The organism is Corynebacterium sp., from assembly GCF_030532965.1.
In the GTDB taxonomy this organism is placed as follows: Bacteria; Actinomycetota; Actinomycetes; order Mycobacteriales; family Mycobacteriaceae; genus Corynebacterium.
The window spans coordinates 230,082-278,303 of record NZ_JAUNKC010000001.1 but is presented as its reverse complement, the minus strand read 5'-3'; the positions used below and the strand labels follow the sequence as shown (position 1 = coordinate 278,303).

Here is a 48,222-nt window from a genome sequence, read left to right as displayed (position 1 = left end):
ACAGCGCTGATGGTACTGCAAACGGAAGTTTGTGGGAGAGTAAGACACCGCCGACATATAAAACTCAACAACCAACCCCCACCCAACACCACAGGTGGGGGTTAAAACATTTATTACACATCTATTATAGTTTTATAGAGGAAACTACCTGCGCAGTTGCGTGCCGCACCCGAATTTTCTGTTGCGTAGAGCCCTTACAAGATTAAAATTTTATACTTATAAAATCATTGAAACTTAAATCAAGACCTAGCAAACTTTATGCAAAAATAATTAAATTGTTGCTTAAGGGACGGGTTGCTCATCTTTTTCTGAAAAAGGGGGTGCTATCTGGGGTAAAATACATCATTTTTGTTGTAGCTGGTTAGAAGTGCTGTAACGTTCTTGAATGTCGCCACCGCGATTCGTTGGTGGTTTTGTTCTACTCAAGAAAGAGGAATTCGTTATGAAGGTTACTCGTTCTCTCATCGCAGGCAGCGCAGTCATGGCTCTCGCTTTCGCTGCTGCTCCTTACCTCGCACCTGCAGCTAACGCTCAGCTTGTGACCGGCACCCTCAGCATCATCCTGTCGATTATCGGCTCCGTTTTGAGCCTGGCAATCTTCCTGGGCTTCTGGGGCACCGTTTATAACTTCCTCGTCAACCACGGTCACATCCAGGGCCGTCTCATCCCAGGTCTGCCTGTCTTCTAGGCTTTCGTTAAAGAAAACTTCCTTATAGAGGTTTTAAGGCCGGTTTCCCACTCTACGGTGACGGGAAACCGGCCTTTGGCTTTGGTTTGCTCCTGTTTGTCATATTTCCAGGAGATTGAAACGGGTTGCAAGAACGTCGTCAAGCTTAGCGGCGTTCTTTTCTAATTTATTCCACTTCTCGTGCGGGATTGCTTTCTGTGCCTCTTTAATAACAGCAGGGTCGGAGGTCGCCCATGCGATCGGCATTGGCGAAATTTCATCCCAGCGGTCCTGAGTATGGGCGGATCGACGCCCGGTCACCGCGACGGCGGGTACCCGCTCGCCTTTGCGGCGCTCGTGCCCTTCAATCCTGGTGACAGTACGCGTTGCCAGGCCCAAGCGCGGTGGGGCAGTTGGGTCGCTATTGATATTCACCAGCGCTAGTAGCGTGAGGTCCCGGCTATTGACCTGTGCGATAATCGCCGGGCAAAGTTCGTACTGGCTATAAAGGCGAGCAGCATCGCCGACTTGTCGGGGAATGACAAACACTAGGGCGAAGCTAATCAGAGCCATAACCCCAAAACACCCGATAATGAGATTGCCCATGGTGCCGCCGAAATACAGGCGCAGACCATAGCCGATTGCCACGAGAATCAGGCCAAAAATAATTGCCGATATCTGCAGCCGCTTGGTGTCTTTGAGCAGCTCGTTGTGTTTCTTGGCGTAGTCGTTGTCGACGTCGAAAGTAAATGAATTCATGGTGTGAACTTTCCGCTTTTAAGGTCGTCGGAGTCAATGATGCGGTACGCATACCCTTGTTCCGCGAGAAAACGCTGCCGATGGGCTGCGTAATCCGCATCGATGGTATCGCGGCTAACAATGGAATAGAAGTAGACCTCGGCACCGTCTGATTTCGGTCGCAGTAACCGGCCTAAGCGCTGTGCTTCCTCTTGCCGGGAGCCGAAGGTCCCGGACACCTGAATAGCCACGGCGGCTTCTGGTAAGTCGATGGAGAAATTGGCAACTTTGCTTACCACGAGGGTTGTTATTTCGTTGTCGCGGAATTGCTGGAAGAGTCTTTCTCGTTTGCTTGTCGACGTCTTACCGTCGATCACGGGAACATTCAGGTGGGAGCCGATCTCTGCCAATTGCTCGACATAAGCGCCGATAATCAACGTCGGGGCGCCGGGATGGTACTTCATGATGCTATCGATGGTAGCGATTTTTGAATCGGCGCAGGCTGCCAGGCGATACCGGTCCTTAGAATCGGCGGTGGCATACAGCATGCGTTCGGTTTCGGTGAGCGTGGTCCGCACCTCAATGCACTCCGCTGTTGCTATGAAGCCCTGTACTTCCAGGTCTTTCCACGGCGCGTCGTATCGCTTGGGGCCGATCAAGGAAAAGACATCGCCTTCTTGGCCGTCTTCCCGGACCAAGGTGGCGGTGAGGCCGAGCCTACGGCGGGATTGTAAATCGGAGGTCATGCGAAAGACCGGGGCGGGCAGAAGATGCACTTCGTCGTAGATAATCAATCCCCAGTCGCGGGAATCGAAAAGTTCGAGCGCGCGGTATTCGCCCTTGGTCTTTCGGGTGACTACTTGGTACGTGGCGATCGTCACCGGCCGGATTTCCTTTTTCTCGCCGGAATATTCGCCGATCTCCGATTCGGTTAAGGTGGTTCGCCGAAGAAGCTCGTCACGCCATTGCCGCCCGGCGACGGTATTGGTAACCAAGATAAGAGTGGTGGCTTTGGCCTTGGCCATGGCGGCCGCACCGACCATCGTTTTTCCGGCACCGCAAGGCAGCACCACAACACCCGAGCCGCCTTCCCAGAACGATTCTGCGGCTTGTTCCTGGTAGTCGCGCAATTGCCACTGCTCGGTCGCCGTCGATAAGGCGATGTCGTGCGCCTCACCGTCGACATAGCCAGCCAGATCCTCGGCGGGCCATCCGATTTTCAGAAGCTCTTGTTTCAACCGACCGCGTTCGGAAGGGTGAACCGCAATGGATTCGGCGTCGATCGCGGCACCAAGCATGGGCGCGATTTTCTTGTGCCGCGTAATTTCCGCCAGGATGGCGGGTTCAGATGATTCCAGAACCAGACCATGCGCCGGGTGCTTGATTAGCCGCACCCGGCCGTACCTGGACATGGTCTCGGCGACGTCGATAAGCAAGGACTGCGGAACCGGAAATCGGGAGAACGTTTCTAACACGTCCACCAACTGTTCCGCGTCGTGTCCCGCGGCGCGCGCGTTCCACAATGCAAGCGGTGTGATGCGGTAGGTATGGACGTGTTCCGGGGCGCGTTCTAACTCGGCGAACGGGGCAAGCCGCGCGCGGGCGGCAGCGGCATCGGGGTGGTCGATTTCCAGCAGAATGGTCTTGTCTGACTGGACGATGAGCGGACCCACAAGCAATTCTCCTTGGGTAGTGGAAAGACCCTTTATTGTACCCCGGAGTCTGCTAACCGCACCTCGGTGATCCGGTGCACGCTGAAGGTGTGTAATTGCCCCGTCGTTTCGTCTATCGCCGAGACCTGGCCGCCGGTGACAGCGATGGGGGTGACATACAGGTGGCTTGCGGTACCGTGCTTATCGACGAACCCCACCGTGACCGGACGATTAGCCCGAATGGCGGACTGTAACACCCCTACCGCCCCACCGCCGTGGCTGCCGGTCTTTGTGCCTTGCTCGGCCGCTGTGGCTGCGGCATCGCCGCGCCGGATCGCGGATAGCGCGTCTGCGATGTGCGCCGGGGTGACATCATCACGGTGCTGGGTCTTCGATTCAGGGGCCGGAAGCTCAATTGTCGGTGGCCGCATGTCGATGCGCATTCCGGTGGCGTCCTCGGCGACTGGGTGGAACCCCTCGGCCCGAAGCGAAGCGATGACCTGCGCGAGCGGCGCCTGGGCGACTGCCGCAGTGGGCGCGATGATCTGCAACGCCACGTCAGCCGCGGCGTTTGTGCGGCTAATTTCAAGCATGAGCGCCTCATCTGCACACCGCAGATAACACAAGGCGACGCCACCGCGCAGTTGCCCATGTCGCCTGGCGATGTCGTCGATGAGGAAATCAATCGTTTGGGGCAGGTCACCAATAATGTGCCTGCGCAAGAATTCTTTGATGTCGTCCGCGGTCCGGCCCGCGTCGAAGCCGCGCCGGATGCTGTGTTCGCTCAATCGGTAGACGCTGGCAAGCCCCGGGGATTCCAGGTCCGCTAGCAAACTGACTTCGTGGTACACGTCCGGTTCCAGCGGACCAGGTGCCAAAACGGTCATGTCGCCTTGCGGAATTAATGTTCTCACCGGGGCTGGTGTGAGCTGAGCCGTCACGGCTTTTGGATCCTCGCCAGCAATCAACGCGCCGAGTACCGAACTCGGAACCAGCTGGTCGCCATCGGGAATGAGCATGCCCAGCCAGATGGCTTCATCGACAATGTGCTGGCATAACGATTCGGAAATCCGGGCCGCCCGAAGCGGAAAATAGAAACCGGTTCGGGCGCGGATGTCGTCGAAGGTCCCAGCAGACGTGCAGTGCTGCAAGAGTAATTGTCGGGTTTGGGGTAATTGCTCGATGAACGTTTCAGGTGCCAACGCCCGCACCGGTTTGACTACCAACCAGGTGGCAAAATTCGCGTGTTCCCACCAAGCGGTGGCGACAATCGCCCATTGGGTGGCAAGGTCGGCGGCCAAGAATTCGGCGACGGTTGCGGTTGCGGCAAGGTTGTCGACGTAAAGCGATGCGGGCATACCGCGGTCGATCAACCCCGCCGCGCCAGCTAGCGCGATCAACCGCAGCGTTGTCGCCTCGTCACAGCCGACAGCTTGGGTGAGGGTCTGCAGCGCGCGCACCCCAAGCGCCCCGTCCCTGAGCAGCGGTAGCGGTGACCGCCAGAGGTATTCGCACAGGCGGCGTAACAGCCGGACGATTTCGAGACCCGAAGCGGCGCTGGAATTATCGATCCGCGCCGGTACCTGTTGGAGCTTTTCGACGCCCTCAGGTAGCCGCAGCGGCAACAGCGGTGGGGTGGTGCCGGTGAGCGCATACCGCACTTCCTGCGGCAACCGAACCGTGCGCCCATCGACCCGATGTAATAACCCGGCTGCGATCATCATGGGGATGGGGCGCGACGGATCGGCATCGGGTGCCGCGTCCTTGCTCAAACCCACGCCGCCGGAGTCCAATAATGTTTCTAAAATTTTGCGCTGACCCGCCGTTAAATCCGCGACGGCCGCGACAATCGCGTCATGCGGCAGCTTGTTCTCCGGGATCAACCGGAAACCAGCCGGAAGCGCATTCATCACCTCGGGCGCTATCTGGAACGATTGTTCATCTCCAAAAACCAGGGCACAGGAGAGCAAATCGGCAATGGCCGATGCGACATCTGGCGCGGGGATATGACTTGCTAATGCAGCCACCACATCGGGGGCAATCACAGGTTCGATCTCACCCCCGAGCTGGGCAGATGCCTCTAGAACCGCCAGGGCTTGCGCATTGCGCTTTACCAGGCAGCGCATGATCGAGGGGCGAAGCAATAACCGCGCAGCTAAAGACGGTATTCCTGGTGGTAGTGGGTGGGTTACATCGGGGCGGTTTTTTAAGACCGTTGCGAGAGCATCGTCGGGTAACGTGCCCAACCAACTGCGAAAGTCATGTGGCGTTGTAGTGGCCGGTTGCTGTTTTGTCATGATGGGATTCAATTTTAGCCCCTGTTCAAGTGACTTTAGCCCCAAGGTTTGGAACAATAGAACACATGGCAAACATGGAGAAAAAAGGTTACGTCGATCCGGGCTGGCCAACCGAGGTTCCAGGTGGCGGGCATTATGTTACAGAAATTGTCGCGAAGTTCGTGGGCGCAAATAGCCCATACGGCGATATTCAATTCCCAGTCCCAGCTGAAGAGCTCGGCTACGTCCATCCCTATACCCGGGTGAACAAGTAACCGCTCATCAGTAATTATTGCGTGGCCGCCTTGATACCTGCGCTAGGTTTTCAGGGCGGACACGCATGGGTTATAGCGCTTTGAAAGGTAGAAATGGGTTTTAGCTTAAGATTCCACTCATTTCAGAAGGACGCCGCACCGGAGACGGCTCGGGAAGCGATATTGAGATTTCTTCGTGATCGGGGATTGGATATTGATCATGAAAGCGGCGAAGTGGTGTGCGGCGATAGGCCGCTGGAATTTGATGGCGAACCAACAGACCTGTATATCACTGGCCTTGTCGGTGACGAACCGCCGTCCGGCGGAATTGACCATGCCACGCTAGGCCGCAGCGAATGCGACTTTCTCTACGATCTGTGCGTGGCCGGGCAGTGGGTGGTTATTAACCTGCAACAAAATCCGTCCATTATTGTTCCGAACGTGACCTATGACCGCGCCAAACTTGCTGAGATGGAGGCGGCCATGGAAGAAGAAGCGGTGTTCGTCACCTCGGCCGCCGAATTGCGTTCGGCGCTTAAAGCAGGCTTCGCCGAGTTTGCCGATTATGTTCACACGTGCGTGGAAATCCACGGTGACCAAACTTAAGCCTTGAAAAACTACCTCCTAACACACGTCAGGTGTTTCCACGACCCCTAGAATCCACCAAGCTAGCCGAATAAAATATTCCCCCAAAGACTGATTCTTTGGGGGAATACGCGTTACGTGGGGGTTAGTGCTCGACGGCCTTTTCCACGCCCACGCCAGTCAGCGACCGGACTTCCATCTCCGCTGCCTTCTCTGGGAAGTTATCAGGCTTGCCAATGAAGGTGCCGATGATCCCCAGCAAGAAACCAGCAGGGATAGCGATGATCGATGGGTTGGTCAGCGGGAACCACGCGAAGTCGATGTCCGCACCCAGCATAGAGGTCTCAGCGCCGGATACAGCAGGGGAGAACGCGATGAGGATGATGGAGGTCAACAAACCGCCGTAGATCGAGAACAACGCACCGGTGGTATTGAACTTGCGCCAGTACAGCGAGTAGATGATGGTGGGTAGGTTCGCAGCGGCGGCGATACCGAAGGCAAGTGCCACCAAGAAGGCGATGTTTTGGCCCATCGCACCGATACCCAAGACGATAGCGAGGACACCGATAACCACAACGGTGATGCGGGAGACTCGAACCTGTTCCTCTTCGGTAGCTTCACCGTTACGTAGGACGGAGTTGTAGATGTCGTGTGCCACCGATGCAGATGCGGTAATTGCAAGACCGGCGACCACGGCGAGAATCGTCGCAAAGGCGATAGCGGAAATAATAGCCATGAACACCGTGCCACCCACCTTGGCGGACAGCAGCAGCACTGCGGAGTTAACGCCACCCGGTGCGGCCTGAATGGTTTCTGGGCCGACCAGTGCTGCAGCGCCGTAACCCATGACAACGGTGAGCAAGAAGAACAACGCGACGATTCCGATGGTCCAGGTTACCGAACGGCGTGCCTCACGAGCGGTAGGAACGGTGTAGAACCGCATGAGAACGTGAGGTAGACCTGCGGTACCGAATACCAGCGCCAAGCCTAGGGAAACGAAGTCGAGCTGTGTCAGGAAGGACTTGCCGTATTTCAGGCCAGGGCCGAGCACTGCCTCACCCTTCGGGTGGTTAGCAACCGCAGCTTCCAGCGTCGCGTTGAAGCCACCCTTGATGTAGAAGAAGGTCAAAAACGCGATAACAAGCGAACCGCCCACGAGGAGGACAGCCTTGATCATCTGAACGTAGGTGGTGCCCTTCATGCCGCCCAGCAAGACGTAGACGATCATCAAGACGCCGACCACGGCAACCACAGTAGCCTGTGCTGCGCCGCCGGAGATTCCCAGGAGTAACGCCACCAGGCCACCAGCGCCAGCCATCTGGGCGATGAGATAGAACAACGAGATACACAGCGTCGAGATCGCGGCGGCGGTGCGCACTGGCTTTTGCTGGAGTCGGAAGGACAACACGTCGGCCATGGTGAAGCGGCCGGTATTACGCAGCGGCTCGGCAACCAAAACCAATGCCACCAGCAATGCGATCAGGAAGCCTACCGAATAGAGGAAGCCATCGTAGCCATAGAGTGCGATGGCGCCGGTAACGCCGAGGAACGCGGCGGCGGACAGGTAGTCACCAGCGATGGCGAGGCCGTTTTGCCAACCGGAGAAGGAAGCGCCGCCAGTGTAGAAGTCGGAGCCCTTTTGGGAGGTTTTACGTGTTGCACGAATAACGAACGTTAAGGTTGCAACGATGAAGATGACGAAAATAGCGATGTTGAGAATCGGGTTACCGGTCTCGATCGCCTCTTGGGCATGAATGTGTGTCATGAGTTGATTCCCTCCCTATTTTCCGGCTGGGGATTCCATGTGCGAACGGATGGCCTCGGTGGCTGGGTCGATCTTATTGTCGGCAAAGCGAACGTAAAGCCACGTGATCAGGCCAGCAGTTGCGAACTGGGCCAGACCCAACACCATTCCAATGTTGATTGCTCCATAGACCGGTGTCTTTACGAAATCAACCGCGAAGGTAGCAGTGACAATGTAGAAGATGTACCACGCCAGGAACGCGATGGTGACGGGGAAGGCGAAGCTGCGGAAGGTTTTACGCAGGGCAGCGAATTCCTGTGATTCGCTCATCGCGATGAACTCGTCAGGCGTTGGAACATGCTTAACGCGATCAGGTGAAGACATTTTAAACGACAGACCTTTCACTTTCTATCTGGAAGATCAATCTAAAATTTCGTAGATGCTACTCACACCTCTAATTCCATCTATACCGACGGCCGGTGGGAGGCATCTCACGAATTTTTAGTGATGTGGCTTATTACACACTAAATTCGCGTTCTTGTCTTAGTTATGCTGATAAACGGGGGGAAATTATTTACACATAAAACTTCGCAGAGTTGTGAAGATCTCAAATCTGCTAATTGGTTTTTATATTCAACTCCAGTCGAAGAACTGATAAATCAGGTGGTAGGGGCGGTGCGAATGGGGGTAGTTGACACGAAAAAAGCCGCCTTCCCGTTGCGGAAAGGCGGCAAAAGCTACGTCAGAAGCGGGGGAGGTGACTACCCCCGTTTTTCTACTGAGTCTGAAGAGCGGTGTCGATTACTTCACGGTTGGCGGTGTAGAACGCATTGAAGTCATCGCCATGTGCGGTGTAGAACGCCTGCACCTCGGCTGGAACCGACATGCCGTAGGAAGCCAAACGTGCTTCGAGCAGCTTGTACACAGCGTCAGATGCGCGCTGGGAAGCCTCGGACTCGGAGGAAGCTGCGACAGCGTTCTCCACTGCCTGAACAACAGCCTGTGGGGCACCGTTAACAACGTTGCGTGGGGTTGGTGCGGAGTTCAGGCCCAACTTGCGGGAGCAAGCTGGCCAAGCGCCCCAGCCCTGTCCAGCAAGAACGCGCTCTGCAACAGCGATCTGCTGTTCGCGGGTTGCCTGGTATGCGTATGGAGCGAACTCCTGTCCGCCGTAACCACGCCAGGTGGAAGGGGAGAACTGGAGGCCGCCGTGGTAGCCATTTCCGGTGTTGATAGCCCAGTTGCCGCCGGATTCGCACTGTGCGAGACGATCCCAGTCGGAGTCGGGAGCTGCGGAAGCGGTTGGGGAGAAAATGGCGGTGGCGGTACCGACTGCAACGGTGGAAGCTGCAAACTTTGCCAATGGCGATACAGTCTTGCGTGCGTGTCGTGCCATGTGAATATCCTCTCGTGAGCCGCTAGGGAACGTTTTGAATCCCTAAAGATCATCGTGTGATGTTCTTGCCCTTGCTCTGCTGTGTAGTTTCGGTAGGTGGGCGTCCTTCGTGGTACACCTCGAAATGGTCCAAGTACACAAGTGCACCGTATGCCTCAGTCTTGGTGTCCAAAGCAAGGGGCTGCGGAGACAAACCAAGGGTGCCTGAAGCGGTGCTCGATGAATAACACTAACGCTTTATAACGTTTCTGTCACGTTTTTTAGATATTTGCGGCTAAATTTTAAGGTTTATGGGGTGTTTTTCTGCTGGTAAACCTATACAGAATTCAAAAATGTGATCTACGCGGCAGTCGTCATACCACCTGTGATTGGCGGTAGTTGAACCGGGATTTTGATTCGCTATAATTGAGCTTCTACTCCGCGATTTTCATAAAACCAGCCGGGGCAGCGCGCATCTGTACATCACACAAACACTAAAGATGGTGGTTGTGGTTGGTGTGTTTCTTATATTCTCTCGATCCAGCTCTCCCCGGACCCGCGCACAGTGGGAATTGCCCTTCGTGGCGATGTGGGTTTGAGTCTGCGGGTCGGGGGATGGGGAAATGACGCCGAGCGGGTACGGAAATAGCAATAACGTGTGGCCTTAGGTTGTGTGGGTAATGAAAATCGGGGACCTCACTAGAGTGAAAGGAAGGTTGACGGATTATGCCCATTGGCAAAGTGAAGTGGTACGACGCGGAGCGTGGCTTCGGTTTCGTCTCCAATCCGGGTGCTGAGGATTGTTTCGTTGGTAAATCCGTGTTGCCCAAAGGGGTCACGGAATTGCACCGGGGACAGCGCATTGAATTCGACTTCGCCGCAGGCTCGAAGGGGCCGCAGGCGCTACGGGTTCAGCTTGTCGACGAACCCCGGCCACGGCGGGCGGAACACAAGTTTTCGCCGGAACAGCTTGGGTCGATGATTGCCGATATGGTCACGATGCTCGAAGCTAAGGTGCAACCAAAGCTTACTGCTGGCCACTACCCGGACCGTAAAGAAGGAAAGCAAATAGCCGAAATACTTCGGGTTGTTGCTAAGGAATTGGACTCCTAGTACCCGTAACACAAAACGCCCTTAAAGCTTGCAGAAGACTTCAAGGGCGTTTATTCGTTTTTAGTTTCCAGGCTTTTCAGCGGCGATCGACCAGGTAACCGTGTAAGGGGTTTCGTTGCCTGCCTTATCCGGCCCGATCATGACTGATTTGATCTCGGCGACAATCAGCTTCGGTCGTTCTGCGGATTCTTTCGAAACCGGGTCGACGGAAAGCGGTACCGAAGCGGTCTGTTTTTCGTAAGGCCCGTAATAGAATTCGTCGTTCGCCGCCGGATTATCGTAGATGGCCAATAGCGACCAATCGTGGTCGTAGATTTCCTTGGGAACCGAGATTTCTAATTGCTCGGCCGACTCCACAATTGCGGGATCAAGCGTCGTTACGGTTGATTCCTCACACGGCACGCCGGGTTCGCACAAGCTATAGGGTTTAAACTCTTGCGTGTGCTCGCCCGCTGTGACTGTGATTGTCACCTCGCGCGGGTCGGGTCCGGGGCGGTTATTCCACCAGTTCTGAAACAGCACCGAACACACGATGACGATAATGACGGCGGCTATAAGGGAAACGATCTGAATAGCATTTTTACGACGCCTGGTCTTACGGCTCATAGTTGTTCATCCTAGCGTGTGGGCACGAACCGAACCTCGTAGAGATCCGGCCACCGTTTTCCGGTGAGGTACAACCGGTCAGTTCCGGGAATGCTAGCAATGCCATTAAGGACATTATTACTGTCCGTGGCGGCTCGATTAGGTACCGTCGATGCATCGATGATCCCGGTTACATCGCCGGTATCGAGGCTAATGCGGTAGATGTCGGTGGATAGGAAAACATTTGAATAGATGATGCGATTACCAGATTCGTCGGTGGTGCAGTCCAGTTCGTTGAGCGACTGGGCTTTCGAACCGCCCACCGTGACCGGAATGCGCGATCGCTCGGCAAAAGTCTCAGGGTCAAGTAGCCGCAATTCATCGGTGCCGTCCGACATCACAACAACATCGGGGAAGGAACACAAGCCCCACCCTTCGCCCGAGTACGTAACCTCCGCTTGCCGTTCCAAGGTATCGGCGTCGCGTTTATAGGCAACCCCGGCTTTCCACGTTAATTGCCACACCGTGTCGCCTACCCGGGTGACTCCCTCGCCGAATTGCTCGGCGGGAATCGACTGGGAATGCTCCTGTTCGCCGCTTATCGACGAGTGATAGACCCGGCTTTCCCCATTCCATCCGGTGCTCACCAGTAACCGGTCGCCATCGACTTCCAGTCCTTGCGTAAAAGAGCTGGCGTCAAATGGATGGGTGTCCACGATTTCCACGCTATACCTGGCAACGTCGGCTCCGGCGGCGTCGACAAGCGAGTGTGAAGCAGAACCCTGCGACGGCGCATTCGTTTCGGTAGGGGTGGCGCAACCAGCCGCAATGGTGAGGAAGCTGGCTGCAACACAAAGGCTAATTTTGCGGCGAATCATGCTATCCATCATGCACGATTGTGCATTTCAAAACCTAGATAGGAAATAATGGACTGGTGCCACGTAAACGATCGAGAAACCGGAAGAAAGCCGGACTGCTCCTAAGTCCGCTGGCTATCAGCATTGCGCGCGAAGCGTTGGAAGAACTAGGAGAAGGCGACATCGGTGACCACAAGGGGGTAACAAATATCAGCGCCCATGTGGCAACCCACAGGTTCGCCGCAGACGTGCCGGGCTATAACGGGTGGGAATGGAACGTAGTGACCGCCTGCGCGGCAGGTTCACAATGGATCACCGTCTCGGAGATAGCGCTGGTTCCCGGCGGCACGGCGCTGAAAGCACCCGAATGGGTTCCGTACCACGACCGCGTGCAGCCCGGCGATTTGGGCCCCGGCGACCACATGCCCGCCCGTGTGGACGACGAACGCTTGACCACCGATCCGGCTGACTTCGCCCTGCCGGAAGCACCAGCTGCCTGCGCAGCGCCCGCCGGAATGGCGGATAGCGGTGCCCCTACAAGCAATCGCGGTGACGCTGGCGGCTCGGATGCTTCGGATACTGCGGTCGCACGGCGGTTGTCGACACGTGGTTTGCAGCAAGCCATCGGCAGGTGGCGGGAGGGAGAATTTGGCCCACAATCGCCGTTTGCCCAGCGTGCGGAATATTCCTGTGCCAGCTGCGCCTTTTATCTTCCGGTGGTTGCACCCGCCGCGACGGAGGTCGGGGTGTGCGCGAATGAGTTTTCCGCAGACGGCTCCGTCGTCGCATCGGATTATGGTTGCGGCGCGCATTCGCTAACCCCGCCAGCGGAACCGCTGGGGTTGGTGGAATCCGAGGCCTTCGACGACGAAAAACCAATCGAGGTGGAGTTCTAGCACTATTACGGCGACAATGTGCCCCATATTGATGTGAGCTGTAACACTTTATAGGTGGTTGGGTTTGTTGTTGCTGCACTTGAAATGGGATTCTGATTGCGGAAAGTTTTCCGCTCATCCGCAGGTGTCCTCACAACCATATCGAGGACTTCACACTTACTTGGAGAAGAAATGGCAGAATCCACCGTGGGGTCAGCCGCGCAACAAAGTGCGCTGGATCGCTTTTTCCACATTACGGAACGGGGCTCCACTTTAAGCACCGAGATTCGGGCTGGTGTAGTTACCTTTTTCGCGATGGCGTACATCATCATCCTGAATCCACTCATCATTGGCACCGGGGAAGATGTCAATGGCAAAGTACTAGGAATTCCACAGGTCGCAGCCGCAACCGCGTTAGCCGCCGGCGTGATGACCATTGCATTCGGGTTAATCGCCAGATACCCATTCGGCATTGCCACAGGCCTGGGCATTAACACGTTGGTTGCTGTGACCATGGTCAGTTCCGAAGGACTCTCGTGGGAAGAAGCGATGGGCCTGGTGGTCCTCGACGGTATTGTCATCGTAATCTTGGCAGTTTCCGGTTTCCGAACCGCCGTATTTGAAGCGATCCCGTCCTCGATCAAAGCCGCCATGGGCGTGGGTATCGGCATGTTCATCGCCCTCATCGGTTTAGTCGACGCCGGTTTCGTCCGCCGTATTCCAGACGCGGCGGGAACCACCGTGCCAGTCAGCCTGGGTATGGGTGGCTCGATTGCATCCTGGCCGACCTTTGTATTCGTCATAGGCCTCGTGATCTGCGGTGTTTTGGTAGTGCGTAATGTTCGAGGCGGACTTTTCATCGGTATCGTCGCAACCACCATCATCGCCATGATCGTTGAAGCCGCAACCGGCGCTGGCCCTTCCTTCGTCGACGGCAAGCCAGTCCCAACCGGTTGGTCGCTCGCGGTGCCAGTCCTACCAGACTCGATCGGTGGTCTGCCGGATCTCTCGCTGGTCGGCGATGTCTCCCTTATCGGCGCATTCAGCCGGGTGGGCGTGCTGGCCGCAACAATGCTGCTGTTCACCCTGGTTCTTGCCAACTTCTTCGACGCGATGGGAACAATGACCGCGCTGGGTAAGCAGGCAGACTTAGTAGACGAAAACGGCAACCTGCCCAACATGAAGGCAGCGCTGATTGTCGAAGGCGCGGGCGCAATTGTGGGTGGCGGCGCTTCCGCCTCCTCCAACACCGTTTATATCGACTCCGCAGCAGGCATCGCCGATGGTGCCCGAACCGGCTTAGCTAACGTCGTCACCGGTGTGCTCTTCCTCCTGGCGATGTTTTTAACCCCGCTGTATTCCATCGTCCCGATCGAAGCAGCAGCACCCGTATTGGTCGTAGTGGGTGCGTTGATGATCTCCCAAGTTCGGGATATCGACTTCACTAAGTTCCACATCGCACTTCCTGCTTTCTTGACCATCGTGGTCATGCCATTTACCTACTCCATTGCCAACGGCATCGGCGTTGGGTTCATCGCATACGTTTTGATGACCACCGCGGCTGGCAAGGTGAAGGAAGTCCACTGGATCATGTGGCTCTTGGCTGCGCTTTTCCTAGTCTTCTTCGCAGCTGACCCAATTCTCCAAGCAATCGGCTAACACCGATCAGATTAATCCGCGCTTCGGCGCGGATTTTTTCATGCACACCGGAACCTGTTCCTGACACCATATGGGTTGCTTTGGCCAACCGGTCACCCGGGCTGGTTTTTCCAGGTGCGGCGACCGACTTTTAAGCGCAGGCATAGAGGTTCAACGTGGGCGAAGGTGCGGCAGATGCGCTGGCTGTTTTAGAGTAACTAGCTATGGATTTCCCGCATATCGCCGCCCCCACCGACCCCCGGCTCGCCGACTTCTGCGACCTCAAACACTCCGATAATCGCCCCGACCTGCCCGGCGGAAAAGGTCTCGTGATAGCAGAAGGCCCACTTGTGGTGGGGCGGTTACTCGCCTCACGGTTTCCCGTGCGCTGCATCGTCGGGTTCCCCCACAAGCTCGAAAGCTTCCTAGCCGATCCCGAAATCGCGCAGCAGATCGCCGCAGCGGACATCCCGGTGTACAGCGTGGACCGGACCACGCTAGCCGAAGCAGCGGGCTTCGATATGCACCGTGGCTTACTCGCCTCCGCCGACCGGGCACCGGCGCTCAGCATCGACGACGCGATCACAGACGCAACAACCGTGGTGGTGTTGGAAGGGGTAGGCGACCACGAAAACATCGGTTCCATGTTCCGAAATGCCGCAGGAATGGGAGTCGACGCGGTTCTCTTCGGCAATGGCTGCGCAGACCCGCTATATCGTCGGGTCGTTCGGGTATCCATGGGACACGTCTTGCGCACCCCGTTTGCCCACTTCGACGGAAAATTCACCAATTGGCAATGGGGGCTGAGCACACTCATCGACGCCGGATTCCACCTGGTGTCCCTCACCCCGCACGAAGACGCGGTGCCACTGGCGCAGGCGCTTTACGACGACACCGGCACACCCTATCCCAAAGTCGCGTTATTAGTCGGCGCGGAAGGCCCAGGGCTGACCGAACATGCGATGCGCGCCACCCACGTGAGGGCTAAAATCCCCATGTCGCCAGGTACAGATTCGCTGAACCTGGCAACAGCCGCGGCCATCGCGTTTTACGAACGGCTACGCGGCTAAGACTCTGTTATTTCTCGGGGCGTTTTGGTGGCGTAACTTGGTCGATATGGCGTAACCGCTCATGCAGCTGGCCCAATGTCACCGACACCTTCTTGCCTACTTTTCTGGCCCGAGTTTTAGCGCGGGACATAGTCGTACGGGCGATGCGCTGCAATTCTTGGCTGAAATCGGTTTCCGCTATCAGCTCGTCGAATTCATGAACCCCCTCGTAATCGTCATAGTCGCGCCGGGTGCGTCCCAGTCCTAATTGGGCGGAAGCGGTTGCAGAAAGCTGACCGACGTCGGGTTTTTTAGGTTGCGCGATTTTGGGTTCGGGGCGACCGTCGATGGCGTAGGCAACGACATTGATGTCTGGCGCGGTTAAGACATCGAACCCTAACCAATAGCGTTGGGCTTCGTCCGCCAGAGCGATCGGCTCAAAAGGCAACGCAATCCCGCTGTGTTTGGAGCTGGTGGTTCCCGCCCAGAATTGGTTTTCGAAGGGTTCCACCAGGCCGATGTCCTCATAGACGCGTTGCGGTTCGGCGCAGAACGAGCGCTTCAACGTTCCGGCTCGCCAGTGGGCGAAGCCGCCGAAACCGGTTGCCGGATTGGTGGCAAAAGCGTAGACGTCCAACGCCGGAATCGCGGTGCGCAGCCGGGCATTGAGCGCGGATAATGTGGTCGTTCCGGTGATTACCGTTTGGATTACTGACAACCCGGCGAAACCTGCGATGTAAAATTCACCCGGCGACACTTGGGCGGAGCGGTTTAAGGCGAATTGGCCGATGGGGGTGACCGACCAGCGGGGATTGAGCTGGGATAACAGTTTGCGCCCAAAACCGCGATCTGCGCGCGGGGTAGCGGCAATCACCCGTTGTGGATCGGCGGCAGTGACAAACCACAAGGTAATAACGAGATCTTGTGGCTGCGAATCCACGTATTATCCTCCTGCAATGTGATGGAAAGTGACTTTATTTCCGAGGCCGCTTAGTGCTGGTGCGAACCCCTAACAGCACGTCTTCCCAGTGTGGGGTGACTGCTTTTCGACGCCGTTTCGTTTGCGGCGGTGGATGTTGCACCAGATCCTCACCCGTTGTTTCCTGCGCGGGTGGGGCAGGTGGACGTTCGGATTCCTCGTGGAAATCCTCTGGTAAATCCTCGTCGCGAACCACTGGGATCGGCGAGGTGACCGCTGTCAGGCTGCGCACCGGCTGCACAAAATCGGGATCTATCAGATCGGCCGCCAGGCTATTTCGGGCGACGGCGGTTGCGCTGGAAGTTCCGTGCCGGTGATAGGACCACTCGGCGACGTTGTCGCTGACCCCAACCGTCCAGTTAACCGTAACCACCCATTGCCCGGCGCCATCGCGATAGGTGTCCCAGTGGGTGGTGGATAGGTCAAGACCACGGGCGGCAAAAGCTGTGGCAAGTATTTCCCACAGCGTCAGTTTGGCGGGGCCATCGTCGCGAACTGGGTGCGCCCGTTTGGCGAGATCCGCAAGTCGCGCCCGCTCTAACAGTACCGGGTGGGCGTAGCTTTCGATCCGCGACGCGGGGACGTCGTTAAGCTCAGCAATATCGGCGACCGATGCGCCTGCGCGGATGCGTTCCTGGATCTCCCGGGGTGTCATTTTAAGCGGTGCCGACAAACGCGGATCTACTTCGCGGGCGGTCGCCGTGTCCCCGATCTCGGCCAGCGGGGTCATTGGTTGCAGCGGCGTGATGGAATCAATCGGTGATTGGCTTGCGGTGCCACTGTCTTCTGTCTGTACCGAACTCAACCCAAGGCCGACGTGAGAATCGGTGGTTGATTCTTCGTCGTCTTTCAAGGCGTGAGCCGGGGAATAACTGTGTTTTGGTTCCTGTTCAACGAGCGCGGAGCGGAGCTCATCGGTGACGACGAGGAAGAACTGTTGATCGTCCTCGGTGCGAAGCACCAATGATCGCGCAGTCGACTCGGCGGGTACCAAGAAGAGTTCCTGCATTAATACACCAGCTCCTTAATTGGTGTTGCTCATGTGATTTAAGTACCCACCTTAACGCACAAACGCACGCAACTGCGGTAGAAAGTCCGCGTGTGCGTGCGTTTTTCCTGCGAAAACTACTGGCGTCTCGAATTATTTATTGGCAAAACCTCCGTCAAGAACGAAATCAATAGCCTTTGTTAATGTCTGGATGTCGGCGGTGTCGATGGCGGGGAACATGCCGATACGCAGCTGATTTCGGCCCAGCTTGCGGTACGGCTCCACATCAAGAATGCCGTTGCTCCGCAAAATCTTTGCAACAACCGCGGCGTCAACGGTGTCATCAAAATCAATCGTGCCCACAACCAACGAGCGTTTCTCGGGATCGCTGACAAACGGCGTGGTTTCGGCGCGCGATTCCGCCCACGAGTACAACGCAGCCGCGTTCGCGGATGTACGATCAACCATTCCGGCAAGGCCGCCGTTGTTATTCATCCACTGAACCTGGTCGGCCAACATCAACAACGTGCCCACGGCAGGGGTGTTATAGGTCTGGTTCTTCAAAGAATTATCGACCGCAGTCTGCAGGTTCAAAAACTCCGGAATGAACCGGTCGGAAGCATTGATCTTCGCAATCCGCTCCAATGCCGCGGGACTTACGGCGGCGAACCACAAGCCGCCGTCGGAGGCGAAGCACTTCTGCGGCGAGAAGTAGTACACGTCAGCTTCGGCCATATCTACTGGCAAACCACCCGCGCCGGAGGTAGCGTCGATGACCACGAGCGAGCCTTCGGATCCTTCAGGCCGGACGATCGGCACCATAGCGCCGGTCGAAGTCTCGTTGTGTGCCCAGGCGATGACATCGCAACCCGCCATCGCCGTTGGGGCTGGGGCGTCGCCCGGCTCAGCGGTGACGATGGTAGGTTCATCAAGCCACGGTGCCTGTGCGGATGCTTTGGCAAACTTCGAGGAAAATTCGCCGAAGGAAAGGTGACCCGACTTCTTGTCAATCAAGCCGAACGTGGCGGCGTCCCAAAACGCGGTTGCGCCACCTAGCGACAGGATAATCTCGTAACCCTCCGGCAAGCTGAACAACTCCGCCAATCCGGTGCGGATGTCACCGACCACATTTTTTACTGCGGCCTGGCGGTGAGAAGTACCGATAATGTCGCGGCCACCGGCGACGATTGCCTCAAGTTGGGACTGGCGAACCTTGGACGGGCCGCAACCAAAGCGGCCGTCGGAAGGGAGAAGATTATCTGGCAGGGTGGGGAACTGATCGCTCATGTTCACACTTTCTTGTCCGAAAAAAGGGAAAACTACCTAATGTCATAAACCGACAGCAGTGGTTAAAAAGCTTAGCGGTTTCATCTTGGACATTGCTATTGCAAACAGCCTGAAAGCTGGCCCGGTACCTCCATCTGTGGGCAGTAACGGTGCGGGCACCGAAGGGAGTGGGGGTTAGTCGGGTTAGGTTTTCAGAAGCCATGCGTAGGGGATAATTTGTAAATATGCCCTTAGCAATCCGTCAGGTTAAGGGGGTGGTAGGGGGTGATTGATTCCGGGCTGAACAGGGTAAATATGCAGGGAATTCATTAGCTGTCGCGCGTATCACAGCTTTTGGTACACTGTGCAATGCCCCACGCGCAGCTATAAGTATGTACTGTCATACGAGGAGCAAGGCTGATTGATAATCCCCAAAAATAACTTGGTGATTTCACCCACCTAAACCTTTCGTTGTGGAGTGGTGGAGCCGCGAAGGTTTCGCCAAAAACCACAACACCTCACGGTGGGCAGCCGCTGCGAAATACAACTAAATCTTTTAAAACGTTTTTGTCGTCTAAGCCAATACAACTGAATCAACAGTGTATAAACATTCACTTTTGATTGGTGAAGGTGTCAGGCCGTTTTAGCTACCAACTGCATGCGCAACTGCACGTATGTATTGTGCATAAAGTTTTGGCACTACTATAGTTTCTTCAACTTCGCTGGGAACTAGTTACCATTCCCGGTGTCGTGAGTCCTCAATAAAAATGAAAGGGAAGCTGTGGCTACTGAAAACGAAAAGGCTGTACTTCATTACCCTGGTGGCGAGTTCGAGATGGACATCATCAAAGCCACCGAAGGCAATGATGGTGTAGTTCTGGGCAATTTGCTGGCACAGACCGGTCTGGTTACCTTCGATCCAGGCTATGTCTCTACCGGCTCCACCGAGTCTAAGATCACCTACATTGACGGCGATGAAGGCATCCTGCGTCACCGTGGCTATGACATCGCAGACCTGGCTGAAAACGCTACCTTCAACGAAGTCTCCTACCTGCTGATCAAGGGCAAGCTTCCAAATCAGGAAGAACTGGAAAAGTTCAACGACGAAATCCGCCACCACACCCTGTTGGATGAGGACTTCAAGGCCCAGTTCTCCATCTTCCCGCGCAATGCGCACCCAATGAGCGTTCTGGCTTCCTCTGTCAATATTCTTTCCACCTACTACCAGGATCAGCTTGATCCATTGGATGAGGAACAGCTGGATAAGGCAACCGTTCGCTTGCTTGCGAAGGTTCCAATGCTGGCAGCATACGCATACCGGGCATCCAAGGGTGCGCCGTACATGTACCCAGACAACTCCCTCAACGCGCGTGAAAACTTCCTGCGCATGATGTTTGGTTACCCAACCGAGCCTTATGAGGTCGACCCAGTTCTCACCAAGGCCCTGGATAAGCTGCTCATCCTCCACGCAGATCACGAGCAGAACTGCTCCACCTCCACCGTCCGCATGATCGGTTCCGCACAGGCCAACATGTTCGTCGCTATCGCAGGTGGCATCAACGCCCTGTCCGGCCCGCTGCACGGTGGCGCTAACCAGGCTGTTCTTGAGATGCTGGAAGAGATCGACAAGAACGGCGGCGACGCAACCGACTTCATGAACCGCGTGAAGAACAAGGAAAAGGGCGTTCGCCTCATGGGCTTCGGCCACCGCGTGTACAAGAACTACGATCCACGCGCAGCCATCGTCAAGGACACCGCACACGAGATCCTGGATCACCTCGGTGGCGACCACCTGCTGGATCTGGCTATGAAGCTGGAAGAAATCGCACTGTCCGACGAGTACTTCATCCAGCGCAAGCTCTACCCGAACGTAGACTTCTACACCGGCCTGATCTACCGCGCAATGGGCTTCCCAACCGACTTCTTCACCGTTCTGTTCGCCATCGGTCGTCTACCAGGCTGGATCGCACAGTACCGGGAGCAGCTGGCTACCACCACCAAGATCAACCGTCCACGGCAGATCTACACCGGTGAAACCCTGCGCAAGGTGACCCCTCGTTCCGAGCGGGCATAGTCAGGCTGGAACACCCACTTCGATGCAAAACAATTGTGATGCGGAATCATAATTGAGCTGCAAAATGGAGCCGGTTACGCAAACACCCACTACAATAGGATGGGAGTTTTCGTGACCGGCTCTTGTCGGTTGCTTTATTCTTTCTTCACAGTCCAAAGGAGATTCATCCCCCATGGAGAAGCCAGTTATTGAAAAACCAACCGGCCCAGCCCCAGAGGACCTGGTCATCACCGACCTCATCGAAGGTGACGGTCCGGAGGCACTGCCGAATGGTCTGGTGGAAGTCCACTACGTTGGTGTCGACTTCGAAACCGGCCAGGAGTTCGATTCGTCCTGGGATCGTGGCCAAACAATTGAATTCCCGCTAGCCAACCTCATCGCTGGCTGGCAAGAGGGCATCCCCGGCATGAAGGTTGGCGGGCGTCGTCAGTTAATCATCCCGCCAGAGGCCGCCTATGGCCCCGAAGGCGTTAACCACCCACTGGCTGGGCACACCTTGGTTTTCGTCATCGACTTGATCAGCGTCGGTTAATCCGCAAGAAAAATCCGGTTACCCCGAACAGTTGTTTTTCGGTAGGTAACCGGATTTTTGCTTCCCTAGTCGCCAATCAACGAATCAGCCAACCGCTCGTAATGGCGGAAACGTTGCTCCCGGCCCACCCGCTTGGGATTATTCTCCAACTCCCACAATGCGTGGGTGATGTGCTCAATCACCCGTTGGATAAACTCCGTTGGTTCCTCGGCCGCATCGGGGGCCTCAGGGATGATGTCGTCGATGATTCCCGCCTCCAACAACGCCTGCGCGGATACGCCTTGGTCCTGCATCATCTGCGGCGCATGGGTGGTGTCGCGGTAAATGATCGCCGACGCGCCCTCCGGTGGCAACGGCGATAACCAGCCATTCGCGGCGGCTAATACCTTATCGGCGGGCAGCATCGCTAACGCACCGCCGCCACAGCCTTGGCCGAGAATAACGGAAACGGTAGGCACGTCGACATCGACAAGCTCGCCGAGCGTTCGGGCAATCGAACCGGCCATCCCGGATTCCTCAGCCGCCTGCGACAATTCCGCACCAGTGGTATCAATGATCGAAATGAGCGGGATCTGGAGCTGATGCGCCAACGCTATGCCGCGCCGGGCGAACCGCAGTGCGGCAGGCCCCATTTCGGTTTCTGCAAGCGGTGGCTGATTGTGACGATCCTGGCCAATAACGACGACCGGCCGACCTCCGATCCGGGTCAATACCACCTTTATCGTGGGGGAGGTGCGGCCATCGCCGGTACCGGACAGCGCGATCACCTGCTCGGCGCCGAGCGCGTCGAGAAGCTGCTGTAAGCCGGGGCGGTCGTGGCGCCGGGTCGCGGTGATTGCGTCCCAGGCGGTGGCGGGAAGCGCGGCGGCGACCGGAACATGAACAGTAGGTTCCGCGATCGCGGGCGGGGACAATAAAACGTCGTTGATCTTGCGCATAGATCCCCGCAGTTGCTGCGGCGAAATGACGCCGTCGATGACGCCTTTGTCTGCCAAGTTCTCACCGGTCTGCACGCCTTCCGGAATCGGGCGGCCGGTGGTGAGCTCAACAACGCGAGGGCCGAGGAACCCGAGCAGGGCATTGGGCTCGGCGAAGGTGAAGTGACCGGCCGAACCCCAGGAGGCCATAACGCCGCCGGTGGTGGGATTGCGCAAATACACTAAAAACGGCAGGTGAGCGTCTTTATGCCGGTAAACAGCCGTGGTGATCGACACCATGAGTGCAAACGCGGGTGTGCCTTCTTGCATGCGGGTGCCACCCGACGACGGTGAGATAAGCAGGGGGAGTTGTTCTTCTGTAGCGCGATGGATTGCGTCGATGATGCGGCGCGCGGTTGCCGCGCCGATGGAACCGCCGAGGAACGCAAACTCGCTGAGCACGAAAGCAACGCGGGTGCCAAAGACAGTTCCCTCTCCGGTGACCACTGCTTCGTCGACGCCGGACTTCTCCCGGGCTTTGGCCAGGGCTGCCACGTAGTCGTCGGAAATATCCCCATAATGAGGGGCTTTGTCCCACGATATGAACGAATGTGGGTCGAGAATTTCGGAAATGAGTTGCTGGGCGGAAATGCGTGTCATGGGGTACAGATTAGCCCCTTGACACCCCCTATTGTGGATGTATTTGGAAAAGAATCAGCCTTACTTCACTCGTGATTACTCAAAAAGGGGTACAAACGTGGGTATGGCAGTTAGAAACATTCCAAGTTTTACGCTTAACGACGGCACCGAGATGCCCGCAATTGGATTCGGCACATGGAAAGTAACGGGGCCGGAAGCGGTAGGCATCGTTCGCAGGGCTATCGAAGTCGGCTATCGGCATATCGACACCGCAGCCATTTATGGCAATGAAGTGGAAGTGGGTAAGGCCATCAACGAGGCCATTGCCGCAGGTGATGTCACGCGCGACGAACTGTTCGTCACATCCAAACTGTGGCACGACCACCACGGGGAAGGATTGGTGCAAACCGCATTCCAAAAGTCTCTTGCCGATCTCGGGCTCGATTACCTCGATTGCTATATGGTGCATTGGCCATGGCCGCAAGGCGGCAAATACGTAGAGAGCTTCGCGGCGATAGCCAAAATTCAAGGACTGGGACAATTGCAATCCGTGGCGGTGGCGAATTTCAATGCTGAGCATTTGGCGGATATTCATCGGGAAACCGGCGTTGTTCCGGTGCTCAACCAGATCGAATTGCACCCCGGTTTCTCCCAAGCTGGCATGCGCGCGACACATGACGAATTAGGGATCATCACCGAAGCGTGGTCGCCGCTGGCCCGGGGCCATGTGCTTGGACACCCTGTGATTGAAGAGATTGCGCGTCGTGTTGTCAAGACTCCCGGACAGGTGGTCTTGCGGTGGCTGTATCAGCTAGGGGTGTCGACGGTGCCGAAAGCCGCCAGCCCGGAGCGGCAAGTGGAAAACCTGGAGATCTTCGATTGGGAGCTAGCACCCGAAGATGTTGCGGCACTGACCGCCTTGGACGATAGCGACATCGCAGGGCGCATGTATGCAGATCCGGCCGAGTTTCCCGGCGAGGTAGACTAGCGCGGCGCGCGAGTACGAGACGAATGTGATGGTCGTCCGCGCTATCGAAGCGGGCGACATTTTCGGCCGGTTGATGGGCGACCATGACCGTGACGCGGTGGTGATAAACGCGCCACGGGTTACTGGGTAATAACGATACGCGTTGCCGAATAATAAAACAGTACTGAAAAACATGGAAGGCAGTGGGGTAGTGGCGGAATCGGAAACTGATGAAGAATTGCTGGTAGAAACGAGTGGGCAGGTGCGAATCCTCACTCTTAATCGCCCGGAAAAACGCAATGCGTTAAATACAGATATGTGCCGCAAGATCGCGGTCGCGGTGCATGAGGCTTCGCATGGCCCAGGTGAAACCGCACGGGCGGTCTTGATCCGCGGCAATGGCAAAGCCTTTTGCGCCGGAGCTGACCTCGGCCCAACTGATACTCAGGCGGAGGCAACTGGTGGCGTTTATGGTGGTGGTTTCCATGAGGCGTTGCACACCATGTTGCGGGCGATTGTGAATTCGCCGGTTCCGGTTATCGCGGACATTCAAGGGCCAGCGGTCGGTGCGGGTAGTCAGTTGTCGTTGGCCTGCGACCTTCGGGTGGCGGGCGAAAATGCGTGGTTCGGGGTTCCCGCCGCAGCACTCGGCTTTGCGTTGGATTCGTGGACGATTAATCGGGCGCAGGATCTCTTGGGAGGCTCGATTGCTCGCAACATGCTGATTGCCCACCAGCGGGTCACCGCTGAACAAGCAGCTGTCGTCGGATTCGTGACAAAGATTGGCGATAGTCAAACCGCATTGAATTTCGCCGAGGAAGTGGCGTCGCTTGCACCATTGGCGATGAAGCAGCTGAAGGGGGTGCTGAACGAGCGCGACGGTAGTTATAACTTAGACGCCCAGCAGCAGGAGCTTTACGACGTGTGCTGGGCGAGCGAAGACGCGGCGGAAGCGAAGGCCGCGCGTCGTGAGAAGCGGGCACCTGTTTTCCGGGGCCGGTAGATTCGCGAGTCTAGGTTGTGAATTCACAAAATTTGCAACCTAGATTGTGAATGTTGTCTTCGCAAAATTAACAACTCCCAGTCCGGGGAGATAATGGGGGTGGGGTATTGGGGATGGAAAACCGAGTTCATGGCCGTTGTTGGGGGTGAGCTAATGGTTGTAAATGACCTAAATCACTATTTTAGTTCTCCATTGCAAAGTGAGTTAGGTAACTTTTTCTGTGTGACGCAGCCAACCTAACAGATTTTTCTGTCGAAGTAATGGTGTTATTGCCTCGGCTTAACGTTGTGCTGAGTTGCCAGTTTCTTCACATCATTCCTCTTTCACGATGAATGAACACTTCTTTGGGGGTTTCCCCTGGTTTTGAGAAAGCGAGTTTTTTTATGAGTGCTGCTCAAGCACCGCAGCGGCGTCAGCCCACTGCACAAGAATTTCGCGATATGCAAGCGAGCCCGCAGTTTGCCGAGCTCAAGCGGACATATCGATCGTTTACGTTCCCGATGTCGGTAGCCTTCTTCGTGTGGTACGTGGCTTACGTTATTTCGGCCATCTATTTCCCATCATTCATGGCACAGCCAGTAATCGGCTCGATCAATATGGGAGTGATTGCTGGCTTCGCCCAGTTCGCTACCACCTTCCTGATCACCTGGATCTACATTCGCTACGCAAATAAGAACATCGAACCGCAGGCAGCGGCTATTCGTGAGGCAATGGAAGGGTAACGGTAACACTCATGACTGAATCAATTTTCGCTTCCGCTACCACCTCGGCCGGAAACCCTATCCTCAATATCGCGGTATTCCTGGTTTTCATCGTCGCCACCATGGCGGTGGTGCTTCGGGCTGGTAAGACCACTAAAGACGCCTCCGATTTCTACACCGGTGGTGCATCGTTCTCCGGTAAACAAAATGGCCTCGCCATCGCGGGTGACTACCTTTCCGCAGCCTCCTTCCTTGGTATCGTCGGCGCGATCGCGCTCAACGGTTACGACGGATTCTTGTACTCGATCGGCTTCTTCGTCGCATGGTTGGTGGCGCTATTGCTGGTCGCCGAGCCGCTCCGAAACGTGGGCCGCTTCACCATGGCCGACGTGCTTTCGTTCCGCTTGAAGCAAAAGCCAGTTCGTGTGGCTGCTGCGTTCGGCACGCTGTTCGTGTCCTTGTTCTACTTGATCGCCCAGATGGCTGGCGCTGGTTCGCTGGTTTCCGTGCTGCTTGACCTCCACGACACCACCTCACAGTCCATCGTTGTCGCTGTCGTCGGTGTCATCATGATCCTCTACGTACTTATCGGCGGCATGAAGGGCACCACCTACGTCCAGATGATCAAAGCTGTTCTTCTGGTCGGCGGCGTTGGCATCATGACCATCCTGGTATTCGTTGCAGCTAAGGGCGGAATGTCCACCCTCATGGATCTCGCGGTAAGCAAGCACGCAGCTTCAGACTACATCGCTGAAAAGGGCTATGAGGCATCCAAGATTCTGGAACCGGGCCTGAAATACGGAAAGACTGAATTGACCAAGTTGGACTTCGTGTCCCTGGGTATCTCGCTGGTGTTGGGTACCGCTGGTCTGCCTCACGTTTTGATGCGCTTCTACACCGTGCCAACCGCTACCGAGGCCCGTCGTTCCGTTACCTGGGCGATTATCCTCATCGGTGCGTTCTACCTCATGACCCTGGTTCTCGGCTACGGCGCCGCCGCGCTGGTCGGCCCCGACGCTATTACCGCCGCCCCTGGTGGTGCAAATGCTGCGGCCCCACTGTTGGCACTTGCTCTGGCTGGTCCGATCTTCATGGCCGCCATCTCCGCTGTTGCTTTCGCCACGGTTTTGGCTGTGGTGGCGGGTCTTGCGATTACCGCTTCCGCGTCTGTCGCACACGACATCTACAATGCGGTGCTGCGTAACGGCCAGGCCTCAGAAGAAGAGCAGGTTCGGGTTTCCCGGATCACGGTTATCGTCATCGGTGTCCTCTCCATCATCTTGGGCATCTTGGCCATGGGTCAGAACGTTGCCTTCCTGGTATCGCTGGCCTTTGCCATCGCAGCTTCCGCTAACCTGCCAACCATTCTGCTCTCGCTGTACTGGAAGCGCTTCAACACCACCGGTGCAGTGGCCTCCATGTACGTTGGCCTTGGCGCGGCACTGTTGCTGATTATCTTCTCCCCAGCTGTATCCGGTTCCCCAACCTCGATGCTGCCGAACGTGGACTTCGCCCTGTTCCCGCTTTCCAGCCCTGGTATCGTCTCCATCCCGCTGGCCTTCATCGCAGGTATCGTCGGTACCTTCGTCGGAAAGCCAGACAACCTGGACGATCTGCAGGCAGAAATGGAAGTCCGCTCCCTGACCGGTGTCGGTGTTGAGGCGGCAGTTGACCACTAAACGTTTTGAGGAATTGGCACTTCGCTAAGCGGGTGTCAATAACTGAAGAAACTGGCGACAATGCCCCTGGTACCCCCATTGTTTCAGCGAATTCTTGCCAGCGCTGACAGTGCGTACCAGGGGCATTTCCCATTCCTAAAAACGATCAGGCTAGGATAATTCGCATGTCCAATTCGAGGTTAGCTAGTGGTACGCGCCGAGCGTATTCGACGATGGCCACCAGCGCCAGGGCAGCTGTCGCACTGGCTGCCGTTTTCATGCTGACGTCGTGCAGCGTCGCTGACCCGATCGTCGTTACGCCGAAGGTGATGGCGGCGCCCGCTAACGCCACTAAGAAACTCGACACTTCCGGATTCCATTACACCCCACTGTCTGACCCGGAACTGGATACCCATGGCTATCAAATTACTTACGTCAATCTCGCTACCGGGGCGCATATTGGTTCGGCAAATGAGCGCGATAGTCGGCCGGCGTTAAGCCTGATCAAGCTGTATATTGCTCATTACGTCTTTGAACACGGAACGAAAGAGGACAAAGAATTGGCGCAGGTCATGATCTCGAAATCTGATGATTCTGCCGCCGACGAGCTTTTCGCAACCTACCCGGAATCCATCGATTCTGTGGCCAAGGATTTCAACCTTGATTCCACAAAAAGCGATCCTGCCTGGGGCTATTCGGTGACCTCAACATACGATGTTGCCTATTTTTTAGCCCAGCTCAAAACTTTCGATCCAAGTTCACAAGTGCTGAAAACCATGCGGGAAGCGAAAGTTAAAGCATCCGACGGAACGACTCAGGACTTCGGTACTGTCGTCCTACCAGGGGTTCTCGGTTCCAAGTGGGCGTGGTCGAACGACAAGGATCTGCATTCTTCGGCTAGTTTTGGGCATAATTTCGTGGCGGTGGCTGCTGTTCACGGCGATGCAAAAACCCTCACCAAATTGGTCGAATACCAGTTGCTTGGTGAGGGCAAGAACACCGAATTTGGTGGTTGATTGCTTAGCTCGATTTCTTAGCGATTTCGAGTGCCATATTGATCTGATCTGCTGAAGGCATTGGGAATTGCCGTCCGCCTGGAATCTGGCTTGACATGCTATTAAGCGTGTTTCCGATCTGATTGAGGGTTTGCGCATCAAACGGTAAACTGCCGCCTTGACCAGATGGCGAGCTATTACCAGGTGCCGCTGGCGCAGCCGGTGTCGTACCTGCCTCACCCGGGGTCCACTGGCCCCAGTCTTGCGCGTAAACGTTATTCACATCCACGGTGACCCCGCCGATGACCTGAGTGAAACCGGCTTTCTGGTGGATGGTCGTGCGTGGGTGAATTCGCCCATTAGAACCCCAGTCGTGCTGCCAGAAATACGACCCCAACCCGTCCTGGATCGACCAGTCGATGGTGTTGTAATTTCCGTACACGCCCATGGAATACCCCTGGCTGCGCAAAGCGGTGTTGAAGGCTTGCAGGTATGGGCGAATCTGCTGTTCGTACTGCTGTCGTGACGGATTGTCGTCGATAGCGACGTAAATTGGGCGTCCCTTTGGCCCGCCCGCCGCCACGTGCAACGCGATAGCCTGTGGCGCGTGAATCGCCGCACCAGCAGCGCCTTGCTTCCAGTCGGCGGATGCGTCTTTGCCGAATTGATAGACCGAAGCGGTCTTGAGACCCTGACGTGCCTGTGCTTGAGTTTCGCCGATGGTGACAGGCTTACCGACCATCCAGGTTTCGGTTCCGGGGCGACGCTGGGAAACGTAACGTACCGTGCCGATGTGCCCCGCATCCCGAATAGCGGTCGCGCTCGGAACGCCCGCAGCGTAGTCGATGACTGTTCCCAGGACGGGGCCGAGTGCGTGGGCGGTGGGGGCGACGGTGGTGGAAAGCGTGAGCGCACCGGCGAGAGCCACAGCGGTTGTTTTAAGGAAACGGCGGCGACTGAAAATACTCATGGATCTCCCAAAAGAGTCTCGGAAAGCCAAGGGTAACGGGCTAAACCCGTTAAACCTTCAGCAACTTTATTAACACTAGTCAACAACAGTAACAGGGTCTGGGGTGTAAATAAAGTGCTGTTTTAGGTTTTAACCCGAAGACCGCCCCCGAAAATTACAAGAATCACCGCCATGGATAGCGCTATTGCTAATCACTGTGTGGGGCGGCGGATTCCTCAACCGTGTTATCAGTCGAAACGGCGGATTTCTCACCACGCGGCTTCAGCACATGCGCCAAAAGTGGGAATAACAACACTGTGGCTGAACCGGCGGCGACCAACAGCGACGCATTCTCGTCGCTAAGCAAATCGGAAGCGACAGCCACCTCGGTCACCGCGACAATAATCGGCAGCGCGGTTGCCGTATATAAACTCAACTGAATCTTTTCCCGGACGCTGCCCAGGGACGAACCCGTATTGCCGAAAAGCTCCCGCAGCAGAACCGGAAGTCCGCGCGTGACATAAATGAGTGGTACCAAGATCACGAGCATCCACGGGTTATTAAGAACCGCTTTCGGGTCGATCGACATGCCCGAACAAATGAAGAAAACCGGAATCAAGAGCGAATACCCGACGATATCCAACCGTTGTTCCATTGCTGTTTGATACTTCTCTGGCACCATCTGGTGCAAAATAACACCCGCCGCAAATGCACCCAAGACCACATCCAGTTCGAATACGGCGGCCACCGCCATCAAGATTCCCAACATCCACAGCACCAGCCGCAAAACAGTCTGGTTGGTCGAGCCTGCCTCATCTACCATCGCTTTATGCATCCAAGGGAGGAAAAACTGCACCGTGCGGGGGATCATCGCAACAATGCCTGCGATCAGGAAGAAACCGAATAACACAACTGCAGTCACCCAGGTAGCGCGGGCGGACAATAGCAATGCCATCGCAAGAATGGGGAGCACCTCACCAATCGCGCCATGCACCAGCAAAGATTTGCCCACCGGCTTATGCAACGTGTCTTGCTGCTTCATAATCGGCATTAAGGTGCCAACCGCAGTGGACGTGACTGCGATAGCCAGCGCAACCGCCGTGGATGCATTATCAGGATTTAACAGCAAAAACGCGCCCGCAAAACTTAAGATCATGCAGATAATCCACGTGGATGCGGCGCTGCGCCCTTCCTTGCTTCGCAGTGTTTGCGGATTGATCTCGTAGCCAGCTAGCAAAAACAACATGCCCAATCCCAGCTGTTTTAATAGCCCCACGCCACCTTCAGTGGAGGCTAGGCCCAGCCAATACGGGCCAATCAAAATTCCGTAGCCGATGAGTAATACGACAGCCGGTATTTTCCGACCAGTCATCCACGATACAAACGGCGCTAAAACGGCGCCGCTCATAATCCACGCAAACGACACCAATGGGCCGGATTCAACAATACCTGCCGCGAGGACATAGGTATCCGAAGAAGACACGGTAATCATAGGGAAGTAGTTTATGGCAGAAACTACAAAACCAGTACCTTGGTGGTGAAATAACCTGGAACCGGTTAAGAAAAATGCACCTAAGGGGTGACCGTGGCGGTGCCAACCACCGCCATATTAGTAGTGGAAACCGAAGGGCTCTGATCGAGCTGTACCTGGATGCTTTGCGATTCCATCCGTGCCCCCAAAGACTTCTGGGATTCGGTGAAACAATAATCGGTGTACAGTAGCGTCCCGTCATACATCAAGGACGCACCAGGGGATTGATCGTGCAAACATTCCTCGATTTGCATCCCGCCGTAAGAAGCTACCGACTTCATCAAATATGCAACATTGGGTTCGCCATAGGAGATTTCCGCAAGATTGCCGCCAGCCATGGGGGCAAGGAACGTGGAAGAGTCGCTTTCATCGCCATGTGCGTATTGGCCCGCGTCGATAACCTCCGACGGGTAAGGCTGGGAATTGTATAACTGCCATGCGAAATACGGAACGAAACTAAACACTCCAAGTGCACCAAAAAGAGCAAGATAGAAGGTTGAGAAAAACCTTTTCATGGACTGCTCCTTTGGTGTTGCGGTGAAATTCCGGAATACACAACGGAATTTTTTGGCCGTTATCAATGTTGATGATTACAGAGTGTAGCCCCATTTTGCGTAAAAACTGCATAAAATGCGACGGGGGTATTGCTGCGAAAAAACCGGTTGTAATGCTCTTTTAAGCGGGCCGGAGGTGAATTTTAATACAGCAGGCGCGCTATGCTGCATCTTTGATGCAAATTCACTGGTTAGCAATTCTTCAGCGTGGGAAATAAGGGGGTAACCGTTAATGAAACATTTATGTTTTGAGGGGTAGCCTAAAGTTTGATTGGCGCTTTTGAATCTTTTTAGATCAGACGACCGACCAATTTATGCAAACGATGAGCATTGAGAATTTTCACCCCTGCAAAGGGGAATATTGAAAATCAGACGCTATAAATCTACGTTTTTCAATGCCGGATGGGGGCAGAGAATTTGATAAAAGTTCGGTCACAAACGTGCCTGAATACCGCCGCCCGTGCCTGTAACACCATCGGAAAACGAATAAAACTCCAGCAAAATGCGCAACTTTATGCAAAAATCACCAATCTGCCGGTTGCGTCTGAACCAAAGAAAAGCCTAAAAGTACGCCTGGACCTTTCACATGCCAGCCCGATTCCGCTTTCCCGCCAACAATCGCGCAGTTGTCGTTTTTGCACACCTTAGGGAAAGAAAACACAGCCAGAATCGATTGCGTCCTGCTTGTCGACGCACATAATGCGCCAAGCAGGAATCAATACCTATCGGTTGCAAAGCGTGTGGAAAGGCAGCAACTATTTCGCCTAGCCCTTGCCACAACCTCATTCCGAAGCGTCTACCTGCCGACTATTGACTGTCAGAACATGCCAGAAAAACGAATACGAACCCTCACCCAGCACGAGCCCTTAACGCAAAAATAACCGGCGATCCGTGTTCCTATTTCAGAACACAGACCACCGGTTATGTCCACCATGTCGCGACTGATATGTCAACTATGTCCCGACTGATGACAAAAGTGCCCCAGAGAGGATTCGAACCTCCGACACCGGCTTTAGGAGAGCCGTGCTCTATCCACTGAGCTACTGGGGCAGTGACTTTCCTAGGGTAGCGCACCCAGTAAGTTTGGAACAAAAAGCAGGGTGGTAGTCTTTTGTGAATGCAAAACGAGCAGATCCCATTGCGGCAAATTCGGGCCTACACCACAGAATCAACTATCCGCGTGTATCAAGCGTATTCGCCCGCGATCGCTGTGCCAGCAGTGGCTGCGCAACAGTTCGTGCCGCCGTTTAAGCGTGACCGAATGACCTGGATTAAGCCGTCGTTTCTGTGGATGATGTACCGCTGTGGGTGGGGAATGAAGCCCGGCCAGGAGCATGTTTTGGCCATTGACATTCACAAGTCGGGGTTTGAGTGGGCGTTGCGGCATTCGGCCTGGGCGCATTTTGACCCACATCTGCACGATAGTGAGGAAGCGTGGCGGACGGACATGGTGGCGCAACCGGTGCGGGTGCAATGGGATCCGGAGCGGTCGGAAACGTTGGAGAAGCTTTCGCATCGCAGCATTCAGATTGGATTGAGTGGTGAGGCCGTCGAAAAGTATGTTGACGAGTGGACGGTGACCATTACGGATATATCTGACACCGTGCGTGCCATTAGGGAGGGCGACGAAGCTGCACTTCACCAGATACTTAGTGTGGAGCGCCCGATTACGTTGCCAACGGATATCGTTACGCGGATTGGGGCTACCGGGTAGTTCCCTTGTAGGCGTGTGGTGGCAGCGGATTTGGTTGGTTTCTTTGCCCCAAGTGGTATCGCTTGGGCACGGGTTCTGCTTATGCTGGTTGCAGGAACGTTTGCTGGGTTTTGGTTAAGGAGGGTTTGAGCATGCCAGATCGTCACCCGATTTTTCATGATGTGGAGCGCCGCGCGGTTGCAGCGACGATTATTGAGGAAAACGGCCAACGGCTATTGGTTTTGGATCTATTGCATGAGGATGGATCGTCGTCGCGGATATTGACATTGAATGATTTCGATGCGCACCAATTGCTGTCAGTATGCCAGCAATACGTGGATTAGCACGGTTTTCGCTGACTGCTTTTCGACGGCCAGCGCAGCGCCCGCCGGATCAGTTACGGCAGTTACCCCCAATTCGGGTAAATGGTTTCTGTGTCCCACCGCAGTCGGCAGCGAACATTTAAGATTGAAGTAATTGTCCACTTGCGAAATTAAGGGGTTACCATGTCCGAATTGAAGCCAACTTTCACCGATGTGAAATCACGCAAGATCATCACTCGTCTGATTGAGGAAAACACATTCGAGTATCTTGTGGTGGAGCAGATCAGCGAGGACGGCACCACTGCTGAACAGATTTTGCAGCTAAACATGTACGACGCAAAGCGTCTTTCGCAGGCTTGTGAACTATTCATGCAGCGCAGTATTGCCCGTAACTTCGCTGACTTCTCCGGCCACCTTACGCCAGCCGACCGGGATGACATTTTCCACGAGGAAGATTAATCCGTTTCGGTTTAGACTAAAACCTGCCTACGTGTATACACGAGGCAGGTTTTTTAAATGTTGGGCAAAGGTAAACATGCGTGAGATCGTAGTTATTGGTATTGGTGCAGGTAATCCGCAACATATTACGTTGGAAGGTATTTCCGCTTTACGACGTTCCGATGTTGTGGTGGCGCTGGACAAAGGGGATATAAAAGACGATTTACTGGGCGTAAGGCGGGAGATTCTTAACGCGCATAACCCTGACATCCCGTTAATAGCGGTTGCTGACCCGCCCCGGGATCGCAATCCGCAGGATTATTCCGCGGAGGTGCACCGGTGGCATGACGCGCGAGCGGAACTTCTAGAGCGAACCATTATCGACAACACCCATCCAGATGGGGTGGCTGCGTTTCTGGTTTGGGGCGACCCATCGTTATATGACTCGACGTTGCGCATCATTGAGCGCTTCACCGAGCCGATGACTGTGACGGTTATTCCTGGGATCACGGCGGTCCAAGCGTTGACTGCTGCGCACAAGATTCTCCTTAACCGGGTAGGTGAGGAAATTGTTATCACAACGGGCCGTCAGGTGTCAGAAGGTGCCCGGCACCGTAACTGCGTGGTGATGCTTGATGGCGGTGCCGCGTGGTTGGAAGCAGCAAACCCCCACACCTATATGTGGTGGGGGGCTTATGTGGGAACACCTCATGAGGTGTTGGTTCACGGCTATGTTTCTGAAATCGGAGCCGAATTGGCCGAGCGCAAAAAGAAGCTACGTGCCGAACACGGCTGGATTATGGACATTTACTTATTGCGCGAACTCGATAGCTCTTCGTAGCGGCGAATCACCTGCTTAGCAGGTGGATTGGTGGCATGGCTGCCGTCGGAATATAGCACGGTTGGTACTACTCGGTTTCCGTTATTGACGGATTTCACCCATTCGCCTGCCTCGGGGTTTTCTTCGACATCAATATTTGCGTAGGGGATTCCTGCCGAATCAAGCGCTGCGACTAACTTCTGGCAAAACGGGCACCATGTGGTGGTGTGAAGGGTGACAAATTCATTGCTCATAACTACTCCAACGTTTGTGGCGCGGGAATAATTCCCGGCTAAACCATAAGTTTTGAGAGCATTCTGGTGTGCTGTACAACACCCGTGTTTTGGTCGGGGGAACGAAAACTTGTGGTCGCGACATGACCCGATTTGCTGCACATTGGCGTTGAAACTGTGGGGGATGGGGCTATAACCTGCACCAATCTGGGTGCGGTGCGCATTTTTGAGGGCAACTCGACCTTTTCGTGGTTCGGCGGTTGGATTCGAGCCCTTGGGGACGTAAAAGTCGAGTTGGGGTTCCGCCGCAGCGCGACTTGCTGCTTTTGTAGAGGGGTTTTGGATCTTGGGTCTGGGAATATTTGCGCCGAAAACCACATTTGCACCGTCGAAACCACTAAGCCAAAGCGGTTAGGTCCTCAGTGCGTTATCCCAGAATGCGGTGGATCAGGCTCCGCCTTTGAGGCCGTCGAATCCCTGTGGCCATGATGCCGGGAGACGCCCTGTTGTCATGATGCTGTGAGATAGGGGATCGGTTGGTGACTGAACGCGGCATTTTCAGCTGTTTAGTCGGAGAACGCTGGGGTTAATATGCAGCGATTTTGATATTTATGATGTCTGCCATAGTTACGGCAAATTGTGACGGATGTGGCCTAGTATTAGACCTAATCGGCTATAAGGCCTGTTACTCCGACAGCGAGGCAGAACCTTAAGCGGAACCCCTCAAGGGTTTGCTTTGGTGCTTTGCGTGCGGAGTTTTTCTTTTTGGGGTTTCGCTTTGGGGATGGTCTTGCAAACTTCAGAAAGGACGTCTCGAAAATGAGCGAGAAAGTGCGGGACTATCCCAAACTGGCGCGCGACATAATTGAACTTGTCGGCGACAGGGACAATGTTCGCCAAGTCTCACGATGCGCCACAAGACTTCGGCTAGAGCTCAAAACCACCCCCGAAGGCGCACACGAAAAAGTTGGGGAATTGCCTGGTGTTATCACCGTGGTGGAAAAAGGTGGTCAGTTCCAGGTAGTAATCGGCAATCACGTTGGCGATGTATATGAGGTAGTCGTTGACGAACTTGATCTCGATCCAGAAGCTGCTGAAACTGGTGCCAAACCCACCGTTTTAAATCGCATCATCGCCATGATGTCGGCAGTGTTCGCGCCGTTTATCTACGTGCTGGCGGCGGCTGGTTTGATTCAAGGGTTGCTTATCATCGCTAAATCTATATCCCCTTCGGTGGAGCAAACCGGTGCATTTGAGATCTTCACCTTCATTTCCTGGACGCCGTTTACGTTCCTGCCTATCTTGATTGCCATCACAGCGGCACAGTTTTTCAAAGTCAATCCGTTTATCGCAGTGGTTTGCGCGGCGGCACTGGTCAACCCTGATTTCACAGCCATTGCGTCACGTATTGCGGATGGTGAAACTGTAAGCTTCTTTGGTATCGCGCTCTCACCAACAACCTACACGTCGACGGTTCTACCGCCACTGATCTTGGTGTGGGTCTTATCCTATTTGGAACGTTGGTGCCGAAAGGTACTGCCAGGTGTGGTCGTGCAACTGTTCACCCCTCTTATCTGCATCGCGATTATGGTGCCGTTAACTATCCTTGCCATCGGCCCGATTTCCGCAGGCGGTGCGAACTTTGTGGCTAATGGATACAACTGGCTTGTTGATTTCTTCCCGCCACTGGCTGCGGCGATCATCGGTGGTTTTTGGCAGGTACTGGTTATTTTCGGGGTTCACTGGGGTGTCACCCCAATGGTTCTTGCAAACTTCGACCAGTACGGTTTCGACAGCTTCCAGGCATTCCAAACTGTTGCCGTGATCGGTCAGGTAGGTGCCGCCTTCGGGGTATTTATCAAATCGCGTAGCAAAGAGATGAAGCAGGTAGCGGCTTCTGCCTCGCTAACGGGTATTTTCGGTATTACCGAACCGGCTATTTATGGTGTGACCCTGCGGTTGAAGAAGCCCTTTGTTTGTGGGTGCGTAGCCGGTGCCGTCGGTGCTGTTGTGGTGGCGTTGTTTGGCTCTAAACAATATGTATATGCGGGTTTGCCAGGTCCGTTGACCATCATGAACGCCTATAGCCCGGGGACGAATTCGTTGTTGGGTGAGGTTATTGGGTGTTGCGTGTCTTTCTTCGGCGCAATCCTGCTGGTGCAGTTCATCGGGTTTATTGATCCCGTAGATAAGGACGCGAAGGTGGTTGATGCGGAAGAAGCGGAAAACTATGCAGCTAAGGCTGCGGAAACCGGCGTGTTAAAGATCACCAGCCCAATCAGCGGTGCAGTAATGGCATTGGAGGACGTAGACGATCCGGTGTTTGCCACCGGTTCCATGGGACGTGGCGTTGCCATCAAACCAACCGACAACAAAGTGTATGCTCCCTTTGCTGGTGAGATCGCCACGCTATTTCCATCGGGGCACGCCGTCGGTTTGATTTCCGACGACGGAGTGGAAGTACTCATTCATGTCGGCATTGATACCGTCACTCTTGGTGGGGCGCCGTTTACCAGCCATGTTGCCAAGGGGGATCGGGTAGAAGCAGGTGAGCTTTTGCTGGAGTTCGACTCTACAGCAATTGAAGAGGCGGGGCTGAGCACCGTGACACCAGTACTGGTGACCAATAGCAAGATGTTTAGCGACCTTGTTGTTCGCCCCATTGCCAAGGCCCGTCATGGTGACGAAATACTCGTCCTCGTCCCAGAACTTGAAGCAGCTCAACAACGATAAGGAGAGAGATCATGAGCAATTTTCCCACTGGATTTCTTTGGGGCGGGGCAGTAGCCGCCCACCAGCTTGAAGGCGGATGGAACGCCGGTGGCAAGGGCCCCAGCGTCGTGGACATATTGACTGCAGGAAAGCACGGTGTTGCACGCCGGTTGACTGAGGAAATCGAGCCGACGGAGTTTTACCCCAACCATGAGGCCATCGACTTTTACCACCGGTTTAGGGACGATATCGCCCTATTCGCTGAATTGGGGTTGAAGTGCTTCCGTACCTCCATCGCATGGAGTCGGATTTTCCCTAATGGGGACGAAACTGAGCCTAATGAGGCAGGGTTGCAATTCTACGACGAGCTTTTCGACGAACTGCTCGCGCATGGTATCGAACCGGTGGTCACACTCAGCCACTTTGAACTTCCCTTGCATTTGGCGCGGGAATACGGAGGGTTCCGAAACCGCGAACTGGTGGCGTTTTTTGAGCGTTTCGCCACGGTTTGTTTCACCCGGTTCCGGGACAAGGTGAAGTATTGGATGACCTTCAACGAGATCAACAATCAGATGAATGTTGATAATCCGTTATTCCTCTGGACCAATTCTGGCGTCACTATTGCTGAGGGGGAGGACCCCTATCAGGTGCTGTACCAGACTGCCCATAATGAGCTTCTCGCAAGCGCGAAGGCGGTGGCTGTCGGCAAGGACATCAACTCCGATTTCCAGATCGGGTGCATGATCGCCATGGTTCCCATGTACCCCTTTAGCTGTGATCCAGAAGATATCATGGCTGCCGAAATCGCCAATCGGGATAGATTCTTCTTCGCCGATGTTCATTGTCGTGGTGAATATCCGGGTTATGCGCTCAAGTTTTTTGAACGCGAAGGGATCGACCTTGGCTATGAGGACGGGGACGCGGAGATCCTCAAAGCTGGCACGGTGGATTACGTGGGCATTAGCTACTACATGTCCGGCACGGTGAAAGCTGATGCCCGGGCCGATGCTTCGGAAAGTGTTTCGGGCGGAATGCGCAATTCTGTCCCCAACCCTCACCTGAAGGCTAGTGATTGGGGATGGCCCATCGATCCGGTCGGCCTTCGCTTCGCGCTCAATCAACTGTACAACCGCTATAACCTGCCGATCTTCATCGTCGAGAATGGCTTCGGCATGGTGGATGAGGTGCTTCCCGATGGCAGCATTGCTGTGGATCAACCGCGTATCGATTATCTTGCCGCGCATATCGCCGAGGTAGGCAAGGCCATTGCTGACGATGGGGTTACCGTGTGGGGTTACACCCCATGGGGAATCATTGATCTGGTCAGCTTCACCACTGGTGAGATGAAAAAGCGGTATGGGATGATCTATGTGGATCGTGATAACGCTGGTCACGGTACGATGGAACGGAAAAAGAAGCCTTCTTTCGCGTGGTATCACAATGTCATAGCCACCAATGGTGAAGGCCTTTAAAAGCCAGGACCCGTGGAGTATCAATGGAAGTTATCCGCGTTCTCAATAACAATGCTGTGTTGTGTACTGACGGTTGCGGCCAGACGATACTCCTCGGACGCGGGTTGGGGTTTGGCAAACGCCTGGGGGATGACATCGATCCGGCGAATGCCGAACAAGTATTCGTGCCTAATGCCGCCCAGAGCATCGCCAACCTCACCCAACTTTCCGTGGATATTCCGCTGGAAATGATCCAACTAGCGGCTGAGATTGCCCAATTGGTGGGGCGGAAAGATAGCCAGGCGTTAGTTCTTGGGCTGGCGGATCATATCAGCTTCGCCGTCGAACGGGTGGCCCGGAACGTGGTCATTGAGTATCCGTTACGCTGGGAAATCGCCCAACTATTTCCCACTGAATTCGCGGTGGGGCGCAAGTCGTTGGCATTGATCGCGGAGCGTACCGGTGTTCAATTGCCTGACGACGAAGCTGCATTGCTCGCCATGCATTTTGTGAATGCCCAGTTCAATCGTCTCGGGGCGGCAAACACCCTGCCGCACAGTTTGACCGACGTTCTCCGCATCGTCGAATCGGGCATTGGCAGTGCCCTTGATCGAGATTCCATCGACGTTGCTCGTTTCATTACTCATCTTCGGTATCTCTTTATCCGTCTGGAACAAGGGAAGCTGGCTGAGGGGCCCATTGCAAAGCTCGGCGCGGTCATCGCGCAGGAAGCGCCGACCGCCTACGTCGTCGCACAGCACGTGGCGGAGGAATTGGCACCCCAACACGGCGAACTCAGCCCCAACGAAATCGGATACCTCGCCCTCCACATTGAACGGTTACGGCGCGTGATGAGCAATAGCTCTTCGATGTAGCCGGGCACCCAAAAATGCTGAACCCTGAGTGAAGGCACTGGGTGTTCGGTTCCTTCAAGCCGGCACGTAAATTGGCGAAACGGGTTATTAGCTGTGTCGTTTATGGTTATGCGGAGTTAGACGGTGTGGGCATAATAGATCTATGACTCACCAAACTGGAATTACCGCCCTAGGTACCACCGATCATTTGTATCTAGAACTCGACCTGGTCGACGGTATCGATGCGAAAGAAGCCGTCGGCCGACTCGCCGCCGCAATCAACCTCCCCACCACCGTGGGCGCAAATGCCGTGGTCGGCGTGCGCCCCGAACTGTGGGCAGAGGTTGCCGCGAGCGAACTTGTGCCTAACGACGTCCACGGGTTCAATGAACCAATCACAGGCGCTGACCACTACCAAATGCCCGCCACCCAGCACGACGCGTGGCTGTGGGTGGCATCGTTTTCCAGGTCCCAGTCATTTGATGTGGCGAAACACATCATGGAGCAACTGGCTGACCATTTCACCATCGCCGACGAAACTGTCGGATGGGCGTATGAAATTAACCGTGACCTCACCGGCTTTGAGGACGGCACCGAAAATCCGGGCGCACTCGAAGCACCTGGGCTCGTTGGGGTCCCCGCCGGGCAACCCGGTGCCGGTTCGTCGGTGGTGTTATTCCAGAAGTGGGGACACCGGGTCAAAGAATGGGACGATTTGTCCACCGACAAACAACAGGCTGTGATCGGTCGAACCAAACAGGACAGCGTCGAATTGCCGGAGGATACCATGCCCGATTCCTCCCACGTCTCCCGGTCTGTCGTGGAAATTGACGGCGAAGAGCAAGACGTGTTTCGGCGTAACACCTCGTACGGTGAGTTGACCAATCACGGTACGGCCTTTGTTGGTTTCTCATTCCAGCAGTGGCGGTTGGAGCAGATGTTGCGTCAAATGGCTGGTGCCGATGGTGGTCCTCGGGATGCGTTGACCTACTTTACGGATGCCCTCACCGGCGCTTGGTACGTATGCCCCTCGGTTGCCGGTCTCCTAGCAGTGGCAGAGCCTTTTATGGAAGACGAAGACTAATTCGGTTGAGGAGTGGGTTCGAGGAATTACCCTCGGACCCACGTTTCAAACCGGTAGCGGAGCCCTAAAGTCGAGGTGAACCACTCGCTGCGATCGCGGCAGGTGAAATCGGCGGGGATTTCCGGGGCGTAGACTGCGGTGCCCGCTAAATCGGCGGCGGTTACAGGGGCGTCGATAAGCGTGCGCTCGATGACGGAAACCTCGTTAATCGTTGCCGCATACAACTGGCCGCCGCCGATAATCCAGCCGGTAGTGGGGATCGTATCGGTGACCTCGGCACCGGCCGACCACTCCCCGGCGGGTCTGCGGGAGATTATGATGTTCCTTCGCCCCGGTAGCGGGGTTTTGGGAAGCGACTCCCAGGTCTTGCGGCCCATGATGACATCGGCACCGAGCGTTTTTTCTTTGAAGTGCTTGAGATCTTCCGGAACGTGCCAGGGCATGGTCGCACCATCGCCGATGATTCCGGCCTCGTTTTGGGCCCAGATTGCGTGCAGCATTATTTCTTACACCGCCACCTGCGCCCGAATTGTCGGGTGCGGATCATAGCCTACGAAATTCACGCTATCGAAGGTGTAGCTGAAGAGATCCGGCGCTTTTGTCAGCTCAAGCTGCGGATAGGGGCGCGGCTCACGGCTTAGCTGCAAGGCGACCTGGTCGTGGTGGTTGTCGTAAATATGGCAATCGCCGCCAGTCCAAATAAACTCGCCAACTTCTAAACCGGCTTGCTGGGCAAACATGTGGGTCAGCAGGGAATACGACGCGATATTAAACGGAACGCCTAAAAACATGTCTGCGCTGCGCTGATACAGCTGGCAGGATAGTTTTCCGTCGGCGACATACAGTTGGAACAACAGGTGGCACGGCGGCAGCGCCATATTGTGAAGCTCGGAGACATTCCACGCGGAGACAATATTGCGGCGCGAATCCGGGTCGGATTTCAATAATTCCAAAGCGCCGGAGATTTGGTCGATGTGACGCCCATCCGGGGTGGGCCAACTGCGCCATTGCACGCCATACACTGGCCCTAATTCGCCAGCCTCGTCAGCCCATTCGTTCCAGATACGGATGCCATTGTCTTGCAACCAACCAACGTTGGACGATCCTTGCAAGAACCACAACAATTCACCCACAACCGAGTGGGTATGAACTTTCTTAGTGGTGATCAGCGGGAAACTGTCCGCCAAATCAAATCGCATCTGTTGCGCGAAAAGGCTCGTGGTGCCCGTTCCCGTGCGATCATCCTTGTGGGTGCCTTCCGCCAGGATTTTCCGCAAGAGATCTTCATATGGGGTGGCGATCGCATCAGACATGGTTTACAAGTGTACTGGTACTTGAGTCAAAAACAATCAGCCCGCTCCGGGCAGTGAGGAGAATCTTATTCACAAACCGGTGCGAGCTGGATAAACCCAAGTACGGATTAGTAGCAGCCGTTTTCCTCCCGGAAGGCGGCCGCCAATTCCAGGATTTCGTCCGCCAACTCTGGGCGACAAATCAGAATATCTGGCAGGTAAGTGTCTTTATTGTTGTAGGTCAATTCAGTGCCGTCCAAGCGGGAGCAATGCAGACCCGCAGCCTTACACACCCCGACCGGCGCTGCGGAGTCCCATTCGTACTGGCCGCCGGCGTGGATATAGGCATCGTAATCGCCAAGCAAAACGTGCATCGCTTTAGCACCAGCCGAACCGAGAGGGTCCGCGCTGAAACCGAGTTTCTCCGCCACGAAATGGGCCACCGCCGGTGCCCGATTGTGGGAGACGGCAATCCGCTTGGAAAACGGGCCGGTCACCGCACGAGCCTCACCGGAGTGGAAAACAACCCCGAGGTCCGGTAGCCCCACGGCCGCGTGGGTGGGGATCCCGTTTTCTACCAGGGCAATGTGCACAGCCCAGTCTTGCCGACCGGTGGCGAATTCTTTGGTTCCATCGAGTGGGTCGATAATCCAGACCCGATCTTTGCCTAGGCGTTCTGGATTGTCGGCGGCTTCTTCCGATAGGAATCCGTCGTCGGGGCGGTGTTGGTCAAGCACTCGGGCAATCCAGTTTTGTGCGAGGTCGTCGCCAGCGTCGCCAAGTGCCCGGTCGCGTAACACACCGACGGTGCGGATACCCTTGAGGATATCGCCTGTTCCCTTGGCAAGACGGTAGGTCAAAGTGGCATCGGTGAAATGAGCTGTCATAGCTATCAAGCTTAGTTGTTTGATTGAATGAGAACATGTCCGAGTTCGCCCCGCCAACCGACCCCACCACACCGTTAGCACGATTCAAGCCGGAAGTTGCCACGTGGTTTCAGGATGTTTTTGCCACCCCCACTAGCGTGCAAACAGCGGCGTGGAATGCAATTTCGGCAGGTGAACACGCCCTTGTTGTGGCTCCGACCGGTTCGGGTAAGACACTGGCGGCGTTCTTATCGGCGATAAATAGTTTGGTCGAAGGAAACGGACAACTGGAACTTCCTGTGTCCAACACCACTGCCGGGAAAAAGAAACAGAAGCGTTCCGGGGTTAAGGTTCTCTACATTTCCCCACTTAAAGCGCTAGGGGTGGACGTGGAGAACAACCTGCGCGCCCCACTCATTGGGATAAATCACACAGCCGCCCGATTGGGGGTAGCGGCATCGGAGATTACGGTTGGGGTGCGCAGCGGTGACACCACCTCCGCCCAACGCGCCGCGCAACTACGCAACCCGCCGGATATTCTCATCACCACCCCGGAATCCGCCTACTTGATGTTGACGTCCAAAGCCGCCGGAATTTTAACCGACGTTCATACCGTCATCATCGACGAAATCCACGCGCTGGCCGGAACCAAACGCGGCGTCCACCTGGCGTTGAGTCTGGAACGGCTGGACCTGATCGTCGACAAGCCAGTCCAACGCATCGGACTGTCGGCAACAGTACGCCCGCTGGAGGTCGTGGCGCAATTCCTCGGCGGCGATCGCCCGGTGGAAATAATCAATCCGCCAGCACAAAAACAATGGGACCTAGAGGTCAACGTACCTGTAGCGGACATGTCGGACCTACCCAGCCGGGAACTAGGCTCCACGATCGGCGAGATAACCCTCGACGATTCTCTGGGGCTATCAACTCCACTGCAGCCGGAGGAGATCGACGACGCTGAAGGCCAAACAACCGCCGCGATCGCCCAACTGCCCAGCCTGGCAACCGACGGCGACACTAGCCGCGGCAGCATCTGGCCACACATCGAGGCCAGCCTATTCGACAACATAATGGCGCATCGATCCACCCTGATCTTCGTCAATTCCCGCCGCAGCGCTGAGCGACTGACGGCCCGGTTGAACGAAATCTACACCTTAAGCATCGACCCGGAATCGCTGACCACCCCGCAGCAATTAACCAGCCCCGCCCAGGTCATGGCGCAGGCGGACACACTCAAGGACGCAGGCCATATCATCGCCCGCGCCCACCACGGCTCGGTGAGCAAAACCGAGCGCGCCCAAACCGAAGCCATGCTGAAAGAAGGCGCCCTCAAGGCAGTCGTCGCTACCTCATCGCTGGAACTAGGCATCGACATGGGGGCCGTTGACCTGGTGGTGCAGGTAGAATCGCCTCCATCGGTAGCCGCCGGTTTGCAACGCGTTGGGCGTGCTGGGCACGACGTAGGCGCTATATCGACCGGTATTTTTTACCCCAAACACCGGGCAGACCTGGTGGACACAGCGGTGGTCGTGCGCCAAATGCGAGCCGGTGCCATCGAGGAACTCGCCGTGCCGCGCAACGCCCTGGACGTGCTCCTACAACAAACCATCGCGGCGGTATCTGTCGCCGATCTCGACGTTGAGCACTGGTATGCCACCGTCACCCGGTCCTACCCGTACCGCACGCTATCGCGGGAAGTCTTCGATAGCGTCATCGATCTGGCATCGGGGGTGTATCCTTCCACCGATTTCGCCGACCTCAAACCCCGAATCACCTTCGACCGGCTCACCGGCACCCTATCGGCGCGGCCTGGCGCGCAACGGGTCGCGGTGACCTCCGGCGGCACTATTCCAGACCGGGGCTTATTCGGGGTGTATCTGGTTGGCGGGGAAACCGGGGCGCGTCGAGTGGGCGAATTAGATGAGGAAATGGTCTACGAATCCCGTGTCGGCGACGTTTTCACCCTAGGCGCTAGTAGCTGGCGGATCGAGGAGATCACCAGGGATCAGGTACTGGTGAGCCCCGCCCCAGGGCATGCGGGACGATTACCGTTCTGGATCGGGGACCAGGTGGGACGCCCGGCGGAGTTAGGAAAGGCAATTGGACAATTCCGGCGGGCAGTTGCCCACAACCCGGCCGAGGCGGTGGCGACGATCGATCGCCTCACCGATTACGCACGGGATAATCTGGTGCGGTTTATCGCCGAGCAACAACAGGCAACCGGGGTGGTTCCGGACGAAAAAACCCTCGTGTTGGAGCGGTTTAGGGACGAGGTAGGCGACTGGCGCATCGTCCTGCACAGCCCGTTCGGTCGCGGTGTGAACGCCGCGTGGGCGTTGGCGGTGGGCGCGAAGATTTCCGAAGAAACGGGCCTGGACGCGCAGCCGGTATCCGCAGACGACGGCATAATTTTGCGGCTACCGGAGGCAGAGCAGATACCCGGCGCGGAATTATTCGACATAGATCCGGCGGAAATTTCCGACATTGTTGCTAACCAGGTGGGAAATTCGGCGTTATTTGCCTCCCGGTTCCGGGAATGCGCGGCGCGGGCGTTGTTATTGCCCCGGAAGAATCCCGGTAAGCGGGCACCGTTGTGGCAGCAGCGGCAGCGGGCGTCCCAATTGTTGGATGTGGCGAAAAAGTATCCGAAGTTCCCCATCATTTTGGAAACGGTGCGCGAATGCATTCAGGATGTGTACGACGTTCCGGCATTGGCGGAGGTGCTGGCGGATCTTCGGGCGCGCCGGGTGTCGGTTGTGGAGGTTACTACTGAGCAGCCGTCGCCGTTTGCTTCGTCGATCATGTTTAATTACACCGGCGCGTTTATGTATCAGGGCGATAGCCCGCTGGCGGAAAAACGGGCTGCGGCCTTGGCTCTGGATCCGAGTTTGTTGGCGCAGCTTTTGGGTTCGGAGGGGTTACGGGATCTTCTTGATCCGGAAATCATCGCGGAAGTGGATGCGCAGTTGCGGCGGGTGACCCCCGACCGGCGGGCGCGGGATAACGAGGCGCTTATCGACGCCTTGCGGGTGCTGGGGCCGATAAGCGTCGAAAAGCTAGCCGAACATGTGCTTTTCGACGTCGACCTGGCCGCACTTCTGGCCACTTCCCGGGTGATGCGGGTTCGGATTGCCGGGAAGGAGCACATAGCCCAAAGCCTTGATGCGGCATTGCTGCGCGATGGTTTGGGAATCCCAGTTCCGGCTGGGGTGTTCGCGCAGGTTGAGACGATCACTGATGCGGTTCACCAATTGGTGTCCCGGTGGTTGCGTACCCGCGGCCCGGTGACGTTGCATGAGGTCTGCGCCGCGTTTGGACTGCCTGCCGGGGTGGCACACAGTACGTTGACCGCGTTGTGCGACGCTGGGGTGGCGCAGGCGGGGCAGTATCGACACGGGATAACCGAAACGGAGTACGTGGCCACGGATGTGTTGAAACTGATTCGGTCGAAGTCTTTGGCGGCGGCGCGGGCTCAGGCACAGCCAGTGTCGCACGCGGCCTATGCGCGGTTTCTTACCGAGTGGCAGCATGTAGCTGCGGTTGGCCGCAACCCCCAGTTGAGCGGTGCCGATGGGGTGTATCAGGTGATTGAACAGCTAGCCGGTGTTGCGTTGCCGGCAAGCGCCTGGGAGGAGGTCATTTTGCCTGCCCGGGTGCGAAACTACAACCCAGCTGATTTGGACGAATTAACCCATAATGGCGAGGTCGTCATCGTTGGTTGTGGCATAGCTGGTGCCGGAGATCCGTGGGTGAAGCTTTTGCCTACCGAGTTCGCCGCCGAGCTGATCGACGTTCCGGATGCCGAGCCGCCGCACGACGAAAACCGCACGCTGTCACAGGTGCAGCAACAGATTCTGGCGCAGATTGGCTTAGGGGGCGCGCACCTGTATTCCGCCGTGCAAGCGTCGGTTATAGGTGGTGATCGTTCGGAAACACATCTGCGGGAGGCGATGTGGGGGTTATTTGAACAGGGTGCGATTTCTCCGGATAGTTTCGCGCCGGTGCGGGCCCGGTTGGCTAGCGGTGCTAATACTGCGCATCGGGCGAAGCGTAAGCCTCACCGTTCCCGCAGCCGTGGTTTCCGCCGGATGGGGGCCGGATTAGGGCGGGTGCCGGTTACGGTGGCTAATAGCTGCCCGCCTGACATGGTGGGGCGGTGGTCGATGACGCCTTCCGCCGACACCAATGCGACTGCGCGGTCGTTGATTCAGGCAGAATGCCTACTTGAACGCTACGGGGTGGTCACACGGGGTGCCGTTACGTCCGAGGAGGTAGTCGGCGGTTTTGCGTTGGCCTATAAGGTGTTATCCCGCTTTGAGGAAGCAGGCCGTGCGATGCGGGGGCATTTCATCGAAGATCTGGGTGCGGCGCAGTTTTCCACCCCGGCGGTTATCGACCGGTTGCGGGCACTAACCGATAGCCCGGACGTGACCGGCTGGCCGTCGGGAACCACCGAACCGGACAGCTATGTTTTAGCCGCCTGCGACCCGGCTAACCCGTACGGTGCGGCGGTTCCGTGGCCGATGAAAGGCCCCACCCGTGCTGCCGGTGCGCTGGTCGTGCTGTGCGACGGCGTGCTCATCGCCCACCTCACGCGCGGTGGGAAGAACCTCACGGTTTTTCCGCCGCCAGCCGGGATAACGGATACGGTGTCGGTGATTGTTTCGGCGCTTGCCGCCGGGGTGCGCAGCAGGCTGACCATTGAAAAGATCAACGGGGAACCTGCGCTAACCTCCTTACTTGTCGACGCTTTCCGATCCACCGGTGCCCACATCACGCCCCGGGGGATCACGATCAGCCCGGTCGTACAGGGGACGGACAAGACCCGTGGCCGCAGCCTCTCCGAGGCTTTGGCCGATCTGCCGCCGGAAACCGAAGCACGGTCAACCCAGTCGTCGCGGTGGACGAACCGGTATCGGCGGTAACGGACGATTTTTGAGGCGATACTGTTCCCGATTGGCCTGTTGTTGTAGATATTGGTGCGGATCAATCAAGATCTGGTAACTCTATCGGCCAGAAACCATGTGATTGGTTACTCTGGGGTACATGAATCTTATTTTGAATGTGATCTGGTTCCTGTTCGCGGGGTTAGCATTGGCCTTTGGGTATTTTCTTTTCGGGTTAATTGCCTGCGTCTTTATCGTGACCATCCCTTTCGGGGTGGCAAGTTTCCGCATGGCTAGTTATGCGCTCTGGCCGTTCGGCCGCACGGTGGTGGAGCCCGCCACCGGAGTTAGCGGGGCGTCAAGCATCGGAAATATTGTGTGGTTCTTGGTCGCCGGGTTGTGGCTGGCC

43 protein-coding genes and 1 tRNA gene (1 of these 44 cut by a window edge) are annotated in these 48,222 nt (G+C 55.9%); 24 read left to right on the top strand and 20 right to left on the bottom strand.

Annotation, left to right across the window (positions count from 1 at the left end; all coding sequences use genetic code 11):
• The first annotated feature begins 442 nt into the window (after positions 1-442).
• Positions 443-688 carry a hypothetical protein gene (locus Q4D85_RS01300; protein WP_303197674.1) on the top strand — a complete coding sequence of 82 codons (246 nt, stop codon included), beginning with the start codon at positions 443-445 and terminating at the stop codon, positions 686-688.
• Between the two features lie 99 nt (positions 689-787).
• On the opposite strand, the gene Q4D85_RS01295 is transcribed toward Q4D85_RS01300, so the two are convergent.
• Genes Q4D85_RS01295 through Q4D85_RS01285 form a run of 3 tightly spaced genes read right to left on the bottom strand, consistent with a single transcriptional unit; the run spans position 788 to position 5,354 of the window.
• On the bottom strand, positions 788-1,426 hold the full coding sequence (locus Q4D85_RS01295; RefSeq protein WP_303197673.1) for a DUF3239 domain-containing protein: 639 nt from the start codon (positions 1,424-1,426) through the stop codon (positions 788-790).
• Positions 1,423-3,078: a DNA repair helicase XPB gene (locus Q4D85_RS01290; RefSeq protein ID WP_303197671.1), complete on the bottom strand. Its 1,656-nt coding sequence runs from the start codon at positions 3,076-3,078 to the stop codon at positions 1,423-1,425. Before Q4D85_RS01290 ends, Q4D85_RS01295 begins: the two co-directional genes overlap by 4 nt.
• Before the next feature lie 32 nt (positions 3,079-3,110).
• Positions 3,111-5,354: a helicase-associated domain-containing protein gene (locus Q4D85_RS01285; protein ID WP_303197669.1), complete on the bottom strand. Its 2,244-nt coding sequence runs from the start codon at positions 5,352-5,354 to the stop codon at positions 3,111-3,113.
• Positions 5,355-5,419: 65 nt separating this feature from the next.
• Here Q4D85_RS01285 and Q4D85_RS01280 point away from each other — a divergent pair, with 65 nt between their 5' ends.
• Both Q4D85_RS01280 and Q4D85_RS01275 read left to right on the top strand, forming a co-directional pair.
• The gene (locus Q4D85_RS01280; RefSeq protein ID WP_303197667.1) at positions 5,420-5,608 is read left to right on the top strand and encodes a hypothetical protein; all 189 of its coding nucleotides are present in this window, start codon (positions 5,420-5,422) and stop codon (positions 5,606-5,608) included.
• A gap of 93 nt (positions 5,609-5,701) precedes the next feature.
• Positions 5,702-6,193, top strand: coding sequence for a hypothetical protein (locus tag Q4D85_RS01275; protein ID WP_303197665.1), 492 nt, complete (start codon positions 5,702-5,704; stop codon positions 6,191-6,193).
• A gap of 124 nt (positions 6,194-6,317) precedes the next feature.
• On the opposite strand, the gene Q4D85_RS01270 is transcribed toward Q4D85_RS01275, so the two are convergent.
• The 3 genes from Q4D85_RS01270 to Q4D85_RS01260 all read right to left on the bottom strand — a co-directional run bounded on the left by Q4D85_RS01270 (position 6,318) and on the right by Q4D85_RS01260 (position 9,312).
• Entirely contained in the window at positions 6,318-7,937 is a 1,620-nt protein-coding gene (locus Q4D85_RS01270) for a cation acetate symporter (protein ID WP_303197664.1), read from the bottom strand.
• A gap of 15 nt (positions 7,938-7,952) precedes the next feature.
• Complete coding sequence (locus tag Q4D85_RS01265; protein ID WP_047261514.1) at positions 7,953-8,300, bottom strand: DUF485 domain-containing protein; 348 nt, start codon at positions 8,298-8,300, stop codon at positions 7,953-7,955.
• A gap of 391 nt (positions 8,301-8,691) precedes the next feature.
• On the bottom strand, positions 8,692-9,312 hold the full coding sequence (locus Q4D85_RS01260; protein WP_303197663.1) for a resuscitation-promoting factor Rpf1 domain-containing protein: 621 nt from the start codon (positions 9,310-9,312) through the stop codon (positions 8,692-8,694).
• 705 nt (positions 9,313-10,017) lie between these two features.
• Between Q4D85_RS01260 and Q4D85_RS01255 the strand changes: the two genes are divergently transcribed.
• Positions 10,018-10,404 (top strand): cold-shock protein, encoded by a 387-nt coding sequence (locus tag Q4D85_RS01255; RefSeq protein WP_047261516.1) that lies wholly within the window; start codon positions 10,018-10,020, stop codon positions 10,402-10,404.
• A 60-nt stretch (positions 10,405-10,464) separates the two neighbouring features.
• On the opposite strand, the gene Q4D85_RS01250 is transcribed toward Q4D85_RS01255, so the two are convergent.
• Together Q4D85_RS01250 and Q4D85_RS01245 are read right to left on the bottom strand one after the other, a co-directional pair.
• Entirely contained in the window at positions 10,465-11,010 is a 546-nt protein-coding gene (locus tag Q4D85_RS01250; protein ID WP_303197662.1) for a DUF2771 domain-containing protein, read from the bottom strand.
• Positions 11,011-11,021: 11 nt separating this feature from the next.
• Positions 11,022-11,867, bottom strand: a complete 846-nt coding sequence (locus Q4D85_RS01245) for a glutaminyl-peptide cyclotransferase (protein WP_303197660.1) — start codon at positions 11,865-11,867, stop codon at positions 11,022-11,024.
• Between the two features lie 56 nt (positions 11,868-11,923).
• On the opposite strand from Q4D85_RS01245, the gene Q4D85_RS01240 reads away from it, so the two are divergent.
• From Q4D85_RS01240 to Q4D85_RS01230, 3 genes are all read left to right on the top strand, one after another.
• Positions 11,924-12,742, top strand: a complete 819-nt coding sequence (locus tag Q4D85_RS01240; RefSeq protein WP_303197659.1) for a DUF3027 domain-containing protein — start codon at positions 11,924-11,926, stop codon at positions 12,740-12,742.
• Positions 12,743-12,913: 171 nt separating this feature from the next.
• The gene (locus tag Q4D85_RS01235) at positions 12,914-14,380 is read left to right on the top strand and encodes an NCS2 family permease (protein ID WP_303197658.1); all 1,467 of its coding nucleotides are present in this window, start codon (positions 12,914-12,916) and stop codon (positions 14,378-14,380) included.
• Positions 14,381-14,583: 203 nt separating this feature from the next.
• Complete coding sequence (locus tag Q4D85_RS01230) at positions 14,584-15,429, top strand: RNA methyltransferase (protein WP_303197656.1); 846 nt, start codon at positions 14,584-14,586, stop codon at positions 15,427-15,429.
• A 7-nt stretch (positions 15,430-15,436) separates the two neighbouring features.
• Here Q4D85_RS01230 and Q4D85_RS01225 read toward each other — a convergent pair whose 3' ends face one another.
• From Q4D85_RS01225 to serC, 3 genes are all read right to left on the bottom strand, one after another.
• Positions 15,437-16,348, bottom strand: a complete 912-nt coding sequence (locus Q4D85_RS01225) for a hypothetical protein (RefSeq protein ID WP_303197654.1) — start codon at positions 16,346-16,348, stop codon at positions 15,437-15,439.
• 34 nt (positions 16,349-16,382) lie between these two features.
• Positions 16,383-17,396: a septation protein SepH gene (gene sepH, locus Q4D85_RS01220; RefSeq protein ID WP_303197652.1), complete on the bottom strand. Its 1,014-nt coding sequence runs from the start codon at positions 17,394-17,396 to the stop codon at positions 16,383-16,385.
• Between the two features lie 132 nt (positions 17,397-17,528).
• On the bottom strand, positions 17,529-18,662 hold the full coding sequence (serC, locus tag Q4D85_RS01215) for a phosphoserine transaminase (protein ID WP_303197650.1): 1,134 nt from the start codon (positions 18,660-18,662) through the stop codon (positions 17,529-17,531).
• A gap of 760 nt (positions 18,663-19,422) precedes the next feature.
• Here serC and Q4D85_RS01210 point away from each other — a divergent pair.
• Together Q4D85_RS01210 and fkpA are read left to right on the top strand one after the other, a co-directional pair.
• Complete coding sequence (locus tag Q4D85_RS01210; protein WP_303197647.1) at positions 19,423-20,715, top strand: citrate synthase; 1,293 nt, start codon at positions 19,423-19,425, stop codon at positions 20,713-20,715.
• A 172-nt stretch (positions 20,716-20,887) separates the two neighbouring features.
• On the top strand, positions 20,888-21,247 hold the full coding sequence (gene fkpA / locus Q4D85_RS01205) for an FKBP-type peptidyl-prolyl cis-trans isomerase FkpA (RefSeq protein ID WP_303197646.1): 360 nt from the start codon (positions 20,888-20,890) through the stop codon (positions 21,245-21,247).
• Between the two features lie 65 nt (positions 21,248-21,312).
• Here fkpA and Q4D85_RS01200 read toward each other — a convergent pair whose 3' ends face one another.
• Positions 21,313-22,824 (bottom strand): carboxyl transferase domain-containing protein, encoded by a 1,512-nt coding sequence (locus tag Q4D85_RS01200; protein WP_303197644.1) that lies wholly within the window; start codon positions 22,822-22,824, stop codon positions 21,313-21,315.
• Between the two features lie 103 nt (positions 22,825-22,927).
• Between Q4D85_RS01200 and Q4D85_RS01195 the strand changes: the two genes are divergently transcribed.
• The 5 genes from Q4D85_RS01195 (at position 22,928) to Q4D85_RS01175 (ending at position 28,148) form a co-directional block, all read left to right on the top strand.
• On the top strand, positions 22,928-23,791 hold the full coding sequence (locus tag Q4D85_RS01195) for an aldo/keto reductase (protein WP_303197643.1): 864 nt from the start codon (positions 22,928-22,930) through the stop codon (positions 23,789-23,791).
• Positions 23,792-23,963: 172 nt separating this feature from the next.
• Positions 23,964-24,773 carry an enoyl-CoA hydratase gene (locus Q4D85_RS01190; RefSeq protein WP_303197642.1) on the top strand — a complete coding sequence of 270 codons (810 nt, stop codon included), beginning with the start codon at positions 23,964-23,966 and terminating at the stop codon, positions 24,771-24,773.
• Positions 24,774-25,156: 383 nt separating this feature from the next.
• A complete protein-coding gene (locus tag Q4D85_RS01185; protein ID WP_303197641.1) occupies positions 25,157-25,495 on the top strand; it encodes a DUF485 domain-containing protein in 339 nt (112 codons plus the stop codon).
• Positions 25,496-25,506: 11 nt separating this feature from the next.
• Positions 25,507-27,153, top strand: coding sequence for a cation acetate symporter (locus Q4D85_RS01180; protein ID WP_303197640.1), 1,647 nt, complete (start codon positions 25,507-25,509; stop codon positions 27,151-27,153).
• 164 nt (positions 27,154-27,317) lie between these two features.
• Positions 27,318-28,148 (top strand): hypothetical protein, encoded by an 831-nt coding sequence (locus tag Q4D85_RS01175; RefSeq protein WP_303197639.1) that lies wholly within the window; start codon positions 27,318-27,320, stop codon positions 28,146-28,148.
• A 4-nt stretch (positions 28,149-28,152) separates the two neighbouring features.
• Here the strand turns inward: Q4D85_RS01175 and Q4D85_RS01170 are convergent, their stop codons facing one another.
• The 4 genes from Q4D85_RS01170 to Q4D85_RS01155 form a co-directional block, all read right to left on the bottom strand.
• On the bottom strand, positions 28,153-29,097 hold the full coding sequence (locus Q4D85_RS01170) for a DUF1906 domain-containing protein (RefSeq protein ID WP_303197638.1): 945 nt from the start codon (positions 29,095-29,097) through the stop codon (positions 28,153-28,155).
• A 187-nt stretch (positions 29,098-29,284) separates the two neighbouring features.
• On the bottom strand, positions 29,285-30,568 hold the full coding sequence (locus Q4D85_RS01165; protein WP_303197637.1) for a cation:proton antiporter: 1,284 nt from the start codon (positions 30,566-30,568) through the stop codon (positions 29,285-29,287).
• 80 nt (positions 30,569-30,648) lie between these two features.
• A complete protein-coding gene (locus tag Q4D85_RS01160) occupies positions 30,649-31,122 on the bottom strand; it encodes a hypothetical protein (protein WP_303197635.1) in 474 nt (157 codons plus the stop codon).
• A gap of 1,016 nt (positions 31,123-32,138) precedes the next feature.
• Positions 32,139-32,211 (bottom strand) — tRNA-Arg (locus Q4D85_RS01155).
• Positions 32,212-32,278: 67 nt separating this feature from the next.
• Here Q4D85_RS01155 and Q4D85_RS01150 point away from each other — a divergent pair.
• The 4 genes from Q4D85_RS01150 (at position 32,279) to cobF (ending at position 34,456) form a co-directional block, all read left to right on the top strand.
• Complete coding sequence (locus Q4D85_RS01150) at positions 32,279-32,875, top strand: DUF4291 domain-containing protein (RefSeq protein ID WP_303197634.1); 597 nt, start codon at positions 32,279-32,281, stop codon at positions 32,873-32,875.
• Between the two features lie 131 nt (positions 32,876-33,006).
• Positions 33,007-33,198, top strand: a complete 192-nt coding sequence (locus tag Q4D85_RS01145) for a hypothetical protein (protein ID WP_303197633.1) — start codon at positions 33,007-33,009, stop codon at positions 33,196-33,198.
• Between the two features lie 162 nt (positions 33,199-33,360).
• The gene (locus tag Q4D85_RS01140) at positions 33,361-33,636 is read left to right on the top strand and encodes a hypothetical protein (RefSeq protein WP_303197631.1); all 276 of its coding nucleotides are present in this window, start codon (positions 33,361-33,363) and stop codon (positions 33,634-33,636) included.
• A gap of 76 nt (positions 33,637-33,712) precedes the next feature.
• Positions 33,713-34,456, top strand: a complete 744-nt coding sequence (cobF, locus tag Q4D85_RS01135; RefSeq protein ID WP_303197630.1) for a precorrin-6A synthase (deacetylating) — start codon at positions 33,713-33,715, stop codon at positions 34,454-34,456.
• Here cobF and Q4D85_RS01130 read toward each other — a convergent pair.
• Positions 34,423-34,689 (bottom strand): mycoredoxin, encoded by a 267-nt coding sequence (locus Q4D85_RS01130; RefSeq protein ID WP_303197629.1) that lies wholly within the window; start codon positions 34,687-34,689, stop codon positions 34,423-34,425. The two genes, cobF and Q4D85_RS01130, sit on opposite strands and share 34 nt — an antisense overlap.
• A 798-nt stretch (positions 34,690-35,487) precedes the next feature.
• On the opposite strand from Q4D85_RS01130, the gene Q4D85_RS01125 reads away from it, so the two are divergent.
• The 4 genes from Q4D85_RS01125 (at position 35,488) to Q4D85_RS01110 (ending at position 40,769) form a co-directional block, all read left to right on the top strand.
• Complete coding sequence (locus Q4D85_RS01125) at positions 35,488-37,401, top strand: beta-glucoside-specific PTS transporter subunit IIABC (RefSeq protein ID WP_303197628.1); 1,914 nt, start codon at positions 35,488-35,490, stop codon at positions 37,399-37,401.
• A gap of 11 nt (positions 37,402-37,412) precedes the next feature.
• A complete protein-coding gene (locus Q4D85_RS01120; RefSeq protein WP_303197627.1) occupies positions 37,413-38,852 on the top strand; it encodes a 6-phospho-beta-glucosidase in 1,440 nt (479 codons plus the stop codon).
• A gap of 23 nt (positions 38,853-38,875) precedes the next feature.
• Positions 38,876-39,706: a PRD domain-containing protein gene (locus Q4D85_RS01115; RefSeq protein ID WP_303197625.1), complete on the top strand. Its 831-nt coding sequence runs from the start codon at positions 38,876-38,878 to the stop codon at positions 39,704-39,706.
• Positions 39,707-39,848: 142 nt separating this feature from the next.
• Positions 39,849-40,769 (top strand): Dyp-type peroxidase, encoded by a 921-nt coding sequence (locus tag Q4D85_RS01110; RefSeq protein WP_303197622.1) that lies wholly within the window; start codon positions 39,849-39,851, stop codon positions 40,767-40,769.
• A 26-nt stretch (positions 40,770-40,795) separates the two neighbouring features.
• Here Q4D85_RS01110 and Q4D85_RS01105 read toward each other — a convergent pair whose 3' ends face one another.
• The 3 genes from Q4D85_RS01105 to Q4D85_RS01095 form a co-directional block, all read right to left on the bottom strand.
• A complete protein-coding gene (locus Q4D85_RS01105) occupies positions 40,796-41,269 on the bottom strand; it encodes a dihydrofolate reductase (protein ID WP_303197620.1) in 474 nt (157 codons plus the stop codon).
• A 6-nt stretch (positions 41,270-41,275) separates the two neighbouring features.
• Positions 41,276-42,082, bottom strand: a complete 807-nt coding sequence (locus Q4D85_RS01100) for a thymidylate synthase (protein ID WP_303197618.1) — start codon at positions 42,080-42,082, stop codon at positions 41,276-41,278.
• 107 nt (positions 42,083-42,189) lie between these two features.
• Positions 42,190-42,948 carry a 3'(2'),5'-bisphosphate nucleotidase CysQ gene (locus tag Q4D85_RS01095; RefSeq protein WP_303197616.1) on the bottom strand — a complete coding sequence of 253 codons (759 nt, stop codon included), beginning with the start codon at positions 42,946-42,948 and terminating at the stop codon, positions 42,190-42,192.
• A gap of 35 nt (positions 42,949-42,983) precedes the next feature.
• Here Q4D85_RS01095 and Q4D85_RS01090 point away from each other — a divergent pair, with 35 nt between their 5' ends.
• Positions 42,984-47,852, top strand: a complete 4,869-nt coding sequence (locus tag Q4D85_RS01090) for a DEAD/DEAH box helicase (protein ID WP_303197615.1) — start codon at positions 42,984-42,986, stop codon at positions 47,850-47,852.
• 121 nt (positions 47,853-47,973) lie between these two features.
• Positions 47,974-48,222, top strand: the 5' portion of a protein-coding gene (locus tag Q4D85_RS01085; RefSeq protein WP_303197614.1) for a YccF domain-containing protein. Its footprint extends 165 nt past the window's final position; 249 of the gene's 414 nt are visible here — the first part of the coding sequence; its start codon is at positions 47,974-47,976; its stop codon lies beyond the right edge, outside the window.

Coding starts and splice junctions, on each gene's coding strand:
- Q4D85_RS01300 (WP_303197674.1), top strand. CDS start 443: ATGAAGGTTACTCGTTCTCTCATCGCAGGCAGCGCAGTCATGGCTCTC.
- Q4D85_RS01295 (WP_303197673.1), bottom strand. CDS start 1,426: ATGAATTCATTTACTTTCGACGTCGACAACGACTACGCCAAGAAACAC.
- Q4D85_RS01285 (WP_303197669.1), bottom strand. CDS start 5,354: ATGACAAAACAGCAACCGGCCACTACAACGCCACATGACTTTCGCAGT.
- Q4D85_RS01280 (WP_303197667.1), top strand. CDS start 5,420: ATGGCAAACATGGAGAAAAAAGGTTACGTCGATCCGGGCTGGCCAACC.
- Q4D85_RS01275 (WP_303197665.1), top strand. CDS start 5,702: ATGGGTTTTAGCTTAAGATTCCACTCATTTCAGAAGGACGCCGCACCG.
- Q4D85_RS01270 (WP_303197664.1), bottom strand. CDS start 7,937: ATGACACACATTCATGCCCAAGAGGCGATCGAGACCGGTAACCCGATT.
- Q4D85_RS01265 (WP_047261514.1), bottom strand. CDS start 8,300: ATGTCTTCACCTGATCGCGTTAAGCATGTTCCAACGCCTGACGAGTTC.
- Q4D85_RS01260 (WP_303197663.1), bottom strand. CDS start 9,312: ATGGCACGACACGCACGCAAGACTGTATCGCCATTGGCAAAGTTTGCA.
- Q4D85_RS01255 (WP_047261516.1), top strand. CDS start 10,018: ATGCCCATTGGCAAAGTGAAGTGGTACGACGCGGAGCGTGGCTTCGGT.
- Q4D85_RS01250 (WP_303197662.1), bottom strand. CDS start 11,010: ATGAGCCGTAAGACCAGGCGTCGTAAAAATGCTATTCAGATCGTTTCC.
- Q4D85_RS01245 (WP_303197660.1), bottom strand. CDS start 11,867: ATGATTCGCCGCAAAATTAGCCTTTGTGTTGCAGCCAGCTTCCTCACC.
- Q4D85_RS01235 (WP_303197658.1), top strand. CDS start 12,914: ATGGCAGAATCCACCGTGGGGTCAGCCGCGCAACAAAGTGCGCTGGAT.
- Q4D85_RS01230 (WP_303197656.1), top strand. CDS start 14,584: ATGGATTTCCCGCATATCGCCGCCCCCACCGACCCCCGGCTCGCCGAC.
- sepH (WP_303197652.1), bottom strand. CDS start 17,396: ATGCAGGAACTCTTCTTGGTACCCGCCGAGTCGACTGCGCGATCATTG.
- serC (WP_303197650.1), bottom strand. CDS start 18,662: ATGAGCGATCAGTTCCCCACCCTGCCAGATAATCTTCTCCCTTCCGAC.
- fkpA (WP_303197646.1), top strand. CDS start 20,888: ATGGAGAAGCCAGTTATTGAAAAACCAACCGGCCCAGCCCCAGAGGAC.
- Q4D85_RS01200 (WP_303197644.1), bottom strand. CDS start 22,824: ATGACACGCATTTCCGCCCAGCAACTCATTTCCGAAATTCTCGACCCA.
- Q4D85_RS01195 (WP_303197643.1), top strand. CDS start 22,928: ATGGCAGTTAGAAACATTCCAAGTTTTACGCTTAACGACGGCACCGAG.
- Q4D85_RS01190 (WP_303197642.1), top strand. CDS start 23,964: ATGGAAGGCAGTGGGGTAGTGGCGGAATCGGAAACTGATGAAGAATTG.
- Q4D85_RS01185 (WP_303197641.1), top strand. CDS start 25,157: ATGAGTGCTGCTCAAGCACCGCAGCGGCGTCAGCCCACTGCACAAGAA.
- Q4D85_RS01180 (WP_303197640.1), top strand. CDS start 25,507: ATGACTGAATCAATTTTCGCTTCCGCTACCACCTCGGCCGGAAACCCT.
- Q4D85_RS01175 (WP_303197639.1), top strand. CDS start 27,318: ATGTCCAATTCGAGGTTAGCTAGTGGTACGCGCCGAGCGTATTCGACG.
- Q4D85_RS01170 (WP_303197638.1), bottom strand. CDS start 29,097: ATGAGTATTTTCAGTCGCCGCCGTTTCCTTAAAACAACCGCTGTGGCT.
- Q4D85_RS01165 (WP_303197637.1), bottom strand. CDS start 30,568: ATGATTACCGTGTCTTCTTCGGATACCTATGTCCTCGCGGCAGGTATT.
- Q4D85_RS01160 (WP_303197635.1), bottom strand. CDS start 31,122: ATGAAAAGGTTTTTCTCAACCTTCTATCTTGCTCTTTTTGGTGCACTT.
- Q4D85_RS01150 (WP_303197634.1), top strand. CDS start 32,279: ATGCAAAACGAGCAGATCCCATTGCGGCAAATTCGGGCCTACACCACA.
- Q4D85_RS01145 (WP_303197633.1), top strand. CDS start 33,007: ATGCCAGATCGTCACCCGATTTTTCATGATGTGGAGCGCCGCGCGGTT.
- Q4D85_RS01140 (WP_303197631.1), top strand. CDS start 33,361: ATGTCCGAATTGAAGCCAACTTTCACCGATGTGAAATCACGCAAGATC.
- cobF (WP_303197630.1), top strand. CDS start 33,713: ATGCGTGAGATCGTAGTTATTGGTATTGGTGCAGGTAATCCGCAACAT.
- Q4D85_RS01130 (WP_303197629.1), bottom strand. CDS start 34,689: ATGAGCAATGAATTTGTCACCCTTCACACCACCACATGGTGCCCGTTT.
- Q4D85_RS01125 (WP_303197628.1), top strand. CDS start 35,488: ATGAGCGAGAAAGTGCGGGACTATCCCAAACTGGCGCGCGACATAATT.
- Q4D85_RS01120 (WP_303197627.1), top strand. CDS start 37,413: ATGAGCAATTTTCCCACTGGATTTCTTTGGGGCGGGGCAGTAGCCGCC.
- Q4D85_RS01115 (WP_303197625.1), top strand. CDS start 38,876: ATGGAAGTTATCCGCGTTCTCAATAACAATGCTGTGTTGTGTACTGAC.
- Q4D85_RS01110 (WP_303197622.1), top strand. CDS start 39,849: ATGACTCACCAAACTGGAATTACCGCCCTAGGTACCACCGATCATTTG.
- Q4D85_RS01105 (WP_303197620.1), bottom strand. CDS start 41,269: ATGCTGCACGCAATCTGGGCCCAAAACGAGGCCGGAATCATCGGCGAT.
- Q4D85_RS01100 (WP_303197618.1), bottom strand. CDS start 42,082: ATGTCTGATGCGATCGCCACCCCATATGAAGATCTCTTGCGGAAAATC.
- Q4D85_RS01095 (WP_303197616.1), bottom strand. CDS start 42,948: ATGACAGCTCATTTCACCGATGCCACTTTGACCTACCGTCTTGCCAAG.
- Q4D85_RS01090 (WP_303197615.1), top strand. CDS start 42,984: ATGTCCGAGTTCGCCCCGCCAACCGACCCCACCACACCGTTAGCACGA.